Here is a 56,168-nt window from a genome sequence, read left to right on the forward strand (position 1 = left end):
ATGGGTAAAACTCAAAGATTACGAAGGGAGCAGCGCACGGCGCGCCCCTAAAAAAGCGCCGATGCTAAGTAAAAAACAGAGCGCTCCTAGCCAGAAATCCCAGAAAGCGGCTCCAACGCAGCCAACACTGGCTGAAACGCTCATCCCGTGAGTGGCCAACGCGCTATCCAGCCACTGCGCGCATGGAAATCGGGATGAGGTGCAGGATGGTGCAAGGCCCAATAGCTAAGATGGCCGTCGCCGTTTTCGATAACGGCGCTCAAGCCCAATGGGGCCGCGCTACTGCCCAAAGGCAGCGCCGCATCGGACAGCCATGCGCTCAAAACCAGCCTCTGGGCCTCTCGCGCGCAATGGATATGCACAGGCGGCAAGGGGTACGCAGCCGCTTGCCGCACGCGCTCTCGGGAAAAGACATAGGCCGCCCAATGGCCCGAAGGCGAAAAGTTGAATTCGTGATAAGCATCCCCCGCCCCAGCCACAAAGGCTTCAAAACAGGTGTGATGCCATAGCCCGTCCACAGCCGCAGGATGCGCAGCCACTTCAGGCAGCCTCAGTGCGCTCAGCTCGCCTTGCACGCTGTAATCCAGACGCCACAACCCCTGCTCGCGCGCCAGCGCAGCGGTGATCTGCAACGCCAGCCCATGGCTTGAGCCGGGATGACGCACCAGGTGCCACGTTTTGATCGCAGGCGTCAGCATCTTAAGAATTCCACTTCAAAGAAAAATTTAATCTTTTACAGACAAGCCAAAAAGGCATTATTTTTTATCTTATTGATGAATAAATTAACAGATTCAGGCAAAAAAAAGCCCTGCTAGCGCAGGGCTTTGCAGTCCAATCGGCCAGTAGGCTACGCAGCAGGCAAAGCAAACCGCTTCACCCGCACGCGTATTACACCAAAGCTGCCTTCTGCACCAAACGGGTGGCAACCCAAGATTTGGTTTTAGAGATTGGACGGCTTTCGGTGATTTCGATGGTGTCACCCAGCTTGTACTCGCCAGCCTCATCATGGGCATGGTACTTGCTGGAGCGAATCACGATCTTGCCGTAGATCGGGTGTTTCACCCGGCGCTCGACGAGCACCGTCACCGTCTTGGCGCGCTTGTCGCTGACCACCTTGCCAACCAAGGTGCGCTTGAGGGATTTCTTTTCTTCCGTCATGGGTAGCTTCCTCAGTTGGCCTTAGCGGCCTGCTTCTGGTTCAGGATGGTCTTGGCGCGCGCAATGTCGCGGCGGGTCTTGCCCAAGGCAGAAGTGTTGCTCAACTGCTGGGTTGCCGCCTGCATGCGCAGACCAAAATGGGCCTTTTGCAACGATTTGATTTCGTCTTTCAGGCCGGCAACATCCTTCTCGCGCAGCGCTTTCGCCTTGGCTTTAGCCTTCTCAGTCTGGTTCTTGGCCATGAGAGTTTCTCCTGTATCAAGCGCCCAACTGGCGAGCCACGAAAGTGGTGCTCAGCGGCAGTTTGGCAGCAGCCAGACGGAATGCCTCGCGCGCCAGCTCTTCGGAAACGCCGGTGATTTCATAAATCACCTTGCCCGGCTGGATCTCAGCGACGTAGTAGTCAGGGTTGCCCTTACCGTTACCCATACGCACTTCGGCCGGTTTGGTCGAAATGGGCTTATCGGGGAAAACGCGAATCCAAATACGGCCACCACGCTTGACGTGGCGGGTAATGGCACGACGCGCCGCCTCAATCTGGCGGGCAGTCAGGCGACCGCGGTCGGTGGACTTCAGGCCGAATTCACCGAACGCAACCGTGTTGCCACGGGTTGCGATACCGGTGTTGCGACCTTTTTGCTCTTTGCGGAATTTGCGGCGAGCAGGTTGCAGCATGTTTATTCTCCTTTACCGTCCGCAGCTGTGGCGGGCGCGCTATCCACGGCGGGAGCGCGCTTAACGGCGGCAGATGCAGAAGTGGCTTCTGCGGGTTTGTCACTACCGTCGGCAGGCGCAGCATTGCTACCACGACTACGGCGATCACCACGGCCTGCTGGGCGACGACCACGCGGACGACGCTCCTCCTCAGCACGAGGCTCGGCAGCAGGCAAATCGTTACGGCCCAAGGTGTCGCCTTTGTAGACCCAAACCTTGACGCCGATGATCCCGTAGGTGGTGGAAGCCTCAGACGTTGCGTAATCGATATCTGCACGCAGCGTGTGCAGTGGCACACGGCCTTCACGGTACCACTCAGTACGAGCGATTTCGATACCGTTCAAGCGGCCCGAAGACATGATCTTGATGCCCTGAGCGCCCATACGCATCGCGTTCTGCATGGCGCGCTTCATGGCGCGGCGGAACATGATGCGCTTTTCAAGCTGCTGGGTAATGCTGTCGGCAATCAACTGGGCATCAATCTCGGGCTTGCGCACCTCCTCGATGTTGACGGCCACAGGCACACCCAGCATGCGGGTGAGTTCCTTTTTCAGATTCTCAATGTCCTCGCCTTTTTTACCGATCACCACACCCGGGCGAGCCGAGTAAATGGTGATGCGGGCATTTTTGGCGGGGCGCTCAATCAGCACGCGGGAAACCTGCGCATTTTTGAGCTTTTTCTTGAGGTAATCACGGACCTCGATATCTTCAGCCAGCATGCCGGCGAAGTCGCGGTTGTTGGCGTACCAACGGCTGGACCAGTCACGGCTTACCGCCAGGCGGAAGCCGGTTGGGTTGATTTTCTGTCCCATAGTCTTCCTCTGGCTTAGTAGCCCACCGTCACGTAAACGTGGCAGGTGGGTTTGCTGATGCGGTTGCCACGACCCTTGGCGCGCGCGGTGAAGCGCTTAAGGGTCGTCCCCTGCTCGACGTAAATGGTTTTAACGCGCAATTCGTCGATGTCGGCGCCGTCGTTGTGCTCTGCATTGGCAATAGCCGATTCCAGCACTTTCTTGATGATGACAGCAGCCTTCTTGGGCGTGAAGGTCAGGATATTGAGCGCCTGATCGACCCGCTTGCCGCGAATCAGATCGGCCACCAAGCGGCCTTTGTCCACAGACAAACGCACGCCACGGAGTACAGCACGTGTTTCAGACATGGTGTGAACCCCTTACTTCTTGGCTTTTTTATCAGCAGGGTGGCCCTTGAAGGTGCGAGTGAGTGCAAACTCGCCCAACTTATGGCCAACCATCTGATCGGTGATATAGACAGGCACATGCTGCTTGCCGTTATGTACAGCGATCGTCAGACCGATGAACTCAGGCAGCACCATGGAGCGACGCGACCAGGTCTTAACCGGGCGCTTATCCTTGCCAGCAATGGCCTTTTCGACCTTTGCCAACAGGTGATGATCCACGAAAGGACCTTTCTTGAGTGAACGTGTCATGGCACCCTACCCTTATTTCTTACGACGCGACACAATAAACGCCTGTGTGCGCTTATTGTTACGGGTGCGATACCCCTTGGCCAAGTTACCCCATGGGTCAACAGGGTGCTTGCCACCCTTGCTGCGGCCTTCACCACCACCAAGCGGGTGGTCAACAGGGTTCATCACCATACCGCGCACAGTGGGACGAATGCCCATGTGACGCTTAACACCGGCCTTACCGTATTGACGCAGGCTGTGCTCTTCGTTGGCAACTTCGCCGATCGTCGCGCGGCACTCGATATGCACTTTACGCACTTCGCCGGAACGCAAACGCACCTGAGCATACACACCCTCGCGGGCCAGCAGCGTCGCCGAAGTTCCGGCCGAACGGGCGATTTGAGCGCCACCGCCAGGCTGCAGCTCAATGCAATGGATGATGGAGCCAACAGGGATGTTCCGAATAGGCAGGGTATTGCCAGCCTTAATAGGAGCCTCGGCACCCGAGACCACTGTCGCGCCCACTTCTACGCCACGCGGAGCGATGATGTAACGACGCTCACCGTCGGCGTAGCACACCAAAGCCAAATGCGCCGAGCGGTTGGGGTCGTACTCAATGCGCTCGATCTTGGCAGCAATGCCATCCTTGTCATTGCGACGAAAGTCCACAACGCGGTAATGATGGCGATGACCACCACCCTTGTGACGGGTAGTGATGTGGCCATTGTTGTTGCGACCCGCTTTTTGGTGTTGCGGCTCCAACAGCGGTGCATAGCCACTGCCTTTGTGCAAGTGCGCACGGGAAATTTTGATTGCGCCACGCTGACCAGGAGTCTGTGGCTTGAGTTTAATGATGGCCATGGTTTACGCTGCCTCCCCGGAAAGGTTCAGCTCTTGACCCTCCTTCAAACGCACATAAGCCTTGCGCACGTGATTGCGACGGCCCATGGTGCGCCCAAAGCGCTTGGTCTTGCCTTTGACGTTGACGACGGAAACGCCAACCACTTCCACCTTAAACAGCAACTCCACCGCCGCCTTGATTTCGGGCTTGGTGGCATCACGCAAAACCTTGAAGGTCACAGCGTTGGATTGCTCGGCAGCAAAAGTAGCCTTTTCGGAAACAACCGGCGCCACCAACACTTGGTAAAGACGACCTTCCGAAAACTGGCGCTCTTTGGGGCTTGGATTGACGCGGCTCATACGAACATCTCCTTGAGCTTGTCAACGGCACCCTTGGTCACCAGCACTTTCTTGAAGTGCACCAGCGACAGGGGATCAACGTAACGCGGCTCGATGACATACACGTTGGCCAGATTGCGCGAAGCCAGATAGAGGTTCTCATCCACCTCAGAGGCAATCAACAACGCGGAATCCACCTTCATGTTCTTGAGTTTGGAAGCAAAAGCCTTGGTCTTAGGCGTATCGAGCTTGATATCTTCCACCACCGACAGACGGCCATCAGCGACCAGCTTGGAGAGGATGGAAGCCATACCAACACGGTACTGCTTCTTGTTGACCTTGTGCGAATAATTTTCCTCGGGCAAGTTCGGAAAAATGCGACCACCCCCACGCCACAGCGGCGAGGAAGTCATACCAGCGCGAGCATTGCCCGTACCTTTTTGACGGAAAGGCTTTTTGGTCGAATGGCGAACCTGTTGGCGATCCTTCTGGGCACGCGTAGCCTGACGGGCATTGGCCCGATAAGCCACCACGAGTTGATGGATCAAAGCCTCGTTGTAATCGCGACCAAACAGCACTTCAGGCACATCCACAGTCGATGCCTGACCTTGTTCATTGAGGAGCTCGACCTGCATTATTGGGCTCCTTTCTTGGCCTCAGCCTTGACAGAAGGACGCACCGTCACAAAACCACCCTTAGAGCCAGGCACCGCCCCTTTGATGAGCAGCAACTGACGAGCTTCGTCGATGCGAACGATATCCAGGTTTTGCGTCGTCACAGTCTCATCACCCAGATGACCTGTCATGCGCTTGCCAGGAAAAATACGACCAGGATCTTGCGCCATACCGATGGAACCAGGCACACGGTGCGAACGGCTGTTACCGTGCGAAGCGCGCTGCGAGCCAAAGTTGTGGCGCTTGATGGTGCCGGCGTAGCCCTTACCAATGGAAGTGCCTTGCACGTCCACCTTCTGACCTACCGAGAAGATATTGGCCACAGGCACTTGCGCACCAGCAGCATATTGACCGGCCGTTTCCGCAGTCACGCGGAATTCACGAACGACCTCACCCGCTTGCACACCTGCTTTGGACAGATGGCCCGCCTCAGGCTTGGTCACACGCGAGGCCTTGCGCGACCCATAGGTCACCTGCAAGGCGGTGTAACCGTCGTTCTCTTGGGTTTTGACCTGGGTCACACGGTTATCGGATACATCCACCACCGTAACAGGGATGGACTCCCCGTCATCGGTGAACAGGCGCATCATGCCCACCTTGCGGCCCAGCAACCCCAGGGAGTTACTCAGACTCATGTTATTACTCCGAAACCCCCGCCGTGGCCACTGCAATTGGTAGCGCACGTTGCCGCCCGGCGCCCAACGGCTCTTGGCGACTGCGAAGGAAGGTTGAAAAAACTCCGCCGAAATGGCGAAGCCCGCGATTCTAGCCCGCTTCGAGCGGCACGCGCAAGCCAGCCAAGCTGAACTTCGCATATTCCCTACACCAAAACCGCTTCTCTTGATGCCGCCGTGCCATGGGGACTTACCCCATTGTCGCCCCAAGGGCGCATAACTAACATTTGCGCGCTTCCAACAACCATCGCTTGCTGCATGCTTGCGGGCATTCCACCGCTGGCCTGTCGCTTTTGGGCGCTATGCAGGTAACGCAATGACCGACATCATCCTCTCAACAAAAAACCTGACCAAGGAGTTCAAAGGCTTCACTGCGGTGGACAACGTGAACCTCCAGATTCAGCGCGGGCATATCCACGCGCTGATTGGCCCCAACGGGGCCGGGAAAACCACTTGCTTTAATTTGTTGACCAAATTTCTGGTGCCCACGCGCGGCACCATCATGTTCAACGGTATCGACATCACCCAGGAAAAGCCCGCGCAAATTGCGCGACGCGGGGTGATTCGTTCGTTTCAGATTTCGGCGGTTTTTCCGCATTTGACTTTGCTGGAGAACGTGCGCATAGCACTGCAACGCCAGTTGGGCACGCAGTACCACTTTTGGAAAAGCGCCCGCTCGCTGGAGCCGCTGAACGAGCGCGCCTTGCAGTTGCTCGGCGAAGTGGGTTTGCGCGAGTTGGCGTTTGAGATCACCGCCAACTTGCCTTACGGGCGCAAACGTGCGCTGGAGATCGCCACCACTTTGGCGATGGAGCCCGAGCTGATGCTGCTGGACGAGCCCACCCAGGGCATGGGCCATGAGGATGTGGATCGCGTCACCGAACTGATTAAAGAAGTCTCCAAAGGCCGCACCATTTTGATGGTGGAGCACAACATGAAGGTCGTTTCCACCATTGCCGATCGCATCTCCGTTTTGCAGCGCGGCGCCATTTTGGCCGAGGGCGAATACGCACAGGTCTCGCAAGACCCGCGCGTGATGGAAGCCTATATGGGCACCAGCGAAGGCCAACTGCAAGGAGCGCACTGATTATGAGCACCGCAACCCTGGGCGCGGCAGCCGCCCCTGACGCATCCGCGCACAGCGCATCCAACGGCCCGCTGGCGCTGGAAATTGCCAACCTGCACGGCTGGTATGGCGAATCCCACGTTTTGCATGGCGTGAACCTGCAAGTGCGGCGCGGCGAAGTGGTCACCTTGCTGGGCCGCAATGGCGCGGGCCGCACGTCGATTTTGCGCGCCATCACGGGCCTGATCGGCAAGCGCGCAGGCTCCATCAAGGTCAACGGGGTGGAGACCGTAGGCCTGGCCACGCACCGCATCGCCCACTTGGGCATTGGCTATTGCCCCGAGGAAAGAGGCATCTTCTCCAGCCTGACTGCGGAAGAAAACCTGCTGCTGCCGCCGGTGCTGGGCGTTGGCTTTTTGCGCGCGCTGGGCGGCAGCTTCGGCAGCGGGCAGGAGGCAGGCATGAGCGTGGAGGAGATTTACGCCATGTTCCCCAACCTGCGCGAGCGCAGGCACAGCCAGGGCACGCGCCTCTCCGGCGGCGAGCAGCAGATGCTGGCGGTGGGGCGCATTTTGCGCACGGGCGCCAATTTGCTGCTGCTGGACGAAATCTCCGAAGGGCTGGCGCCGGTGATCGTGCAAGCGCTGGCGCAAATGATTACCACGCTGCGCGCCAAGGGCTACACCATCGTGATGGTGGAGCAGAACTTCCGCTTCGCCGCGCCGTTGGCCGACCGCTTTTACGTCATCGAGCATGGCGAGGTGATCGAGCACTTCACCGCCGCCGAGCTGGAGGCAAAAATGCCTTTGCTCAACGAGCTGCTGGGTGTTTGATTGTTATTTTATAGATCAAAAAGAAAAATAACATTATTATTTTGGCTTGATAGGCATACAGTCATATTTACTTTGATTTATAAGCCAAACGCCCGCGCGAAGCACCCCCAATTTCCCTCCGATCCCCTGCCTTACCACGCTTTAAAAGGAGACTTCCCATGAAAACCGTTCCCTACACCGCCATTGCCGCCGCCGTGCTGAGCGCCAGCTTGCTGGGCGCAGCCCACGCGCAAGACAAGGTCACGATTGGTTTTGTGACCGACATGTCCAGCCTCTACTCCGACCTGGACGGCAAAAATGGCGCCGTCGCCATCCAGATGGCGATCGACGATTTCGGCGGCAAAGTGCTGGGCAAGCCCATCGAGCTGCTGACGGCCGACCACCAAAACAAAGCCGACATCGCCGCCGCCAAGGTGCGCGAGTGGATCGATACCCAAAAAGCCTCGCTGATCATGGGGGGCACCAACTCCAGCACGGCCCTGGCCTCCAGCGCCATCGCCAACGAGAAAAAAGTGCTTTACATCAACAACGGCGCTGGCTCGACGGTGCTGACCAACGAGCAGTGCACGCCCTACACCATCCACTACGCTTACGACACCATGGCCTTGGCGCGCGGTACCGGCTCGGCCATCGTCAGCGGCGGGGGCAAAAGCTGGTTTTTCCTGACGGCCGATTACGCCTTCGGCCACGCGTTGGAAAAAGACACCGCCGCCACCGTCAAAGCCGCCAGCGGAGAGGTCAAAGGCAGTGTGCGCCACCCGCTCAACGCCTCGGACTTCTCCTCCTTCCTGCTGCAAGCGCAAGCCTCGGGCGCGCAGATTCTGGGGATGGCCAACGCCGGGGGCGACACCATCAACACCATCAAGGCTGCCAACGAGTTTGGCATCACAGGCTCCATGAAGCTCGCCGGTTTGCTGCTGTTTCTCTCCGACATCCACAGCATGGGGCTGGAGACCACCAAAGGCCTGCAATTCACCACCAGTTGGTACTGGGACATGAACGACGAGACGCGCGCCTGGGCCAAGAAGTTCTATGACAAGACCAAGCGCATGCCCACCTCCATCCATGCGGCCGATTACTCGGCGGCCATGAACTACCTCAAAGCCGTGCAAGAGGCGGGCACGCTGGAGACCGACAAGGTCAACGCCGTGCTGCGCAGCAAGGAGATCAAGGACTTTTACGCCCAGGGCACGATCCGCCCCGACGGGCGCTTTGAGCACAACATGTATTTGGTGGAGGTCAAGCAACCTGCCGAATCCAAGCGCGAATGGGATTACCTGAAAGTCGTCAAGACCCTGCCTGGCAACGAAGTGTTCTTCAAGAAAGAAGAAAGCAAATGCGCGCTGTGGAAGTAATGCCGTAATGCGCTGCCTGTGCGCCAGGGCTGCATGCAACCGGCAGACCTGGCGCAAGCAGCGCCTGCTCCCAGCCAACGCGCCGGGCGCTGCGCCGCGCATCCACCACGCCCGGCCCGCGCGGCTTTGATTGTTCCCTTTGCCTCACTAGCCCCTGTGCATTTGTCATGGATACGATTTTTGGAGTCCCTCTACCGGCCCTGATGAGCCAATTGCTGCTCGGGCTGGTCAATGGCTCGTTTTACGCCATTCTCAGCCTTGGCCTGGCCGTGATCTTCGGCCTGCTCAATGTCATCAACTTTGCACACGGCGCGCTGTTCATGATGGGCGCCATCGTCACCTGGATGGCCATGCATTACCTGGGCATCAACTACTGGGTGATGCTGGTGCTGGCACCGGTTGTCGTGGGGCTGTTCGGCATCGTGCTGGAGCGGCTGTTCCTGCGCTGGATTTACAAGCTGGACCACATTTACGGCCTGCTGCTGACGCTGGGCCTGACCTTGCTCATCGAAGGCGCCTTCCGCTCAGCTTATGGCGTAGCAGGCTTGAGCTATGGCACGCCTGACATCCTGCGCGGCGGCATCAATCTGGGCTTCATGTTCATGCCGAAATACCGCGCGTGGGTGGTGGTGGCCTCCCTGCTGGTGTGCTTTTTCACCTGGTTCATGATCGAGAAGACGCGCCTGGGCTCTTACCTGCGCGCCGGCACGGAAAACCCGCGCCTGGTGGAGGCTTTCGGCATCAACGTCCCCCTCATGGTCACGCTCACCTACGGCTTTGGCGTCGCGCTGGCCGCTTTTGCTGGCGTATTGGCTGCGCCGATTTACCAAGTCTCCCCGCTGATGGGGCAAAACCTCATCATCACCGTCTTTGCAGTGGTGGTGATTGGCGGCATGGGCTCCATCATGGGCTCGATCATCACCGGCCTGCTGCTGGGCGTCGTCGAAGGGCTTACGCGTGTGTACTACCCAGAGGCGTCGTCCACCGTAGTCTTTGTGATCATGGCCATTGTGTTGTTGATCCGCCCCGCCGGGCTGTTTGGCAAGGAGCAATGAGATGGCGGAAGCAAAAAACATGAATCAACCCCTCAAACCTCTCGTTTTGTTTGGCTACGCCGCGCTGCTCTTGCTGCTGATTGCCGCGCCTACCGAATACATCGGGGTTTATCCAGTCTTCATGATGAAGTTGCTGTGTTTTGCCCTGTTTGCGTGCTCATTCAACCTGCTGTTTGGCTACACCGGGATGCTCTCGTTTGGCCATGCCGCCTTTTTGGGCGGCTCGGCCTACATCACAGGCTATACGCTCAAGGCCTGGGGCGTCACGGCGGAAGTCGGCTTGTTGCTGGGCACCGCTTTTGGCGCACTGCTGGGGCTGGTCATGGGCTACCTGGCCATCAAGCGCCAGGGCATCTACTTCACGATGATCACCTTGGCGCTGGCGCAAATGCTGTATTTCTTCTGGCTGCAAGCGCCTTTTACCGGCGGCGAAGATGGCTTGCAGGGCGTGCCGCGCGGCAAACTGCTGGGCGTGCTGGATCTGAGCGATGACATGACCATGTATTACGTGTGCCTGGCCATCGTGGCGATCGCCTTTCTTTTCATCATCCGCATCGTGCATTCCCCCTTCGGCCATATCCTGCACGCCATCAAGGAAAACGAGCCTCGCGCCACATCGTTAGGCTACGACACCAACCGCTTCAAGCTGCTGGTTTTTGTTCTCTCGGCTGCTTTGTCTGGCCTGGCTGGCTCGCTGAAAACCTTGGTGCTGGGCTTTGCCACTCTGACCGATGTGCACTGGGCCATGTCCGGCCACGCCGTTTTGATGACCCTGGTTGGCGGCATGGGCACTATGGCCGGCCCGCTGGTGGGCGCTGCGGTGGTAGTGGCCATTGAAAACAAAGTGGGCGAATGGGGTAATGCCATCGCGGCACTTTCAGGCATTGAGTGGTTCCGGTCGCTGGGCGAATCCGTCACCATCGTGACAGGCTTGATTTTTGTCGTCTGCGTGCTGCTGTTCCGCCGAGGGATCATGGGAGAGGTATTGCACTTGCTGCGCGGCTCGAAAAACTGATCTCGATAACCCTCTGAAACAAAAGCGCAGCCCATTACACAATGGCTGCGCTTTTGTTTATGTCGCTCCATCGCACGCAAATGAACTCTACGCCATGCGTGAACATTTTTGTTGACCCCAAGCAACGGTGCTATGCGGCACACTATGCTTCCGACCCTAAAACCCGTCAGTGTAAATTGCCCAATAGTTAAACACTGTCAAGCGCGACACACCCATTGATACAAATGAATACAATCAAACATGAAGCGATAAAGTCGTGCCAAGCCCTTGTGCTGGCAGGGCTTACCAAACCAGATGAGAAGACAAAGGTGAAAGCATGAGCGACCAAGCAAACACCATCCGGGTGCTTGTAGTGGATGACAGCAACACAATCCGGCGCAGCGCCGAGATTTTTCTCAAACAAGGCGGACACGATGTGCTGCTGGCGGAAGATGGCTTTGACGCCTTGGCCAAAGTCAATGATTACGAGCCCAACCTGATTTTTTGCGACATCCTGATGCCCAAGCTGGATGGCTATCAGACCTGCGCCATCATCAAACGCAACCCGAAATTCACCAGCACCCCCGTGATCATGCTGTCATCCAAAGATGGCTTTTTCGACAAGGCCCGCGGACGTATGGTCGGCAGCGATGACTATCTCACCAAACCCTTCACCAAAGACCAATTGCTTAAAGCGGTGCAGGAATTCAGCGCAATCAAATAAATCATCCATAAGCACAAGAGGTAGAAATGTTGATTGAAAAAGTACTGATAGTGGACGATTCGCGCACCGAGCAGGTTTACCTGTCAGACCTGCTACAAAAACAAGGCATGCAGGTGCGCACAGCCGACAATGCAGAAGAAGCGCTCAAAAGTCTGGCCGAGGAGCGCCCACACCTGATCTTGATGGATGTAGTGATGCCCGGCAAAAATGGCTTTCAGCTCACCCGCACTATCACCAAAGACCCTGCTTACGCCGACATCCCCATCATCATTTGCACGAGCAAGGATCAGAGCACGGACAAGGTATGGGGGATGCGACAAGGAGCTAAGGGCTACTTAGTCAAACCCGTCAACCCAAAAGAGTTGGAATCAGCCATTGACGCGCTGCGCTCGGAGGCTTCATGAGCGCTTTCCGCAACCATGCTGACCGCGCCAGCAGTGAAGACCTCCAAATGCGCTTGGCCAAGCGGCTGAGGCAAATTGACACGGGCGAGCGCTCAGTTTCTTCATGGATGGCGGTGGAAATTGGCCGCCGCTCCCTTTTGTTGCCTTTGAGCCACGCATCCGAATTGCTGCAATGGCAACGCCCCACCCCTGTGCCTTACACCAAACCCTGGTTCATGGGCATTGTCAGTTGGCGCGGAGACATTTTTGGCTTGATTGATGCCGCCCGCTTTCTGGACGCGGATTCGCCATCACGCAGCGAACAAGCACTCTCGCAATGCCACTTGCTGACCTTCAACCCGGCTTTGGAAATCAATGCGGCCTTGCTCATCGACACTGTTACAGGCCTCAAAAGCGTGAACGACTTTGAAGCCGCCCATGCCCCCATGCCCAATAGCGCCCCCGCTTTCATGGGCAATATTTATACCGATCTTCAAGGCAAGCTCTGGCAGGAATTGAATCTTCAAGCCTTTGCCCAGCAGCCAGAATTTCTCTCTATCCGCCTCTGATTCACCGCCCATGAGCACCAACACCCACGCCGGTCTCGACACCCTTTTTGCGGGAGTCGATTCACAGAGCCCAGAAGCCGAAACCGCTATTGGCGTGCCCCAGGTACCCATTGCAGAAGACGCTCCCGCTTCCTTGCCATTGCTGGGAACAGCCTCTCTGAGAAAACACCGCCGCCGTCTGTTCATCCTCATCTGTTTAGGCAGTCTGCTTTTTCTCAGCAGCCTGATTTACGGCTTTTGGAAAGCCCGTGAAAACGAAAAACCTTTCCATGTCGCGCACGAGGCGCAAGTCAACGCGCAGCATCTATACAACTTGGTCATGCACGCTTGGATGGGCGACGGCTTCTGGAGCGAAATCATCTCCACCGCCGAAGTTCTGAACCGGCAAATCGATGCTTTAGCGGCCATTCCAAACGCAGGCCCCGTATTGCAAGCACGAGGTTCGCTGGCAAATGACGCCAAGCGCGTCAGTCAATTGCGCCATGTATTGCAGGCGCGTGAAGCCGTATTCACAAGAATCCAGCGCCAAGCCGATGCACTTCGAACCGCTGCCGCCCCCCTACTCGAAGAAGGCAGCATCAGCAGTACGGATGTTGCTGCCATCAACAGCTTGTTACTCACCTTCAAATCGTTGGCAGGCACCGCTTTATTCAACTATCTGGAACTGGGAGAGCTCAACACCTCCAGCAACGAAAGCGTCACGCGGGCCATTACCAATGCGATGCGTGCCGCGCATCAAGTGCAAAGCAGCCGCGACCCGCGCGTGATGAATCTCAGCCACGGCCTATTTGAAATGCTGCAAGACACGCAGCACGCCTTGGAGGCACAGTTGGCATCGCTGCAAGAAATCAACGCCGCACGCGATTCGGTACGTGCACTGCGCCTACATGCTGAAACCCTGCTTCAACCTTTGGAAGGCCTGACCAGCCATTTGGCCAGCCGCTTAGGGCTGCAATGGCCTTATGTGCTTTCGTCGCTTTTGGGCATGGCCCTTGTGGCTCTGGCCTCCATCTTGATGGCGCGTACCTATACCATCGACAGCCGCCGCCGGTTTGTGCAAGTCGAAAACCAGCAAATCGAGGCCACACAGCGTGAACAAGAAGCCAAGCGTCTCAATGATGCAAACCAGGCTGCCATTCTTCGCCTGATGAACGAACTTTTGCTGATTGCGGAAGGGGACCTGACGCAAGAAACCACCGTGACCGAGGACATCACCGGCGCGATTGCGGACTCTATCAACTACACCATTGAAGAGCTGCGCCAACTCGTCGGCAGCGTGCAAGAGTCGGCCAACAAAGTGACCAGCACCACGCTGGCCGTGGATGCCACATCGACGGAGCTGCTGGCGGCCTCTACCGAGCAACTGCGAGAAATCAAAGACACTGGCAGCTCCATTTTGGAAATGGCACGCCGCATCAACGCCATTTCCGACAGCGCACAGGAGTCGGCACAGGTGGCTCGTCAATCGCGTGAAGCGGCGGAATCAGGCTTGCGCGCCGTGCAAGACTCCATTGGCGGTATGAATGCCATCCGCGCCCAAATTCAAGAGTCCTCCAAACGCATCAAACGATTGGGCGAGTCCTCGCAAGAAATTGGCGAAATTACCGAGTTGATCTCCGACATTACCGAGCAAACCAACGTGCTGGCGCTGAACGCCGCCATTCAGGCCGCTTCGGCTGGTGAGGCTGGCCGAGGCTTTTCCGTGGTGGCTGAAGAAGTGCAGCGCCTGGCCGAACGCTCCGGCGATGCCACCCGCAAGATTGCAGAGCTGGTGCGCACCATCCAAAGCGACACGCACGATGCTGTGGTCGCTATGGAGCGTTCGACCCAAGGTGTGGTTGAAGGGGCTACCCTGGCCGACCGCGCGGGCGTACAGCTGACCGAAATCGACCAGGTGTCGCGCCAGCTCTCCAGCCGCGTGGAGCAAATCTCCGATGTCGCAGCGCGAGAGGCCACCTTGGCTAACCAGGTGGCTGAAAACATGCAGCACATTTTTGCCGTGACAGAGCAAACCAGTGAGGGCACGCGCTCGACCAGTAAACAAGTGCGCGAACTCTCCCACACCGCGCAAGAATTGCTGCAATCCATTTCACGATTCAAACTTCAGTAAATACATAGCCTTGGCTGCATGTGGGCCAAGGCTCTTTCTCGCTTTCTTTCTTGCAAGGGGGTCCAGCTCGCAGCTGGCCATAGACGACTATGAACACAGCAACGCACAGCAACAAAGCCATGAAAGGTCAGGATCTGGGGCCACTGGCATGGGTGCTGGCAGAAATGCGCCAGACCTACAGCCAAGCTATAGAAAGCCTGCAAGGCTTTGCCTCGCGCGTCAGCGACCCCGAGCAGACCAATCTGAGCGATGACACCAGCGAGATTGCCAAAGCCAAAAACCTCATCCACCAAACCTGCGGCGCTTTGGAAATGGTGGGAGCGTTCATCCCGGCTTTTGTATTACGGCAATGCGAACACGTCGTCAGCGCCATGGCGCAACGCCCCCAAACCTGCACCCCGCAAGCCGTTGCCACACTCGCTCAAACCGGCTCGGTCGTGGGTGAATACCTGGAAAGCTTGCTACAAGACCCAACACTCTCCCCAGTACTGCTTTTTCCAACATACAAAAATGCCCACGCGCTCACGGGCATGCAACCGCCAGCCAGTCCAGCGGATCTCTGGCATCTGGAAGGCGATTTAAGAGAGCCAGAATTGCCTCTGCCCAATAAGGCCATCGTACCCAATGCACGCGTGCGCGCTTTGCTGGATCGCTCCATCCTGCACTTAATGCAAGGCAAAGCCGTAGAGCGCAGCGGCAAAGACCTTGTGAAATTGTGCTTAGGCTTGGCAGCAGGCAACCAGGATTTCCGTGAACGCACTTTTTGGAAAGTCGCAGCAGGCTTTTTCGAAGGCCTAGCGCAGCAGCGCATCCCAAACGACCTTTATGTCAAGCGCGCAGCTACCCGCGTTCTCGTGCAATACGCCTCTTTGGATAAAGGCGATATCCATATCACCGCCCGCTGGATGCAAGATTTGCTGTTCTTTTGCAGCCAGGCTCGCGACATTACCCCCGCTTCATCACCCGTGTTAACCGCTGTGCGCACCGCTTTCGGACTGGAGCGCACACCCATCGTCGATTACGAAACCAACGTCTTCAACCGTTTGCGCGAAACCGATCGCAAAGCTCTGCTGGAAGATCTCAAAGCCGCCGCTGAAAGCTGGGGCTCTATCGTCGAAGGCCATGTGGAAAATGCCGCATCCACAGCCGCCCAATTGCACCATACGGGTGCCGTGCTCGTGCGCCACTTCCCCGAAACGGCCCCACTGATCCAAACCCTCAAGCAAATCATCGACACCTTGGCGAAAAAACACGCCAAACCCCCTACGGAGCTGGCGATGGAGGTCGCCACCACCATCTTGTACCTCCAAGCCATGTTGGAGGACATCCGCACTCGCACTGCACAGTTGAGCGAACGGATGAGCGAGTTGAACAAACGCCTACGCACCGTAGCAGAGCATGGTGAAAGCCTCCCATTGCCGGAGTGGATGGAGGAGCTTTACACCCGCGTGCGCGACAACGAAACCATTACCAGCGTTGTCAGCGAATTGCGCGCCAGCTTGACCGAAGTCGAAAGCCATATCGACCGTTTTTTCCGCAACCATGCTGATATTGACGCCCTCCGGGATGCGCCCAGCATTTTGTTGCGCGTGCGCGGTGTTTTGGCTGTGCTGGGCATGGTGCCCGCAACCAAAGCCATCACGCAAATCAACCTCGACATCCAGGAAATCATTCAGCAACACGAACAAGGTGAACTGAACGAAACCGATGGGCGGTTCGAAAAAATTGGCAATAACCTCGGGGCGCTGGGTCTGCAAGTGGACATGCTGGCCTACCAACCCTCGTTGGCGCGAGAACTTTTTGTTTTTGACAACAAGACCTGTCAATTGCAGCCCCTCATGGGCCGCCTGAAGGTGTACGAGATTGGAGGTCGTGACATCTTTGAGCACGTGCAAGAAGCCGCCGTTACCCCGGCCGAACCTGATCCGCGCTATGCCGACAACGGCGAAACCACGCCGATGGTGTTCGACCCTACGGCCCCCATGCCCTTGCCTGAAACGCCATCGGCCCAGCCCGAAGCCCAAGCCTTGACGCAAGATCTGATCTTCAACGAAGACTCTGCTGACGCGCAGGATGAGGCCACCGAGGCAGAGAAACCAGAACAAGAAGCGCCTGCCGCCCTGGATGAAGAAAAAGCAGCATCCATCGTCGCCGACGAAAATGTGCCTGCGCCACAGCCTCAAAGCGCCGCCATGACCGACGAGGGCGAGCTGCTGGACGAAGAGCTGCTGGAAATCTTTTTGGAAGAAGCCCGCGAAGTGATCTGCAATGGTCGCGACGCGTTAACCCATTTGGCTCAATCGCCCAGCGATGTGCCACAACAAACCATTCTGCGCCGCGCTTTCCATACCCTCAAGGGCAGCTCCCGCATGGTTGGGCTCGCCGCCTTTGGCGAAGCTGCCTGGGCTATGGAACAACTGATGAACAGTTGGCTGGCTGAGCAAAAAGCCTTCCATCCGTCTATTCACGACTTGTGCCAGGAGTCCCTGAACGCATTACAGCAATGGGTAGATGCCATTGCAGCCCACGCACCAGTTGCCTGGCAGCCTGAAGCTTTCCAACAATCGGCCGAAGCCATGCGCACGCAAGATCGCTACGTGCCCTTGCAGGTGCCTACCGAAACCGCTCCAGCCATTGAAGCGCCTCAAGCTACGCAGCCGGATGACGTTTCCCCAGGAGTCCCCAGCGATTCGGCTGCGCCCGACTTCCCTGACACCACCCTCTCGCAAAAAGAGCAAGCTTTGGCAGGTGAGACGGACACCCCGTCCCTCGTACTGGATGAGGCCTTCGATGTGTCAGAACTGGAAGCGACTCCCGACCAAACACCAGAAGAAATCCAGGAGCCAGAAGCACTTGTCACAGCAGAAGAAGCGACAGCCAGCAAAGAGGCTGAAACCATCACGTTGGCTGAAGACATCACGGTAGAAGACGAGGATGGAGAGCTAGCAGATATCGAGTTTTCTCAAAGTGATCTCGTTCGCTTCAGTGAACTCGACCAAGCCCATGAAGGCTTGCCGACCGATTTTTCTTCCGTACTCATCGAACCGTTGGAAGCGCATGCGCCTGCCGCAGACCAAAGCCAACCGCTTTCACAAGACTGGAAAGAGTTGGACTTCCTGGCGGCGGATCAGCAGGAAACGCCACCAGCCCCCGAAGAAACCCCTAAAGATCTGATCGCTACCGAGTCTCTTCTGGGCGAAATCGACGACAGCATCCGCTCCAGCATCATGGGCAGCTTGCCCAGTAAAGACGATTCTCCGGCTGTGACCCAAGCGTCCGAGCCTTCGCCAGAGCCCTCTCACGAGGCGGAGGAATCCGATTTTCTCCACAGCAGCCTGTTCGATCGCGACAGTGAGCTGGAAAAAACACGGGTCATGGAAGATCACGAGCTATACGATGACCTGATGGGTGAAACCCGGGTCATGGAAACAGCCGTCTTCCCTCCCGATGATTCGCTACTCATGGGTTTGGACAGCCTGCCCGCGCTGGAACTCCCATCACTTACCTCCACACAACCTGCTGCCCCAGCCCAGGAAGCGGCGCCGCAGGCCGACGTGGTGCAGTCTGCCCAGGAGGAGCCAGAGCCAGAGCCAGAGCAGGAGCAGGAGCAGGAGCAGGAGCAGGAGCAGGAGCAGGAGCAGGAGCAGGAGCAGGAGCAAGAGCAAGAGCAAGAGCAAGAGCAAGAGCAAGAGCAAGAGCAAGAGCAAGAGCAAGAGCAAGAGCAAGAGCAGGAGCAAGAGCAAGAGCAAGAGCAAGAGCAGGAGCAAGAGCAAGTCTCCATCCTGCAAGGCGAAGTCGACCTGCCCGCCCATCTGGGCGACTTCAGCCTGCGCGGCAAAATCGGCAAAAACATCGAACAAATTGCACAGGAGCTGGAATCCGGCCACGACAAGCACACCCAATGGTTGCTCCAAGCCTTGCAATTCACCCAGGATCTGGAAAAAGACCTCGCTGGCTGGTTCACCCAACGCAGCAATCAGCCCTTGCCCGAGCGCATGGTCGAGCGCAGTCAACAACTGGCCTCCACCGGCGAACACATCAAAGCCGATGCCAGCTTCGGCCAATTTTTGGCGCAACTGGCTCAACACATCCAGCAGCTCAGCAACCAGCCTGCCGCGCAGCCCGAGCAGGTGCGCCGCGTTATCACAGACAGCCTGCAAGAAATCCAATCCGCGCTCGATGGCATCGTCGCCAGCACAGGCTATGGCCAAGTCGGTCGTAACGAGTTTGACCGTCTGGCTACATTGCAAGCGGCGCTTCCCAGCGCTTCTCAGCCGCCTGCACCTTCGGCAGAAACGCTGGCCATCATGGGCCAGATCGACCCAGACCTGTTCCCCATCTTTGAAGAAGAGGCAATCGAGCTGTTGCCCCGCCTCATCGGCGGCTTGCGGCGCTGGGCCAGCGAGCCGCAATCGTTTGAAGCCCGCAGCGAAGTGCTGCGCGTGCTGCACACGCTCAAAGGCAGTTCCCGTCTGGCGGGGGCGCGCCAAATCGGCGAAATGGCGCACCGCTTCGAGTCCGATATCGAAGCGTTGGAGGCCAAAGCCGATAACGCCCAACACATCCCGCCGCTGTTCGCCCGCTACGATGAACTCCAATCTGCATTCGATGCCCTGCGCAGCGCCGCTACGGAAGTCGAAAGCTCACTGGCCAGTGCCGAAGGGCCTGCCACCCAATTCGATTTGGCGGAAGCCGCCGCACAAGCAGAGGCCACTGGCTCCGAGCAAGCCACACCGCACACGCCAGCCTCTGCTGCGCCCACCCCAGCCTCAGCCACTCCCGGCCCATCGTCTTCTGGCGCCTCGCTGCCCCACACACCCCAGATCGGCGCCTCTTTTGGCACCGATTTGCCCGGCCCCACGCCGCTGGTCGTGCAACAAAGCAGCCGCCGCATACAAACCGTGCGCGTGCGCAGCACACACATCAACCGCCTCATCAACCAGGCCGGTGAAATCCAGATCTCGCGCAGCCGCGCGGAATCGCGCCTGCGCCAGCTCAACACCGCGCTGGATGGCATGACGGTGGACCTGGATCGTCTGCGCCATCAATTGCGTGAGCTGGAGGTGCAAACCGAATCGCAAATGCAATCGCGCATGACGCTGGGCAAAGACAGCGCCGACTTCGACCCGCTGGAGCTTGACCGCTTCACCCGCGTGCAAGAGCTCACCCGCATGATGGCCGAGACAGTCAACGACGTGGCCACCGTGCAGCGCACCCTGCAAGCGGCCATGATCGGCACGGAAGACGACTTGGTGGCCCAGGAGCGCAAAGGCCGCGAACTGCAACGCGATTTGCTGCACACCCGGATGGTGGAATTCGACAGCGTTGCCGAGCGCCTGCACGCCGTGGTGCGCCAAGCCGCCACCGACACCGGCAAGATGGCCGATCTGGTCATCGAAAACGGCAACATCGAAATGGACCGCGTGCTGCTGGATCGCCTCATGGGCGGCTTTGAGCACCTGCTGCGCAACTGCGTAGGCCACGGCATTGAGCCTCCGGCAGAGCGCGAGCAGGCAGGCAAGCCCGCCACCGGCATCATCACGCTCACCGTGGAGCAAGAAGGCAACGACGTCGCCATCTCCTTCAGCGACGACGGCGCGGGCCTGAACCTGGAGGCCATCCGCAACAAAGGCATTGAGCGCGGCCTGATCACCGCAGACCAGGAAGTCACCACCAAAGACCTCTCCAACCTCATCTTCATGCCCGGCTTCACCACCGCGCAGGAACTCACCGGCGTGTCCGGCCGCGGCATTGGTATGGACGTGGTGCGTGTGGACGTCAGCTCTTTGGGTGGCCGCATCGAAACCACCACGGAAAAAGGCAAGGGCACCACCTTCCGCATGGTCATGCCGCTGACCACCGCCGTCACCCAGGTCATGCTGGTGCGCGCGGGCACCCTCATCGTTGGCCTGCCCGCTAACCTGATTGACGGGATCGAGCGCGTCAGCCACGACGTACTGCTGGGCGCCTACGACAGCGGCGTTGTGGAGATGGAAGGCAAGCGCATCCCCTTTTACTGGGCTGGCGCCATGCTCCAGCACAGCCAGCGCTCGCAAGAGCTGGCCGCCCGCACCTACCCCGTCGTTCTCGTGCGAAGCGCCGCACAAATCGTCGCCGTCCATGTGGACGAAGTGCTGGGCAACCAGGAAGTCGTGGTGAAAAACCTCGGCCCGCAGCTCTCGACCCTGCCGGGCTTGACCGGCATGTCCGTGCTCGCCTCCGGCGCCGTGCTGCTGGTTTACAACTTCATCGCGCTGGCCAGCGTCTATGGCGCATCCGCGCAAGCCCTGCAACGCCAGCGCGATCCGGCAGACATCCCTGCGGACATCAAACTCTCCGGCGTCACCAGAGACTCCGACATCCCGCTGGTCATGGTGGTGGACGACTCCATCACCGTGCGCCGCGTCACCGAGCGCATGCTCAAGCGCGAAGGCTACCGCGTCGTGCTGGCCGCCAACGGCGCAGTGGCGCTGGAAATGCTGCAACAGGCGCAGGAACTGCCCGTCGTCATCCTCTCGGACATCGAAATGCCGCAAATGGACGGCTTCGAGCTGCTCACCCACGTGCGCGCCGATGCCCGCCTGGCCTCACTGCCCGTGGTCATGATCACCTCACGCATGGCGCAAAAACACCGCGACCACGCCATGCAACTGGGTGCCAATCACTACCTGGGCAAACCCTACTCCGATGCCGAGCTGCTGGCCCTGGTGCGGCAATACGCCAACGCCGTCCAGGCCGAAGCCTGACCCAGCCCCACACGCCACCCCCAAGCGACGCCGCCCATGTTTGCCCCTACGCAAGAAGACGTGCGCCGCTTTTTCTGCGGCGTCTATGCCAAAGCCCAGGCAGGCGAGCCGATGCAAGCCATCGAAACCCTCGCCAGCCTGTGGATCGCCGAACACCCCGAATACCACGCCGACCTGGCCGACGTGCAAGCCGCGCTGGAGCGCCAATACGACGCCTCCGACAACGGGCGCGGCAACCCGTTTCTGCACCTGTCCATGCACCTGAGCATCAGCGAGCAATGCAGCATCGACCAACCCGCAGGCATCCGCCAGGCCGTCGAACTGCTCGCCAACCGCCTGGACTCGCTGCACCAAGCCCACCACGAAGTCATGCAATGCCTGCAAGACATGCTCTGGCAAAGCCAAGTGCACCAGCGCCCCCCCGACGGCGCCGCCTACGTGGAAGCCGTGCAACGCCGCGCCACCCGGCGCTGAAGCCTATTTCAACGCATTGCGCATCCAGCTTGCATGCATAGCCCAAAAATCCAATCAAAAGAAAAATGATTTAATGAGGGTACGCCAAAACAAGGCTATTTTTATTCTTTTGATTTGTAAAATTTGCATGCCATTCAATCACCCCTCCACAGCCGCACTGCTGGAACAAGCCATCGCCCTGGCCTTGCACGCCCATGCAGGCCAGTTGGACGACGACGGCAGCCCCTACATCCTCCACCCCCTACGCGTCATGCTCAGCCTGCCCCGGTCGGCCACGCCCGAGCAACGCATGGCCGCCGTGTTGCACGACACGCTGGAGCACACCGCCCTCACCGAAGGCGACTTGCGCGCCGCAGGCATCCCCGCCGCCGTCATTGATGCCGTACGCACCCTCACCCGCCCCGAGCACGAATCGCGCCTGGAGGCCACCCGCCGCGCCGCCGCCCACCCCATTGCGCGCGCCGTCAAACGCTGCGACATCCGCGACAACATGGACCTCTCCCGCATCCCCCGCCCCAGCCCCGCCGACCACGCCCGCATGCAGGAATACCGCCAGGCCCTGGCCTTGCTGGAATCCATGCACGATCGCAGCGCCAGTGGGTAAGCGCTGGCCCCAAAAAACGGCTCAAGATGGCATGCAAAGCGCACAATGCAGCCACGCCAGGGGATTTGCCAAAGCCCTCCCCAGCACAAATCTCCGCAAACCGCTACAAGCCGCCACCGCCCCATGTCCACCCCCACCCCCCAAGCCATTGCCCAAGCCGCCGCCGCCCTCATCGTTGAAGAAGGCATGGAAATCGGCCCCGCCAAACGCCAAGCCCTCAAGCAACTCGGGCTGCGCCCGCAAACGCCCCTGCCCGACAACCGCACCGTGGAAGACGCCGTACGCGAACACATCCAGATTTTTCGCGCCCAAGAGCAACCGCAAGAGCTGCGCGCGCTGCGCGAAATCGCCCTGCAATGGATGGATCGGCTGGCCGAGTTCTCCCCGCTCATCGGCGGCGCGCTGTGGAACGGCACCGCCACACGCCACAGCACCATCCACCTGCAACTCTTTCACGACGACCCCAAAGCCCTGCCCATTACCTTGCTCAACCAGGGCCTGAGCTTTGAAACCGAAGAAGCCCCCGGCCTGGGCGGCCAGGCCACCGAAGTGCTCATCCTGGAGCACCCCACGCGCGAGCCTTGTTTGGACGGCAGCGCCCTCATCGCCCTGTGGAACAACCCCGCCCAAGCCCTGCGCGGCGCACTGCTGCCCGATAAAGACGGCCGCGCCCCACGCGGCACCGCCCAAAGCCTGCGCGACAATATGGCCGCCGAAGAAGCGCCTTAACCACCAATCAAAAGAAAAACTGTTTCATACCCATCAAGCCTAAACAAGGCGAATTTTCTTCCTATTGATTTGAAAATAACAAGAGAAAAAGCGCCCCGGGCAGCCACTTGGCTCTCATCGCAACTCATCGCAGCTCATCGCCACCCCAGCCCAACCACGCACCACCACCACCCCGTATGGACCGCGCCACACTGCAAAGCCGGGTATTTCTCGCCATCCTGGCCACCGTCACCATCGCCTTCTTCGTGCTGCTGCGCCCCTTTTACAGCGCCATCTTCTGGGCCGCCACGCTGGCCGTGCTCTTTTGGCCCGTGCACCAGCGCGTGCTCGCGCGCATGCCCCAGCGGCCCAACAGCGCCTCCCTACTAACCCTGCTGATCTGCCTGCTCGTGGTCATCATCCCACTGCTGCTGGTGCTCACCTCCCTCATTCAGGAGCTGTTGCAGTTCTATGCCAACTTCGGGCGCGACAGCAACAGCCTGCGCCACTACTACCAGCAAATCGTCGCCGCCATCCCCCCGCAAGTCTGGGCCTGGCTCGACCGCCTGGGCCTGAGCACCTTTGCCGACATCCAGCCCAAACTCATCGAAGCGGCCAACCAAGCCATGCGCGCCCTCTCGGCCAAAGCCGTCAGCTTCGGGCAAAACACACTCGAATTCGGCCTGGCCTTCACGCTCATGCTGTATTTGCTGTTCTTCTTCTTCCGCGACGGCGCCGCCCTCATCGACCTCGTGCGCCACGCCATCCCGGTGGACAAGCGCTACTCCCACCAACTCGCAGGCAAATTCAGCGCCGTCGTCAAAGCCACCATCAAAGGCAACATCGTCGTAGCCATGGTGCAAGGCACCCTCGGCGGGCTGATGTTCTGGGGCATGGGCCTTCAGGGCCCCATCCTCTGGGGCGTCGTCATGGCCGTGCTCTCGCTGCTGCCCGCCGTCGGCGCCGGCCTGGTCTGGGCGCCCGTGGCCATCTACCTGCTCGCCACCGGCGCCACGCTCAAGGGCATCATCATGATCGCCATCGGCGTGGGCGTCATCGGCCTGGTGGACAACCTGCTGCGCCCCATCCTCGTGGGCAAAGAAACCAAAATGCCCGACTACCTCGTGCTGCTCTCGACGCTGGGCGGCATCTCCCTCTTTGGCATCACCGGCTTCGTCGCAGGCCCCGTCATCGCCGCCCTGTTCATGGCCATCTGGGCTATCTTCATCACCAAAAAAGAGGCCAACAACCTCGGCTGACCCACTCCACCAATCAATCCAATCAAAGAGAAATAAACTCAATATCCATCAAGCCGAAACAAAGGTATTTTATTTCCTTTGAAATGCAAAACCAAACCCGTTGAAAACCATGCAAACACCCAGCTACACCTTCACCCCCACCCGCAGCGCCAATGAGGCCCTGCTACACGCCCTGGCCGAACGCTTTGGCGCGCAACTCTCCACCGCCCAAGCCGTGCGCGAGCAACACGGGCGCGACGAAGGCTCCATCGCCGCCCCGCCGCCCGACGCCGTCGTCTTCGCCCAAAGCACGCAAGACGTGGCCGATGCCGTGCGCTTGGCCGCCGCGCACAACACCCCCGTCATCGCCTACGGCGCAGGCTCCTCGCTCGAAGGCCACCTGCTAGCCGTCGACGGCGGCATCAGCATCGATCTGAGCCGCATGGACCAAATCCTCAGCATCAACGCCGAAGATCTGACCGTCACCGTCCAGCCCGGCATCACCCGCAAACAACTCAACGAAGCCCTCAAACACCAGGGCCTGTTCTTCCCCATCGACCCCGGCGCCGACGCCAGCATCGGCGGCATGACCGCCACGCGCGCCTCCGGCACCAACGCCGTGCGCTACGGCACCCTGCGCGAAAACGTCCTCGCGCTCGAAGTCGTGCTCGCCAGCGGCGAAACCATCCGCACCGGCACCCGCGCACGCAAATCCAGCGCCGGCTACGACCTCACCCGCCTGTTCGTCGGCAGCGAAGGCACGCTGGGCATCTTCACCGAAATCACCCTCAAGCTCTACCCCCTGCCCGAAGCCGTCAGCGCCGCCACCTGCTCCTTTGCCAGCATCGAAAGCGCCGTACGCACCGTCATCGACACCATCCAAATGGGCGTGCCCATCGCCCGCGTCGAACTGCTCGACGGCCCCACCGTCGCCGCCGTCAACCGCTACAGCAAACTCAACCTGCGCGAAGAGGCCATGCTGCTGATGGAATTTCACGGCTCGCCCGCCTCCGTGCAAGAGCAAGCCCAAACCGTGCAAGACATCGCCAGCGAACACCAAGGCCAAGCCTTCGAATGGGCCGACACCCCCGAAGAACGCACCCGCCTGTGGACCGCGCGGCACAACGCCTACTTCGCCGCCCTGCAACTGCGCCCCGGCTGCCGCGTCATCACCACCGACACCTGCGTGCCCATCAGCCGCTTGGCCGACTGCCTGCTCGCCTCGCTGCAAGAAGTGCAAGCCAGCGGCATCCCCTACTTCCTCGTCGGCCACGTCGGCGACGGCAACTTCCACTTCGGCTACCTCATCGACCCCGACGACAGCGCCGAACGCCAACGCGCCGAAGCCCTCAGCCAAGCCCTCGTCGCCCGCGCCATCGCCATGGACGGCACCTGCACCGGCGAACACGGCATCGGCATCCACAAAATACACTACCTGCCCGAAGAAACCGGCCCCGGCGCCGTCGCCGTCATGCGCAGCATCAAACAAGCGCTCGACCCGCAAAACATCCTCAACCCGGGGAAGATTTTTTGAAGAAGCTCTCGTTGCTTACTCCTTGCATTCCAGCTGATGCCACACACGCAAGACATACACAAGATCGGCATCGCTATCGAACAAGTAGCGTATGACGTAGCCATACGTTCCGAACGCAAGGACAGCCTCGCGCTGCTTTGGCATCGATGGCACAGGTCGATAAATAGCAGGGTGCGCCTTGATTTTTTCCAGCTGGTCGGCAATGGCAAGCAGCGCCCTCTCTGCGGCTTGGGGATTCTTCGTCGCAAGAAAGTCAACGACTCGTTCCAAATCTGCCTGTGCCGCTTCCGTGAGCCTTATTTTTCGCATCGGACTTGAGGCTTGGGAAGCGGGGCATCCGTGGAGAGTGCGCGCAGCCAAGCAATGGTTTCATCGCCATCGTAGTAGACGCCCGTATCCTGGTAGTGCTTCCATGCCTCATCGGCTTCACAGTTGCGCCGTGCCTGTTCTTCTTCAAATTCGATGTACTTCATCACCACTTCGCGCACCAGCGCGTGGGCCGGGCGCTTTTTTTGTGCGGCAATGATGCGAAGCCGTTCGCGAGCGTCGCTTGGCAGTTTGAGCGACATGGGTGAGGTGGTGCTGGTGGTCATGGGCATACTTTCAGAAAAGTAGCGCCCAGTATATTCAGGGACCATCTCAGAGCAGGATTTTTGAATCCTCCCAAGCCCGTTCACAATCTTGGCGCAAGCCGACAAGAAACAGTTTGGGATGGGCTGCAAGGCCAAGCCTTGCGGACACAAACAGGCCGCCCGAATCCGTGCTATTGACCTCCGTGTAGAGGTCCTGAACAAACGCAGCGCCCCCCTACCCCCGCACCACCGGATAAAACGGCCGCGCCTGAAACCGCTCAGGCGCATCCATCATCACCGACAGCATTGCAGGCAGCACCCGCGCCAGAATCACCCGCCCATCGCGCACCTGCGCCCGGTTCACCGAGCTGCCCCAAGTCGCCCCGCCGTGCATCAACTGATTGCGCAAGGTGTAAAGCCGCTGGAACACCACAAACAGCACCTGCGCCGTATCCTGCTGCGCCAGCGCCCGGCCCGCCGCCGCCTTCGCCTGCTCAAACGCCCCGCGCCACTGCCCCTCATCGCCGCCGCTGTTCAGGCAATCCCAAAACGGCTGGAAAACATACGGGTTATCCAGCAACACCCGGATCGGCCCGGAAAACTCCCGCCACACCAACCCATACAGCAAATTCGCGCGATCCAAATCGCACACCTGCTGCATGAAGCCTTTGAACGCCGCCTTCTCCGTATAGCCCGGCAACTCCTGCGCATAGGCCGCGTTGAACGCAATCCAAAGGCATATGAACGCCACATCGTCGTCATCCCCCGCATCTTCTGCGCGCTGCAACCAGCTCAATGCTCGATGCATGCGCAAAGTGAAATCGGTGCGGCCTTGGGTGATAAGGGCTTGATGGCGGATTAATAGATTTTTCAATTCAAAACCGTTTTTCTGTTCAGCCGAAGCATTCACTCACAAGCTCCTTGGAAATTAAAAATATTTTCCTAACAAAACCTGGAAAATTCCGGTCTTTTTTACCGGACGGACCTCCAGTTTCCGATTATCACAACGCGGGCAACGATCAAAGGAATCCACGCCTCTAATCAAGGCATCGCTTGCGGGTTTGACGGTTTTGCTCCAGCCGCAGGCTGGGCAGCGGTAGGTGCACGGAGGCGGCTTGACGGGCATGGTAGCGTTTTTTTATCACGGGGATTTAACAGGCTGCTGAAATACTACCAACGATGGATAAAAATACTCAATAAACACCTTCAAACCCTTTATTGAACATAAATCAATTGCTTATAGCCTGAAGCAGAAAGCGGGGAGCCTTTGAACCTTCAAAATTGATATTTCAAAAACCCCCAGAAAATATTCCTCAATAAAATTCAGCGAAATCAATTTTATTAGCCAAAAACAAAATCATCATCACCCCCTTTCATTTCTTTCCATATTTTATTAATAAGATTTTGTTTTTCCATCTCATACTTCTTCCTTAAAAAGGCCACTTGAAGCACGGCAGGTATCGTCACTCTCGTTGCGGGTCCAGCGACATCCCAAGCCGTCCACAACCCTGTCAGCAACCAACCAACTGGCCCAGTAAAAACAGAGGCGGCACGCATCAAGGTTGCATTGCCCGCAAGCGTTAGGCCCTTGCCAAAGATGGCTCGCATGACGCTGTTTACAACCATCAAAGTCAATTGATAGGACTTGAATCCACCCGCTTTGAAAATGGCCTGAAAAGCTCCCAGCATGACCTCTGGGCTGTAAGAAACCAAATCACCCAAGAAAAACTCCCTTCCGAGTTCACTTAATTGATCTGGCGTCATTTTTTCCAAGGTTCCTCGGATTAATTGCATCAGCAATTTTTCCTCAATAACTTCGACCGAGTCCAATTTATGGTAAGGCACCTTCAAACCATCTGCAACATCGCGCAGCACCTCTTCATAGAGGACTCCCTCGCCTCCACGAAATAAAGTGGCAATTGTGTTTGCGCCAAAACATTGAATTTCTGCGGCAATTTCTTGCCAATATTTTTGATGATCCGGATAGTTGATCTTATAGTTCTCCGAACTGGTCAACTCTTCAGTCCAGCGCGTCTCGCCATCAGTGTCTTTTGTGAGACAGTACACCAGCCCATCCAGGTCCTCGCTTTTCATTTCGGATAAAAAAACAAGATCTTTATCTTTTCTATATGCCATGACAAGCACCTCACTTTTTGTTTTTATCAAAATAATTAAAGACCCAAACAATCCCCTCTTTGACTATAGGGAGAACTATTGCCAGACTTGAGGTAATTTCTTTTGCATTTTCAGAAGCCTTCACAATGACATCTTTAAGATTCTCCACAAAAGAATGCAAAAAGCTATCTTCTATAGATTTTTCGTAGTTTGTGCCTTGATCATTGCTCGAAAAGTTCCCTTTCTTCTGGCTAATATCATTAGCAACAGAAATACGTTTTTTCGCAGGAATTTTATCCAATATAAAATTCAACAACTTTGCAAGATTGTAAGGCTCTTGGCTTCCATCCTCATCTTCATAGCCTGCGCTATAGTAAATGCATTCGATATCAAGTCCACCATCATAAATATCCGATGTGGACTCTTTAATTCTCTCTTTTGTTGTCTTTACCTTTTCATCCAAAAAATTTTTCAGCTTTTCAGTGGGTCGATTATTTTCATCATCCCAAATATTCTTTCTATCCATCGCACTATCTGCCTTATTTATGGCAACAAGCAATCGATTTTCACACTCTTTTTTTCCTCCCTCGATACTTGGAGCCACTACATTTCTTATCAAATTATACGTCGAATCATAATCCTTTGTTCCCCCATCCACTATCAGCAAAACAAGATCGATAAGAAAATTACCATTTTCATCCCTCTCTCTTAGTTTATTTATAATCTTCCTTTTATGCGATCCATCTTTTTGATTTGAATCTCCCAGACCAGGCGTATCCCAAATAACCATATTATCCAGTTCGTAGCGATTGATTTCACTAGTCTCCGGAACGGTACCTTTGCCAACCTTTGCCTTCTCCATGTCAAAGATGGCATTGATTGTTGAGCTCTTTCCCACACCGCTCCCGCCAACAAGCAACAAATTAATTTTCGTATTCTTTATTTTCTCGTAAGCCTCACGCAAAGCGCGCAGACTTAATTCGTTACCCTGCGCTCTTTTTTTCAACTCTTCAAAAATTTTTGAATTGCTATTCATTTTCATCTCCTAAAACAAAAAAACAACTTGACGGCGGATTCAGTTTCAAAACATGCCAATCAGAATTGGCACACGCACAAGACCTTCATTGATTCAAAAAAAAAAAAAAACATCACCCCCTTGAAAAAACAGAAATCATTTTTTCAAAAACACCAGCCCTATTTACGGACAAGTGATGGGAGCCACATTTCGGACAGGATTCCATAGCTGACAACTTGTTGCCGCAAACCCCACCAAAAACAACTTTCGCCATCTTGGTTTCTTTCCACCCGCATGAGCTGCAATGAAATACAAAAACACCCTCCACGACCGTAGATTCATCGCACATGGAAATATCACCCGGCTTCACCGGCTTTTTCCTCATGCCATTTCTCCTTGATCTTGCAAAACGCCGTTCAGAATCTGGCTTTTTAATTTTTCAAACTCCGCTTGCGTAATCACCCCCTTTTCCCGCAGCGCATCCGCTTCGCGCAGTTGGGCGAGTGCGGCGCTCATGGGCGATTCTTGTGGCGCGGATGCGCACGCCTGTGCGTCGGCCGTGTTCCCGGCTTCGGGCGGGTTTTCGATGATGGTGACGTCTGCCGCGTGGGCGAGTTGGCGCGGGGTTGCGGGCCGCTCGGGGCCTTGTTTGTCTGGCTGGGAGGCTCGGCGTTCGCTCCAGCGTTCGGTGGCTTCTTTGGCGTTGCCAAAGAGGGTGCCAACGCCCCAGAGAAAGCAGAACAGCAATAGAAGAAAAACAGCACCGATCACTACATGCATGGCTGGCCTTTCAAAGCTGCTTCAGGGCGGGTTGCGTTGCGGGGCTTTCGCCCCAGCGTTGCAAGGCGTCGTGCAGGCTGCCCACCAGCGCTTCATGCCAATGCAGGGGTTTGAGAATGCGCACATGTGGCAGCCAGTAGCGCACCAGGGGCAGCAGTTGGTTGGGGTGGCTGATGTGTGCGGTGACGAGCAGGCTTTGATCGCTGTCTTGCCGGGTTTGCTGGCCGGGCAGTAGCTCGCGGCGGGCGAAGTAATGGGCAGCCTCGGGGGTTACGCGCAGCAGGACTTCGGTGGTTTCGGTGGTGAACCAGACGTCTTTTTTATTGGCGATGTAGTCCAGGTGTTTTTGCTGGTGCTCGAAATGGGCGTTGGCATCCACGCGCAGGCTTTCGATGCGTGCAACGCTGAAATTTTTTAATCGCTGCCCTTCCACAGCGGCCAGGTACCAGATGCCGTTTTTATTCAGCAGGCGATAGGGCTGGGCCTGGCGGGGTTTGTCTTTGTAGAAGAAGTGGCATTCGCAGCGCTGCGCGCAAGCTTGCTCCAGTTGGTTAAAGCGCTGGTCGTGGCGGGGCAGGTCTTCGCGGGGGATGGACTGCACTTCAAATGGGCGTTGGGCGGCGGGTGTGTCGAGCCGCCGCAGCAAGTCGGCTGTGCTGTCTTCGGGAAAGAGCTTGGTGGTGCCAACCATTTCGGCGTATTTGCCCAATGTGTTGGCAGGGATGGTGCTGCGCGCGTGGGGCAACAGGGTCCAGCCTTCGCCTTTGGGGTTGTGGGCGATGTCGATCAGGCGCTCGCCAAGGTCGCGCTCAATGGTGCGAACGCCAACGTTGAAGCGCTGGGCGAGTGCGTGTTTGTCGATTTTTTCGCCTTGATGGAGGCTGGCAATGATGTAAGCCAGGCGTCTGGCGAGCAGGTCGGTTTTGTTGTGCGTCCCGGTCCGACGGGGGATTTTCAGGGTTGATTTCATATGCGTGTTGTTTCAGCAAAAAAAGAAAACGCGGTGTGAATTCAATGCCCGGCAGTCTAGAAATCCGCTGCGACAGGTTGTGTCGCGCACAAGCTGGCCCTGATCGGTTGGGTTGGATAAATTTGTGAAAGATTGTATCTGCATTTTGCCGTATATATGCAGAATGCTGCGACAGGCCCTGTCGCATCATGGCTGTATGGGTGATGTGGTCGATCAAGCGCTGGGGCAGGCCTTGCGAAAGTTGCGCACGGAGCGCGGCTGGAGTCAGGGCGAACTGGCTTTGCGCGCGCAGATGGATCGCAATTACCTTTCCCTGATTGAGCTGGGGCGCAATAGCCCCAGCGTGCGGATGTTGCTGCGTTTGTGCGCGGCATTGGAGGTGCGCGCCGCCGAGGTGCTGGAGGATGTGGAGCGGCGCGTGCAGATGCAGTTGCAGTGAGGTGTGCGGCCTGCTTGGCACGGGCGTACGGGCGGACGCCCCAAAGCGGCTGGGGGCGCTGATAGGCGGCTTGACGGGGACACATTCATTACAAAATGTTTTTTCGTTCAGGGCGGATTTTCAACAGAGTTTTGACATTGTGAATATCCGGGTTTGCCCCGACTGCTGGGGCGCTGTGGCGCGGTTTTTGCAGCGGGCAAAAAAAGGGGAGCCGTGACAGCTCCCCAAACCCCATTCGCACTGGCATCCAAAGGCAGGATGTCTAAAAATTACAAATCAAAAGAAATAAAACTTCCATGTTTCGGCAAATATGTATTGAAACTCAATTTCCATTTATTGGAAATTCATAGGATTGCGGCCATGCCCCCTTGGGCCAATGGGCATGGGGCTCGGTGCCGTAAAAGAGTTGGTAGAAGGCGGCGACCTGTTGCCCGATGTCAGCGGCAGCGCGCCAGCTGGGTTTGCCACCAGGCATCCAGCGCGGCGGCTTCGGGCGGCAAGGCGGCGGCGCTGCCTGCGGTAAAGGCTTGCCAGGCGGGCAGGTAGGGGGTGGCCACGGCGGTGATGGCGGGGATGCCTGCCTGGGCAATGGCGGCGAATTCATCAAAAAAGCCCGAGCCTTTGGCCTCCAGCGCGCCAAAGCGATTGAGGACGATGAGGTCGGGCCGCTGGGCGCTGCCCAAGGCACGGCGCAGGGCGATGGTGGCTTCGGCCACGCCTGCGGGGTTGAGGCAGCAACTGCCCGAGCCTGCGCCCAGGTGCTGGGAGATGGGGTAGCGCTGGCCGGTTTCCAGGTCGATCAAATCCATGCGCCGGGGCGTGCCACTGGGGTAGTGCTGGGGCGGCACTTGCGCCAGGCCGCGCACGCACCAGCCTTGCGCGCTCAGGCGCTGGGCGAATTCGAGCAGCGGGGCTTCGCTCACGCCGTGCTCTTCGTGGACGATGGCGGCCAAGGCCCAGGGGGCGGGGGAGGTGGAGGAAAGGGCGGCGAGCTGGCTTGTGGGCATGGCGGTTTTTTCAGGCGTATTTTTACATATCATTAGGAAATAAAATTACCTTGTTTCTGCATGATATGCATCAAATTCCATTTCCTTTGATTGAATGATTTGAGGCGTTTGCTGGCGTTGCAGGCAGGCGCAGCGTTACACGCTCGGCGCAGTGGCCAAAGAAGTGGCGGGCCGTGCCGCCTTCGGCCAGAACGTCCAGCAACGCATCGGCATCGAGCACGCGCGTGCCGCCCAGCACGGTGACGCCGCGCTGGGCATAGGGGCCGGGGATGAGGGTGGTGGTGGGGCCGACGACGGCCACCTCCGCGCCGGGGCTGATCAGGCCCAGCAGGCCATCGAGCGTGCTGTTGAGCAAGGTGGTGCCGGTGATGATGCAGACATCGGCCTGCGGCACGATGGCGGGTGCGCGCTCGGCGGGCTGGTAAAAGGGCATGTCCTCGGGGTTGATGGCGGCCGGGTCCAGCTCCAGCACATGAAAGGGCTGGGCGCGTTGGCGCAGCGCACGGATGTAGGGCGTGAAGGCGCCCACCAAAACCACGGCATCGCCAGGGCAGATGCGCAGGGCGTGGAATGCATCTTCACTTTCGCAGCGCTGGACGTTTGCGGGCGCGCCGTCGCGCTGCCACAAGGTTTGCGCCAAGGCGTTGAGGGTGGCAATCGCCAGCGCGCGGCGCAGGTCTTGCGGGCGGTGCAAATCGGCCAGCACATCCACCGCTTTCAGGCCCTTGATCGCGCCCGGCATGGGCCGCGCCGCGCCGCTTGGCCCGCAGCAGGCGCGGTCAAAAAAAGTGGCGCACATGCCGCCCACACCGTTGGAGAGTTTGACGCCGGTGAAAAACAGCCCCAGCACCGCACGCTCGATCCGCAACGCCTGCGCTCCCAGCGCGTGCAAGACGTGGGCGTGCAAAGCCTGCATCACGGACTCTGCCTGGGCCACTGGGGCCGTTGAAGCCATTTGGGCCGTTTGGGCGGCAGGGGGGAGCGTTTCGGCGGTGCTCATCGTGCGGTCCTGAGCGGGGTTGCGAGGGGTTTTTCACTCTCGTCATTTTCTCACGGCTATAGCGATGATTGGCCCAAACCCGGCGTTTGCGGGGGCTGCCCCAATCTGGGCAATCGCCACGCCTGCTTTGGGAGCCCCCAATCCCCAACGCACTTGTTATGATGCCGTACACGAAATTATATTTACATATCAAAGGATAAAAAATTACCTTGTTTTGGCATGATTGGCATGAAGGCAATCATCCTTTGATATGAAAATTCAGAAAGGCCATTGATGCAACACATCCCCTCCAGGCTTTGGCTCGCGCTGTGCAGCGGCGCATTGGCCGCATGCGCGCAGTCGCCTGGGCCAGCCCCATTCGCCCCGCCCGCGCAGCCCGTGCACACAACGGCCGCCGCAGTCAGCAGCCAGCCCACCCGCCACAACCCACCCAGCGCTGCGGCTGCGCGCGCCTTGACGCAGCACCACTGGCAACTGCGCCATATCCACGGGCCACACACCAGCGCCGCCCTGGCGCACGCGCTGGCCACGCTGGATGTGCCCGTGCAATGGCAGTTCGATGGCCAGCACCTGCGCATCGCTGGCCCCTGCAACCGCCTGCACGCGCCTTACCAACTCAGCGGCCAGTGGCTGCACATCCAGGCGCTGGCTTCCACCAAAGTCGCCTGCGCCGATCCGCAACGCATGGCGCTGGAATCGCACCTCGCACACGCGCTGACCCAAGCGCCGCGCTGGCACATCGCTCACAGCGCCCCCGGCCAGCCCCTCACGCTGCACCTGCGCTGGCGCGATGGCAGCGCGTGGACGCTGCAAAGCGCCGAGCCCCTGGAAAGCGACGGCCAGGCCCGCGCCCAGCCGCACACCCTGTTTCTTGAAATCGCCCCGCACACCCAGCCCTGCCCGCCGGGGCACGGGCAAGGCGCCTGCCTGCGCGTGCGCGAAGTGCACTTTGACGCGCAAGGCATCGGCCACGCGCTGGGCGACTGGCACACCTTGGCGCAGCCCATTGAAGGCTTTGTGCATGAGCCGGGCATGCGCAGCGTGCTGCGCGTGCGCCACCAAAGCTGGCCAGGCGGGCAAGCCTATGTGCTCGACGAGGCCATCAGCGCCGAGCGCACGCTGCGCTGAAAGCGAGCCAGGGCTTGGGGGACAGCTAGAGCGTGTGATGCACTTTGCGCTCCCCCGCGCTGGCCCCAAAACCGTGTAATCGCAAGGCGGCGCGCGCCGCCAAGGCTGGCTGCCTTGGCAAGCGGGCCAACGCGGCGAGTGCATGGTTTTGGGGCCAGCCCGAAGGGAGAAGCGCCCCGGCATGCGCATTGCGGCGTTGCCGTCCCCTTGCAGCGCAGCCAGGCTGCGGCGGGGACAGCGCCTTGCGCTGCACACGCCGGGGTGCTCTCGCGGGGGGGCGGAAAGTGCATCACACGCTCTAAAATCCCCGTTTCTCGCGGCCGCCCCGACACAGGCGGCCGCTTTCCCATCCTCCCCTTCACATTCACCCCCTCACAAGGAGCCAACATGTCCACCACCGAACAACGTGCGCGCATTGCCAGCGGCCAGGGTTTCATCGCCGCGCTGGATCAAAGCGGCGGCAGCACGCCCAAGGCGCTCAAGCTCTACGGCATTGAAGAATCGGCCTACGCCAGCGAAGCCGAAATGTTCGACCTGGTGCACCAAATGCGCCAGCGCATCGTCAGCAGCCCCGCGTTCGACCAGCGCGTGCTCGGCGCCATCCTGTTCGAGATGACGCTGGATCGCCCCTTCAACGGCAAGGACGCCGCCCAATACCTCTGGCAAGACAAGGGCGTCGTGCCCTTCCTGAAAATCGACAAGGGCCTGCAAGACGAAGCCGATGGCGTGCAATTGATGAAGCCCATCCCCGGCCTGGACGAGCTGCTCGCGCGCGCCAAAGCCAAGGGCGTGTTCGGCACCAAAGAGCGCTCGGTCATCAAAGCCAACAACCCCGCTGGCATCGCCGCCGTGCTGGATCAGCAATTCGAGCTGGCCCGCCAGGTGCTGGCCGCGGGTCTGGTGCCCATCATCGAGCCGGAAGTGGACATCAAAGCCGCCGACAAACAAGCCATTGAAGTCGAACTGAAAAAGGGTCTGATCGAGCGCCTGAACACCATCGACGCCAGCACCCCCGTCATGCTCAAGCTCACCCTGCCGACGGTGGACGGCTTCTTCGACGAACTCGTGGCCCACCCCAGCGTGCTCAAAGTCGTGGCCCTCTCGGGCGGCTACACGCGCGCCGACGCCAACACCAAGCTGGCGCACAACAAGGGCGTGATCGCCAGCTTCAGCCGCGCCCTCACCGAAGGCCTGAGCGCGCAACAAAGCGACGAGCAATTCAACCAGGCGCTGGATGCCTCCATCGAATCCATCTACCGCGCCTCTATCGCCTAAACAGCGCCTCAACAGCGCCCAGACAGCGCCTCAACGCCGCCCGCCAACGCGCGCGGCCCCACAACGCAACGCCCCGCAAGCCTGGCCGCCAGGCTTGCGGGGCGTTTTTTACAAAATCCAATCAAAGGAAAACTGAAATCAACACCATCATGCCGAAATAGGGTGATTTTTTATCCTATTGATTTGTAATATTCAACCTATTCCAACACAATCGCCAATGCCGCCTGCCCGACCGACAGCCACAGCGCATCACCCACAAAGTGGATATCACGCACATTGGGCAGGCGGTATGTCGCGGGCGCTTGCAGATAATCGTCGGCCACGGCGGGGATCGCCTCGCCGCCCAGCACCCGCACCGCGCTGGCCACTGAATTGGCCGCTGAACTGGCCGCGCCATCAATGCGGTAAACGGACGACCATTTGCCCTCCAGCGCATCGTCGCGCACCGCCAGCATCAGCGCCGCATCCTGACCATCGGCCTTGACGGCCATGCTCACGTGCGGATTGCCATAACCCTCGATCCGGAAATCCCGCCGTTGCCCGCTGTGCAACTGGTGCCAGGCATAAGCGCCCGGCGGGCCTTGTGTGACCAGGTGCACACGCCCTTGGGCGTCCACATCCAGATCCAGCGCCACATCGCCCGCGGCCATGCTGGCAACGTGCAGGGTGCGCACGTCCAATTGACCATCGATCGTGCGCACCCGCCCCTTGTCGACAAAATAATGCAGGCCATCGCCACCCGTTACCACACTGTGCGGCGCATAAAAACGGGCCTGGCTGATAGGGCCATCCACCGCATCGAAAACAATGGGCTGATCCGGCCCGACGCCTTCAGGCATGTTTCTCCAACGCGCCGCCCACCACTGATTGGGCTCCCATGGAGAACGACTCCAAGGATAAAAATAAAGACTGGGGCCGTAATAGGAATACCTGCGGTAGCTCGCGGCATAACCGGGCTCAAACCTGTAACCCCTATCCGCATTGGTATCCATCACGGTCAAGACATAAAGCCCCGCAGGACTCCAGAACAAACCCGAGCCCCGGCTTTTCGCAGCGTGAATCTCCGGATCCACCAACTGCAAGCCTCGCTCGATAAACTGATATACAAGACCGACGCGATCCATTCGGTCCACACCCCAGGTAACGTAAGACCCAAGCCTAAAACAATATTCCGCCCCAGGGTCCTCCAGAAAGTAAACAGAACCACCAAACGTGTAAAAACGTTCCAGCGCGTGAAAGCGCATAGCATCCCAGTCGATCGTCTGATGGCGTGAAGGGCGATTTTTCCATCCCGTTGGAATGCAAGGCTGCCCGGTCAATTCAGCCGACCCGGCCATCACCGTCAGCGCATGCTTGACCGGCTCGGGCAACGGCCGGGCAGGCTTGGGAAGAGGCGCAATGATGGGAGGATTTGGCGGCGGCTCAGGCTCAGGCGCATCGTCACCACCGCCGCCACATCCAGCAATCAACAAGGCCAGGCTCAGGGGAATCAGTTTGGCTCGCATCATCTGCATTGCTCCACAATCAAAGGGTTTGCATCATCGGCCGCCGCGCCTTGCGCCGTCAAGGCGGGGCTTCTACCACCACACGCTGACCCCACCATGCCCTTGCACCTTCAAGCCCTGCCCGCCCTGAACGACAACTACATCTGGCTGCTGCACGACGGGCGCCGCGCGCTGGTGGTCGATCCCGGCGAAGCCGCGCCGGTGCAGGCGGCGCTGGCACAGGCGGGCTTGCAGCTTGACGCCATCTTCATCACCCACCACCACGGCGACCACACGGGGGGCGTGGCCGCGCTCAAGCAGGCCAGCGGCGCGCGCGTGATCGGCCCCGCGCATGAGCGCCAGCCGGTGGCGCATGTGGATGCGCCGCTGCACGCAGGCCAGCGCGTGCAGGCGCTGGGGCTGGATTGGCAGGCGCTGGATGTGCCCGGCCATACGGCGGGGCATCTCGCGTTTTTCACCGAAGCCGCCGCGCTGGCAGCAACGGGGGGACTGGCGGATCCAACAGATTGGCCGCTGCCCGGCGATGCCCTGCCGTCGCCCTCATCCTCGCCCTCCCCCATCCTGTTTTGCGGCGACACGCTGTTTTGCGCGGGCTGCGGGCGTTTGTTCGAAGGCACGGCCGCGCAAATGCTGGCCTCGCTCGACGCGCTGGCCGCCTTGCCCGATGCCACGCTGGTGTGCTGCGCGCATGAGTACACGCTGGGCAATATGGCCTTCGCCGCTGCGGTTGAGGCCGATAATGTGCAGTTGCAGCATGCTTGGCAGCAGGCCAAGCGGTTGCGCCAGCACATGCTGCCCACCTTGCCCTCGCGCCTGGCGCTGGAGCGGCAAATCAACCCTTTTTTGCGCAGCCGCACCCCCGCCGTGCGTGCGGCTTTGCACCATGCGCACAAGGCCCCCGAGCCTGCCCTGGCCGACGATGCGGCCTGGTTTGCTGCCTTGCGCGAATGGAAAAACCAGTTCTGAAACCATGCTCCGTACGACTTTGACCGATCCCCTGCGCTGGCTGATGGCCGTGGCCATTGGCGCTGTGATGGCAGGGTGCTCGACCCTGCCCTCCTCCTCGCCCGAATCTTCCGCCAACGCCTATGCCCCTGATGGCCGCGCGCTGGCGCCCATTGAGCCAGCCAGCATCTACAGCCTTGAAGTGCGCACCACCGCCCCCGCGCAAGACATCTGGGCGCGCATGCGCTCGGGCTTTGCCATGCCCGATTTGCACAGCCCGCTGGTGGGCGAGCGCGAGCGCTGGTACGCCAGCCGCCCCGATCTGATGCTGCGCATGACAGAGCGCTCGCGCAAATACCTGTTTCACATCGTTGAGGAGCTCGAGCGCCGCAACATGCCCACCGAGCTGGCGCTGCTGCCGTTTGTGGAAAGCGCCTACAACCCCAACGCCGTCTCCAGCGCCAAGGCGGCGGGCATGTGGCAATTCATGCCCGCCACCGGCATCGACTACTCGCTGGAGCAAAGCGCCTTCATCGACGACCGCCGCGACGTGCTCGAATCGACCCGCGCTGCGCTGGACTATCTGCAAAAACTGCACAACATGTTTGGCGACTGGCACCTGGCCCTGGCCGCCTACAACTGGGGCGAAGGCAGCGTGGGGCGCGCCCGCGCACGCAACCAAAACGCCGGGCTGCCCACCGGCTATCTGGACTTGCGCATGCCCGACGAAACACGCGGCTACGTGCCCAAGCTCCAGGCCATCAAAAACATCGTCAGCAACCCGCGCGCCTTCGGCGTGGAGCTGGCCGACATCGGCAACCACGCTTACTTCGACACCGCCACCATCGCGCGCGACATCGACGTCGCCCGCGCCGCGCAAATGGCCGGCATCAGCGAGGCGGACTTTCGCCTGCTCAACCCCGCGCACAAAGGCCCCGTCGTCTTTGCCGCCGTCACCCCCGAAATCCTGCTGCCCTGGGAGAGCGCCCAAACCTTTCGCAGCAACCTCGCCAACCACCGCGATGGCCGCCTGGCCAGTTGGACGGTGTGGACCGCCCCCCAACGCATGGCCCTGGCCGACGTGGCCCAGCGCATCGGCGCCGACGAGCAAGAGCTGCGCACGCTCAACGCCATCCCGCGCAACATGCTGATCGAGGGCGGCTCCGCCCTGCTCGTGCCGCGCACCTCCGCCGCCCTGGCCGACGCCGCCGCCGAAACCATCGCCAACGGCCGCCTCAAACTCACGCCCGAGCGCCGCGCCAGCGCCGACAGCCCCCGCCGCCTCACCGTCGCCGCCCGCAAAGGCGAAACCGTCGCCACGCTGGCCGCGCGCTACAAAGTCGCCAAAGCCGACCTGGCGCGCTGGAACAAAGTCGCCCCCAACGCCCGATTCAAACCCGGGCAAAAAGTCGTCGTGCTGCAAAGCGCGCGCAGCGCCAAAACCACCCCCGCCGCCGCCCAGGCCAGCAAAACCGCCACCCGCACCGCCAAAGCCGCTGCGCCAACGGCCAAGCAGGCCAAGCAGGGCCAACCAACCAAACAGGCCAAAGCCAGCGCCCAAACTGGCAAAACTGCCCGAACCGCCCAAGCTGGCAAAACCGTCAAAACGGCAGCCAAAACCCCCGGCAAAGCCACAAACAAGACCGCAGCAAAAACCCCAACCAAAGCCACCGCAGCCCACAAGCCCGCCACGTCGCAAAAAACCCGCGTCGCCACCGCCAACAGCCGCACGGCCAAGCAATAGCCTTTTGGATTTCCTTTATTTTACACATCAAAAAGCAAATAAAACATGCCATTTCGGCATGATTAGCATCAAATCGAATTTACTTTGATTTGAATGATAAGGCGATGGCCACCCCAGCCCGCTCGCCACCACGCCCCACGCCAAAGCCTTGCAGGCACGGCGCGGTTGTTTTCACTCTCCCCTTTACGCCCTTCCCAGCCATGAAAATCGCCATCCTTCCCGGTGACGGCATCGGAGCCGAAATCGTCGCAGAAGCCGTCAAAGTGCTCCAGGCCCTGGACTTGAAGCTCGAACTGGAAACCGCCCCCGTCGGCGGCGCCGCGTACGAAGCCAGCGGCCATCCCCTGCCCGAAGCCACACTCAAGCTCGCCAAAGAAGCCGACGCCATCCTCTTTGGCGCCGTGGGCGACTGGAAATACGACAAACTCGAACGCCACCTGCGCCCCGAGCAAGCCATCCTGGGCCTGCGCAAAGAGCTGGGCCTGTTTGCCAACTTCCGCCCCGCCATCTGCTACGAGCAGCTCACCCACGCCTCCAGCCTCAAGCCCGAGCTGGTCGCCGGGCTGGACATCCTCATCATCCGCGAACTCACCGGCGACATCTACTTCGGCCAGCCGCGCGGACGCCGCACCGCCGTCGATGGCCACTTCCCCGGAGCCGAAGAAGCCTTTGACACCATGCGCTACTCGCGCCCCGAGATCGAGCGCATCGCCCACGTCGCCTTCCAGGCCGCGCAAAAACGCAAAGCCGCAGGCAAACCCGGCCTGGTCACCAGCGTGGACAAAGCCAACGTGCTGGAAACCTCCCAACTGTGGAAGGACGTGCTGATCGAAGTCCACCAGCAATACCCCGACATCGCGCTGGAGCACATGTACATCGACAACGCCGCCATGCAACTGGTCAAAGCGCCCAAAAAGCTCGATGTCGTCGTCACCGGCAACCTCTTTGGCGACATCCTCAGCGACGAAGCCGCCATGCTCACCGGCTCCATCGGCATGCTGCCCAGCGCCAGCCTGAACGAGAAAAAACAAGGCCTGTACGAACCCAGCCACGGCAGCGCGCCCGACATCGCCGGCCAAGGCATCGCCAACCCGCTGGCCACCATCCTCAGCGCCGCCATGATGCTGCGCTACTCCTTGGGCCAGGCCGAAGCGGCCGAGCGCATCGAAGCGGCCGTGCAAAAAGTCCTCGCCCAGGGCCTGCGCACCGCCGACATCTACAGCGAAGGCACGCAAAAAGTCGGCACCGCCGCCATGGGCGACGCCGTGCGCGCGGCGCTGTAAGCCCGGACAGGTGGCGGCACAACGCGACCTACGGCGCCGACTTTCGCGCCACAGCCTATGGCACCCCTGCTGCTCAAGGCCAGGCAGCGGGCCATGACGCGGATTTGGGCACTCTGCTTGCGTTGCAAAGCCTTACCCTTCCGCGTTTTGCTCCTTGCAGCCCAGTTGCATGCGTTCTACTCGCTCAATACGCCGCCCTTGCATCAAGGTGGCCACTGAATCTGCAAAGCGCCGCCAACGCCCTGCCCAACCACTCCCTCCCAACCGCCCGCCCCCATGCACCTGCTCAGCACCCGCCCCGGCGGTTTCGTGGAAGACGACAGCATCGTCACCTGCCTGGATCAAACCCCTGCCGATGTGGTGGTGCTCAGCAGCGCCGACACCACGCTGGCGCTGCTGGCCGCCGCGCAAGGCGCGCTGTTGCAGGCCGATGCGGCCTTTCCCTCGCTGCGCCTGGCCAATGTGCTGCATTTGCGGCAAAACGCCTCGTTCGACCGCTATGCCGATGAGGTGCTGCGCCATGCGCGGGTGGTGATCGTCGATCACCTGGGCTCGGAATCGGCCTGGCCTTACGGCATTGGGCAATTGGGCGCGCTGGCGCGGCTGCACGGGCAGGCGCTGGCGCTGTTTTCGGGCGATTTGACGGAAGACCCCGATCTGCTGGCGCGCGGCACGCTGCCGGTAGCTACGGCGCGGCGGCTGTGGCAGTACCTGCGCGCGGGCGGCGCGGGCAATGCGCGGGCGTTCTTGCAGGCCGTGGCCTTTCATGGCCTGGGCCACGGGCGCGAGCCGCCGCCGCCGCGCCCCATGCCGCAGGTGGCGTTGCATGCGCCGCCTGCATGGCTGGCTGCGGCGCAAGCCGCACAAGCCGCGCAAGAGGTAGCCGAGGCCGACGGGGCGGCAACGCCCGCCGCCGCAACGGTTATCGCGACGACCGCGCCCGATGATCGCGCCGCGCTGCTAGCGCACTGGCACGCGGGCGCGCCGGTGGTGGCGCTGGTGTTCTACCGCTCGCACCTGCTGGCGGGCAACACGGCGGCGTTTGACGATCTGGCGCTGGCGCTGCACGCGCAGGGGCTGAACCCGCTGCCGCTGGCGCTGGATTCGCTCAAAGACTCGCTGTGCCTGGCGGCGCTGCGCCAGTTGTGCGCCGAGCACGCGGTGCAACTGGTGCTCAACACCACGGCGTTTGCCGCGCTGGGTCACGGCGAGGCGGGCGCGGCCTTCGAGCCGCTGGCGGGCGATGCGCCGGTGCTGCAAGTCATCGTCAGCGGCGGCAACCGCGACGACTGGCTGCAAGACAGCCAGGGCCTGCGCCCGCGCGACATCGCCATGCAGGTGGTGCTGCCGGAGGTGGACGGGCGCGTCATCACCCGCGCCATCAGCTTCAAGGCCGGCACGCGGCGCTGCCCGCACACGCAGGTGGATTTGGTGCATTACCAGAGCGAGCCGGACCGCATCGCCTTTGTGGCCGAGCTGGCCGCGCGCTGGTGCCGCCTGCGTCGCCTGCCCGCGCCCGCCAAGCGCCTGGCCCTGGTGCTGGCCAACTACCCCGGCAGCGAAGCGCGCATTGGCAGCGGCGTGGGGCTGGACACGCCCGCCTCCATCATCGCCCTGCTGCGCCTGCTGCGCGATGAGGGCCATGACCTGGGTGACGCGGCCCGGCTGCCCGCCGACGGCGACGCGCTGATGCGCGCCCTCATCGCAGGCATCGCCAACGACCCGGCCCAGTGGCCGCTGCGCCCGGCTTTCCAAAGCTACGCGCTGGCCGATTACCACGCCCGCCTGGCCCAATTGCCGCCCGGCATGCTAGAGGCCATCACCGCCCGCTGGGGCGCGCCCGAGGCCGACCCGCTGCTGCGCCAGGGCCGCTTCATGATTGCGGGCCTGCGGCTGGGCAAGGTGTTCATCGGCATCCAGCCCGCGCGCACGCTGGACGCGGCCCTGGGCGGCGCGGCCGACTACGCCAGCTACCACGACGCCGACCTCGTGCCCCCGCACAGCTACCTGGCCTTTTACTTCTGGCTGCGCGACGTGTTTGGCGTGGACGCCATCGCCCACGTGGGCAAGCACGGCAACCTGGAATGGCTGCCCGGCAAAAGCCTGGCGCTGTCTGCCGCCTGCTGGCCGGACGCCATCCTGGGCCCGCTGCCGCACCTGTACCCCTTCATCGTCAACGACCCCGGCGAAGGCGCGCAGGCCAAGCGGCGCGCGCAGGCCGTCATCATCGACCACCTCATGCCCCCGCTCACCCGGGCCGAAAACCACGGCCCCATGCAGGAGCTGGAGCGCCTGGTGGACGAGTATTACGAAGCCCTGCTGGTCGATCTGCGCCGCGCCGCCTTGCTGCGCCAGCACATCCTGGCCCTGGCGCGCCAGCAGCGCCTGGCCGAGGAACTCGGCCTGCCTGAAGCGGCCGCCACCAGCCCCGCCAACGCGCCCGACGCCAGCGCCGCCGAAGAAGCCCTGCTCACCCGCATCGACGCCTACCTGTGCGAGCTGAAGGAAACCCAGATCCGCGACGGCCTGCACGTCTTCGGCCAATCGCCCCAAGGCCGCCAGCGCCGCGACACCCTGCTGGCCCTGGCCCGCTACGCCAGCGGTGATAGTGACGGTGGCGACATTGACGGCGCGCGTGCACACGGCAGCGCCCAGCAGTCCGAGGGCCTGCTCGCCGCCCTGGCCGCCGATTTGCTGGGCGAGGGCTTCGACCCCTTCCACGACGACCCTGCCCAGCCCTGGCACGGCCCGCGCCCCGCCGCGCTGCAAGCCGTCAGCAGCGAAGCCTGGCGCCACCACGGCCACACGCGCGAGCGGCTGGAGCTGCTGGCCGCCGGGCTGCTGGAGGCGGTCATGCCGGATGGCGGGGAGAGCGCCCGCCTTCCCTCCCCCCCTGCCGAGCAACCAGACGCCACCACCCCGCCCCCCGGCCCCCGCACCCGCGCCGCCCTGGAGCGCATCGCCCGCGTGCTCGCCCCCCGGCTGGACGCCTGCGGCCCGCAGGAGCTGGCGGCCTTCAGCGCCGCGCTGCAAGGGCGCTTCGTGCAGCCCGGCCCCAGCGGCTCACCCTCGCGCGGGCGGCCTGATGTGCTGCCCACGGGGCGCAACTTCTACACCGTCGACACCCGCGCCATCCCCACCCGCACCGCCTGGGCGTTGGGCGAAAAAGCCGCACAGCGCCTGATCGAGCGCCACCTGCAAGAACACGGCGACTACCCTCGCGCCGTGGGCCTGAGCGTCTGGGGTACCGCCACCATGCGCACCGGCGGCGACGACATCGCCCAGGCCCTGGCCCTGATCGGCGTGCGCCCCAAATGGGCGCCCGGCAGCCAGCGCGTGGTGGACTTCGAAGTCATCCCCCGCGTCGGCCTGCACCGCCCGCGCGTGGACGTCACCCTGCGCATCTCCGGCCTGTTCCGCGACGCCTTTCCCGCCACCGTGCAACTGTTTGACGCCGCCGTGCAAGCCGTGGCCGAGCAAGACGGCGAGGACGAAGCCGACAACCCCATCCGCGCCCGCATCCTGCAAGACAGCGCCGCCCTGCAAGCCAGCGGCCTGGGCGCACAGCAAGCGCGCCAGCAAGCCGGCTGGCGCATCTTCGGCGCCGCGCCCGGCCACTACGGCAGCGGGCTGGACACCCTGCTGCAACACAACCAATGGGACAGCGATGCCGACCTGGCCCACGCCTGGCTGGCCCGCGGCCAGCACGCCTATGGCCAACACGACCACGGCAGCGACGCCAGCCAGATGCTGCCGCGCCGCCTGGCACAGCTCGACGTGGTGCTGCAAAACCAGGACAGCCGCGAGCACGACCTGCTCGACAGCGGCGACTACTGGCAATTCCAGGGCGGCATGGCCGCTGCCGTGCGACACCTCTCGGGCCGCCAGCCCGCCCTCTACCACGGCGACCACGGCAACCCCGCGCAGCCGCGTGTGCGCGCGCTGCGCGAGGAAATCGCCCGCATCGTGCGCGCCCGCGTCACCAACCCCAAGTGGATCGAAGGCGCCATGCGCCACGGCTACAAAGGCGCGTTTGAAATGGCCGCCACCGTGGACTATTTGTTCGGCTTCGACGCCACCTGCCGCGTCGTCGGCGACCACCAATACGCCCTGGTGGCCGACGCCTACGCCTTTAACGACGCCACCCGCGCCTTCCTGCAAGCGCACAACCCCCAGGCCCTGGCCGACATCCTCGCCCGCCTGCGCGAAGCCATCGCCCGCGGCCTGTGGCAGCAGCCCGGCGACTACGCCGCTCGGCTCCATGCGCTGGCCCTGGCGCATGACGAGCGCATGGAGGGCGGCGGGCGCTGAGCGCCTGCGCAAAAACTTGACATCAGCCAACCTCGCCCCCAACCGCTATGCACGCTATCCCCAGCTTGCAGACGAACTTTGACAGCTTCTAAACTGCCCCCGCATCCAACATCTAACAGGAGGCCCCTATGCCTATTCGCTCTCTCGCTGCATCCCTTCGTCACCCGCTGGGTCTGCTGCCCCTCAGCGCTTTACTGTGCTGCGCCCTGACCGCTTGCGGCGGCGGCGATGGCAAACCAGCCCCCAATGCCACCCAGGCCCTCACCGCCGATACCACCTACGGCACGCAAGGCCAGGTCACACTGCTGCTGAGCGCGCCCGGGGAGCCCAAAGCCGGCATTTCCGCCGCCCAACTGCAACCCGATGGCAAGCTGCTGCTGGCCGGCTGGCGCGAGCTGCCACCGCCCATGGATCAGGGCGCAGGCAGCCCATTCAACCGCCTACCCATGCAAGCCGTCGTCTGGCGCCTGCATGCCGATGGCTCGCTCGACACCAGCTTTGGCAACGGCGGCCACATCGCCCTGCATCTGCGAAGCCACACCACCATGACGCACCTGCGCTGGACGGCCGACGGCATCCTGCTCGCCCTCACCCTCGCCGAACCATGCACCCCCGTCGCCCTGGGCTTTTGCATAGATGCCACGGGCACCCCGACCTACCCCCAAGCCGCCTTGGTGCGTTTGAAGGCCGATGGCACGCTCGATACCGGCTTTGGCAGCGCAGGCATCGCCTCCGTGCCCTACGGCTGGCCCAGCGCCCTGGCCGTGCAGCCCGATGGGCGCATCCTGTGGCTGAACTCCGCCTCCCACCCGCGCGGCGGCATCTGGCGCTGGAACCTGCAACGCTACACCCCCAGCGGAGCAGTGGACGCCAGTTTCAACCAAGGCCAGCCCCGAGCCTCCCAATGCGAGAGCAACGCGGCCGCCCTGGCGCTGCTGCCCGATGGGCGCATCCTCGCGGGCGGCGACCTCAGAGCCCACTTTGCCCTCCCCACCCGCGCCGCTGGCGTCTGCCTGGAAGCCCTACTCCCCGACGGGCAGCGCGACCCCAGCTTTGCCAACGGCCAGCCGCTGTGGCTGCACGCCGGCGCCAACACCGACTTGCAGACCCTGGACGTCAACCGCGATGGCCACATCACCCTCACCACCCGGCTGCTGGACGGCGCGCAAACCTGCTCCTTCGGCATCAGCCGCCTAACGGCCAACGGCGCACTGGACAAATCCTTTGGCGATGGCGGCGCCACCCGCCTGCCCATGACGAGCAAAGCCACGGGCAAAGACCACTTCTGCGCGCTGGATGCGACCCTGCACACCGCCGATGGCCACACCGTCCTGGCAGGCCGGCGCTGGGCGCAAGGCCACACGCCTGACGCCAGCGTCTGGGCGCGCCTGACACCCGAAGGCCAGCCCGACGGCACCTTCGCCCCCGCAGGCATGCACACCTCGCCCGGCTTCGCCCCGCGATACCTGCTGCAAGAAACCAGCGGGCGCTGGCTGGCCATCCGCACCCACCTCGGCGCCGATGGCAGCGTGCAAGCGCACATCACCCGCTTGCAGGGAGAGGCGGGCTAAATCCCCCCACGCGCTGCATTGGCCTTGCACCGGTGCAGCGCGGGCGGGAAAAACGTTTCCTGAACAAACTCCAAGCGCCAACCAACATGCCCACAATGCAAAAGCCCGCCCCAGGCGCTTTCCAGCCAACCCCCCAATTTTACAAATCAAGATAAATTACAAACAACACCTATCACGCCTAAACAAGCTTTTTTTATTTCCTTTTGATTTATAAAAAATAAAAGATAGGGGACAGTAATCGGCTTGGAGTGAAGAAACACACAGATACAATAAAAGTCATTCGCGTTTATCTTCCCTCTGAAAGCCCACCTCACGCCTTGCCCGCGCGGATCGCCCCCATCCGCTTTCTTGCCCGCTCGGCAAAGACTGTGCACAGGCTTTGATCTCCCCGCATGCCCTCTGCCCGCCGCAGCCCCTCCTCCACGCCCCTGAGCATCGACTGGCCCGCCCCGGCGGGCTTTCGCGCCATCACCGCCCGCCTGCAAAAACAGGTGCAGCGGCGCACCGGCTGCGCCGAAGACGCGCGCGATCTGGTGCAAGACGCCTGGCTGCGCCTGCTGGAGCAAGGCGATGCCGCGCGACGCCTGCGCGAGCCCGCCGCCTGGCTCAGCGCCGTGGCGCACCACCTCACGCTCGACCACCTGCGCCAGCGGCAGGCCGCCGCCCGCTGCGGCCTGCCCCGCCACGGCAGCCACAGCAGCCACGGCAGCGGCGATGGCGATGGCCACCACGACGGCGACGACGATGCCGCCATCGCCCCCTGGCAGGCCCAGCCCGACGCTGCCGAATCCCTGATGTACCGCCAGGCGCTCGACGCCGTGCAGGCCGCCTTGCACGCCCTGCCCGAGCGCGCGCGCGAGGCCTTTCTCGCCCACCGCCTGCACGGCACGCCCCAGGCCGAGCTGGCCGCGCGCCACGGCGTCAGCCTCGCCACCATCGAGCGCGACCTGCAGCACGCCAGCGCCCGCCTGCACGCCGCCTTGCTGCACTGGCGCGGCGAACACCCCGGCGGCCACGCCGCCAGCCAGGCCCGCCACACCCAGGCGACCCAGGCGGCCCAATCCGTCAAGACCGCCCCTGCTACTCGCCGCCGCTCGCTCACCGCCCTGCTCGGCCTGGCCGCCCTCGGCGGCAGCGGGCTGCTGGGCTGGCGGGTGTGGCAATACGCCGCCGCCCGCCCCCTGCTGGAGCTGGCGCTGCACACCCCGCGCGGCCAGCTCGCCCGCCAGGCCCTGCCCGACGGCAGCGCCCTCACCCTCGATGCCGCCAGCCGCGCCCACATCACCTACCGCCGCGCCCTGCGCCACGTGCAACTGCTGCACGGCGCGCTGTTTGCCGAAGTGGCCCACGATCCCCAGCGCCCCTTCGTCGTCGAAGCCGCCCTGCCCCAGCCCGCCGCCGCCACTTTCGCAGCCAACGCCGCAGACACCACCGCAGACACTGCCGCAACCGGCATCGCCCAGGCCGCCCCCGATGCCCCCGATGCTCGCCCGCGCGTGCGCATCACCGTGCTGGGCACCCGCTTCAGCGTGGACATGGCCCCCGCCGGCATCGACGTGCGCGTGGCCCAGGGCCGCGTGCGCGTTGAGTGGCTGAGCGCCGATGGCCAGCCGCGCAGCCAGCGCGAGCTGCACCCCGGCCAGGGCCTGCGCCTGAGCGCCGCCAGCCCCGCCCCCATCGAACTGCCCGCCAGCAGCGCCGCCAGCCCTGGTGACGACGCCGACCAGCACGCCGCCCCCTGGCGCCACGGCCACCTGCGCTTTCACGCCGAGCCCCTGGCCCACGCCATCGCACGCCTGGCGCGCTACCAGCGCGAAGACGCCGCCCCCATCGGGCTTGATGCGCGCGTGGCCGCGCTGGCCATCAGCGGCCAGGTGCCCGTGCGCCACGCCCACGACTGGCTGCAATCCCTGCCCGCCGTGCTGCCCGTCACCGTGCGCCGCCAGGGCCAGGGCTGGCACATTGGCCCGCGCGCCAACCCGCGCACGCGGCGGTGAGCGGCCAGGCGCGCACAGCGCCCCATCGCCTGGCCACTGACGCAGGCCTGAAGAACCTGTTCAAAATCCCTGCGCGGCAGGCAAGCGGCGCGGGTTTGGGCAGTCTGCGGCGTTGCAAAGCCTCGCCATAGCCCGGGCTATGGCTGCGTTTTGCGCCTTGCATCCCATCCCAAACCGCTTGTTGCCCACTCGCGCTGAGATCTTGAACAGGTTCTGAAGCGCCAGGGCATCGCGCCAACCGCAATGGCCCCGCCCAGCGCCTCCAGCCTCACCCCGATCCTGGCGCCAGCGGCACGCTGGCCAAGGGCAGGAACAAGGTGCGTGGCGAATCCGGCAGGGCCATCAAGCCGTGGTGCCGGTAGAAGGCCGCAGCCGTGGCGTCCTTGGCATCCACGATCAGCGCGTAGGCGGCAATTTCCGAACGGGCGGCACGGCGCAATGCATCGGCCAGCAGGGCCGCGCCCAGCCCCTGCCCCTGAAAAGCCCGATCCACCGCCAGGCGGCCCAGGCGCACGGCCGGCACGGTGGGGTAGCGCGGCAGCTTTCGGCCAATGGCGGCGGGCAAATCTCCCAGCAACACACTGGCCGAGGCCAGCGTGTAATAGCCCGCGATGCGCTGCCCAGCCCCCAGCGCCACAAAGCAGGCGGCCACGCGGCGGCGCATGTCCTGGCCGGCCTGCTCACGCAGATAGCGGTTCAGCGGCGGCGAGGCGCTGTCGAACGCCGTGCGATCGTGCGCGGCATCCAGCAGCGCCAGCTGGAACGGCGCACCGCTCATCGGGCGTCTGCGGCCGCCGCGCCCGTGGAGCCAGCGGGCGGTTCAGCGCGCAACAACTGGCCGTGGCGGGCCAAGGCGCGCTCCAGCGCCGCAGCCGGTGGCGGCGGCGACAACATGGCCTGCGCAAAGCATTGCTGATCGGCCAGCGACAGGCGCACCAGCTCCGCCTGCTCAATGGCGCGCTGGGCTGCCTCCTGAACGGCGGCTACCACGAAATCCGTCATCGTGCGCCCCTGCAACTCAGCGGCGCGCTTGAGCAGGGCGTGCAAATCGACACTGATCCTCGCCTCAAGGCGGCGGGCGTTGGCGCTGGTGGTCACAGACATAGGAGACTAGAAATGATTGAACACAGATGGGGCGGATGTTCCGGCAATCTGCCGTACAAATCAAGCCCAGATCGCCAACCCCATCGCCCTGTTACAAAAAACCTGAGGGAAACGCGCGCGTCATCCGTCAACACCCATGACGGCCCGTTTTGGGCTGGTCAACCGGGCGGGTTGCGGCGTTTGCGCCGTCTTGGCGCGCGCGGGCAGGCACAGCGGTTCGGGCCAGGCGATGCCACGCGGCAGACCGGCCCCATCCGCGCGCTGGCCCGCCGCGCCAGGGCCGTGAGCAGCCCCAACCCGCCGCCCCTTGCCGCGCGCACGCGCGCCCATTGCCCATTTGACGAAGGACGACACCACCATGCTTGCTGCCCCGTTCCGCCCCCGCGCCGCCGCCACCGCCGCCGCGCTGGCCTGCACCCTGGCCGCCGCCTGGCCCGCGGCCCAGGCCCAAACAGCCAACCCGGCCACCCCGGCCACGGCCCCCGCCACAGCCCCAAGCGCCCCGCAACCGGGCGCGCCCGCCCAAGCGGCCGCCGCCATCCACCTGCCCGCCCAGCCGCTGGCGCACAGCCTGGCCGCGCTGGCGCAGCGCAGCGGCGCATCGCTGGCCTATGCGCCCGATCTGGTGGCCGGCAAACAGGCCGCCGCCGTGCAAGGCGCGCCCGGCGTGGCCGCGGCGCTGGCGCAAATGCTGCGCGGCACCGGCCTGCAAGCGCGCCAGCAGGGCCAGACCTGGACGATCCAGCCCGCCCCCGCGCGCGCCGCCGCCGCAGGCAACGCAGGCGATGCCCAGACCCTGCCCGCCGTCACCGTGCAGGCCGCGCCCGAAACCGCCACCGGCCCCGTGCCGGGCTACGCCGCGCGCCGCAGCGCCACGGCCACCAAGACGGATACGCCGCTCTTGGAAACGCCACAGTCCGTCAGCGTGGTGGGCGCCGAGGAAATCGAGGACCGGGGCGCCACCAACCTGACGGAAATCGGGCGCTATACGGCCGGCGTGCAGGTGGAGTCGTACGGCAATGGCGTGCATTTCAACCAGCTAAATCTGCGCGGCTTCAATGCCAATGGCTCCACCTACGTCAACGGCCTGCGCGCGCCTTCGTCGGGCTATGTCTCGCGGCTGACGGACTCGTTCGAGGTGGAGCGATTCGAGGCGCTGCGCGGCCCCAGCTCGGCGCTGTATGGCCTGGGCGATGCGGGCGGCGTCATCAACGTCATCACCAAGCTGGCCGGGCCGGATGCCGAGCGGCAGGTGCAGGCCGAGCTGGGCGGCCACCGCAAGGCGCTGGGCGTGGACGTGGGCGGCGCGCTGGATGCGCAGCGCAGCCTGCACTGGCGCGTGGTGGGCGCGGCCAACCACAACCGGCATTTCTTCGCCATTCCCGGCCACGGGCGCCAGACCTACCGGGGCCATGTGCTGGCCCCTTCATTGAGCTGGACGCCCAGCGCCGACACCAGGCTGACCCTGCATGGCCGCTGGTTCCGCAAGCAGGGCGCAGACCAGGAAACCGAGTTTCTGGGCGCCGACCGCCAGTCGCCCAGCGGCTGGTCCAACAGCAACCCGAGCTTCAACTTCGGCAACACCCGGCAGGGCGAATGGGGCTACCAGTTCAGCCACCGCCTGCATGCCGGCTGGACGATCCAGCAGCGCTTCGTGAGCGGCAGCCACCGCTTTCATGGCGGCTGGCTGTATGGCGAAGGCCCGGCCGACCCGCAAACGGGCGAGCTGGCGCAGAGCGCCTATGAAAACAACAACCACATGCGCCACACCGCGCTGGACACGCAACTGCAAGGCCAGTGGCACAGCGGCCGCGTGCGCCACACGCTGGCCCTGGGGCTGGATGCGCATGCATCGCGCTTTGCCAGCGCCAACCGCGAGGATCCCGCAGACAGTTTGAACATCTTCCTGCCACAGTCGCCGCAATACCGCCGCCCTGTGTCGCCGCCCACCACGCTCAGTACCGACGAGCAAACCCGCCAGCGCCAGATCGGCCTGTACCTGCAAGACCAGATGCAGCACGGCCCCTGGCGGCTGACGCTGGGCGGGCGCTACGACCGCGTGCGCACGCGCCTGGACAACCGGCTCGATGACACGCAAACGCGCGAAAAAGACGGCGCCTTCTCCGGCCGCGTGGCGCTGGGCCATGTATCGCCCAGCGGCTGGGCGCCGTACCTGAGCTACGCCACCTCCTTCCTGCCCGAAAGCGGCGCCGATGCCCACGGCGCGCTGTTCAAGCCCACGCGCGGCCAGCAGTGGGAGCTGGGCCTGAAATGGCAACCCAGCGGGCGCGAGCTGCTGCTCACCGCCGCCGTGTTCGACCTGCGCAAGACCAACGTGCCCACCAATGATCCCGAGCACTACGGCCACCGGCGCCAGACCGGCGAAGTGCGCTCGCGCGGGCTGGAGCTGGAAGCCAAGGGCGCGCTCACCCGCCAGCTCAAGCTCACCGCCCAGCTCACCGTGCAGGACGTGAAGATCGCCCGCAGCGAGGACGGCGACCAGGGCAACCGGGTGGACAACGTGCCGCGCGTGCTGGCCTCCGCCTGGCTGGACTACCGCCTTGCCGCCGCGCCCGGCCTGAGCGCCGGCCTGGGGGTGCGCCACACCGGCAGCCGCTACGCCTACAGCGACAACCAGATCGCCATGCCCGCCCACACCCTGCTGGACGCCGCGCTGCGCTACGAGCGCGGCCCCTGGCAGGCGGCGCTGAACATCAGCAACCTGAGCAACAGGCACTATGCATCGAGCTACGGCTGGGGCTACTACCCCGGCCTGCCGCGCACGGTGACGGCCACGGCCACCTACCGCTGGTAAGCCGCGCGCTGGCGGCAGGCGGCTTGCCCGCTTGCATGCCGGGCAGGCTGCCTGCAAGGCGCCTTGCGAGGTGCCTTCAAGGTGCAGGCCGCGCCGCCGCCGTGGCGCGCGGCGCTGGCTCACCGCGCATCGCCCGGCGCGGGCGGGGCATCGGGCACGCGCTCCAGCACGGCCAGAAAATCCTCGCGCCGCCCCTGCGCCGCCTCGGCGCGCAGGTGCTCCAGCGTCAGCCAACTGGCCAGCTTCTCCGCCGTGGCGCTGGCAATGAACTGGTTGACGGAAATGCCATCGCGGGCGGCCAGCTCTTTCACTTTGCGGTGGATGGAATCGGGCAGGCGAATCGTCAGGGCGGTCATGGGGCGCTCTCCAGAAGGTTCAAGAATTCAGCAGGCGTGAGGGCTTGGATACCAAAGGCCGATGTGCCCCGGAAATCCCGCGTGTTGTGCGTGATGATGTAACGGCTGGCCGAGGCCACGGCGCATTCCAGCACCATGTCGTCGTCGGCATCGCGCAGGAAAGGGCGCCACAGGTAATACACATCCTGCAAATGCGCCAGCGAGGCCAGGTAGCGCAGAAAACCCTGCATTTGCGCCACGTCAACGCCTGCGGGCACATGCTCTGGCCGCGTGAGGACGGCCTGCCACTCCATGTACAGCGCCACCGACAGGGCCGGGCGGAACCTGGGCGATGGCAATTGCCGCAGCAAATGGTGGCTCGCGCCGCTTTTGGAGCGCATCGCAGCCACCAGCACGGAGGTATCCAGAACGACTAGCATAGTTATGCCAGTGTAACCACTCAAGCCCCAAAAGCACAGCCCGGCCCCACTGCTTCCCCACTTTTTGCCCCATTTCTTTGAACAGGCTCTTGTTCCGCTTCTTTTCTTATGCCCCCGCCGCCCACCCAAGCCCGCCCCAAGCCATCCCGCCTGCTGCGCCCGGCCTTGCTCAAACTGCACCGCTGGGCGGGCCTGGCCTTGGCCGCCTTTCTGGTGCTCACCGGCCTGACCGGGGCCGTGATGGCCTGGACGGACGAGCTGGACGCGCTGCTGAACCCGCACATGCTGCGCACGCCCGGCACGCCGGCGCTGGATGCGGCGCAGTTGCTGGCGCTGGCCGCGCAGGTGGAGGCCGCGCAGCCGTCGCTACGAGTGACCAGCCTGCCGCTGGCGCTGGAGCCGGGGCAGGCGGCCATGCTGCGCGTGGCGGCCAAACCGAATGCGGATGCCAGCACGGGCACGGACGCGGGCACGGACGCGGGCGCGGACGCGGGCACGGGCGCAGGCAAGAACGCACCACTGGGCTTTGACCAGTTGTTCGTGCATCCGGCCAGCGGCCAGATTCTGGGCCAGCGGCAGTGGGGCCAGTGGCGCGGCGGCTCGCTGGCGCAGGCGCGGCAAGACCTGCTGCCCTTCATCTACAGGCTGCACTACAGCCTGCACCTGCCCGGCGAGTGGGGCGTGTGGCTGATGGGCGGCGTGGCCTTGCTGTGGGCGCTGGATTGCCTGTGGGCGCTGGCGCTGGCCTTCCCCAGCCGCAAGGCCTGGCGCAAGTCCTTCGCGTTTCGCTGGGGCGCGGGCGGGCACAAGCTGACGTTCGATCTGCACCGCTCGGGCAGCGTGTGGCTGTGGCCGCTGCTGCTGGTGCTGGCCATTACCGGCGTGGGGCTGAACCTGCGCACGGAGGTCATGCAGCCGCTGGTGGCGTGGTTTTCGCCCGTGCCGCCCGAGCCCTGGGCGGGCCGCCAGCCCCTGCCCCCAGGGCAAGCGGCCATCGGGCGCGAGCGCGCGCTGCAACTGGCGCTGGAGCAGGCGCGGCAGCGGGGCTGGCTGAGCGATGCGCCGAGCGCCGCCGCCTCATCGCCAGCCGCGCCAGCCTCACCCGCCACGTCCGCCACGCCCGCCCCCGCCGCCGCCAAGGCGCTGGGCTTGCAGCCCTGGCGGCTGCACGACTGGCAGGATGAAGACGGGCTGTACGCCGTGGCCTTTGCCGCGCCGGGGCGCGAGCCTTACGGCCCGGCGCTGGGGCCGCACTGGGTGTATCTGGATGCCGCAAGCGGCACCGTGGCAGGCGTGCGCACGGGCCTGGGTGGCAGCGCGGGCGAGGTGTTCATGGCCGCGCAGTACCCGCTGCACTCGGGCCGCATTCTGGGCGTGGCAGGCCGCGCGCTGGTCAGCCTGCTGGGGCTGGCGGTGGCCGTCATCAGCGTGACGGGGGTGATGATTTGGCTGCGCAAGCGCCGCGCCGGGCTGCCCCAGCGCACGGCGCCAAAGGGCTGATGGCAACCAGCGCGGGCGGCGGCTGACGCGCTCTCCCAGGCGATACCGCCACAATCGCGCCTGGCGCAACAAAACAGGACAACCCAGGTGGAGCAAGTG

Annotated in this window: 53 protein-coding genes and 1 pseudogene (2 of these 54 cut by a window edge); 27 read left to right on the forward strand and 27 right to left on the reverse strand. The window is 62.1% G+C overall.

Annotated features, from left to right (window positions below):
- From EBQ26_RS04955 to rplC, 12 genes are all read right to left on the reverse strand, one after another.
- Positions 1–2: a 2-nt sliver of an exo-beta-N-acetylmuramidase NamZ family protein gene (locus EBQ26_RS04955; RefSeq protein WP_122237923.1), read on the reverse strand. The gene continues 1,216 nt to the left of window position 1, outside the view; a 2-nt sliver of its 1,218-nt coding sequence is all that appears in the window; its start codon straddles the left edge of the window (only 2 of its three bases are visible, at positions 1–2); its stop codon lies off the left edge, out of view.
- A 138-nt stretch (positions 3–140) separates the two neighbouring features.
- The gene (locus EBQ26_RS04960) at positions 141–698 is read right to left on the reverse strand and encodes a DOMON-like domain-containing protein (protein ID WP_122237924.1); all 558 of its coding nucleotides are present in this window, start codon (positions 696–698) and stop codon (positions 141–143) included.
- A gap of 190 nt (positions 699–888) precedes the next feature.
- The gene (gene rpsQ, locus EBQ26_RS04965) at positions 889–1,158 is read right to left on the reverse strand and encodes a 30S ribosomal protein S17 (protein WP_122237925.1); all 270 of its coding nucleotides are present in this window, start codon (positions 1,156–1,158) and stop codon (positions 889–891) included.
- 11 nt (positions 1,159–1,169) lie between these two features.
- Positions 1,170–1,400, reverse strand: a complete 231-nt coding sequence (rpmC, locus tag EBQ26_RS04970) for a 50S ribosomal protein L29 (RefSeq protein WP_122237926.1) — start codon at positions 1,398–1,400, stop codon at positions 1,170–1,172.
- A gap of 16 nt (positions 1,401–1,416) precedes the next feature.
- Positions 1,417–1,833, reverse strand: a complete 417-nt coding sequence (gene rplP / locus EBQ26_RS04975) for a 50S ribosomal protein L16 (protein ID WP_122237927.1) — start codon at positions 1,831–1,833, stop codon at positions 1,417–1,419.
- Positions 1,834–1,835: 2 nt separating this feature from the next.
- Positions 1,836–2,684 (reverse strand): 30S ribosomal protein S3, encoded by an 849-nt coding sequence (gene rpsC / locus EBQ26_RS04980; RefSeq protein WP_122237928.1) that lies wholly within the window; start codon positions 2,682–2,684, stop codon positions 1,836–1,838.
- 14 nt (positions 2,685–2,698) lie between these two features.
- Positions 2,699–3,031 (reverse strand): 50S ribosomal protein L22, encoded by a 333-nt coding sequence (rplV, locus tag EBQ26_RS04985; protein ID WP_122237929.1) that lies wholly within the window; start codon positions 3,029–3,031, stop codon positions 2,699–2,701.
- Between the two features lie 12 nt (positions 3,032–3,043).
- The gene (gene rpsS, locus EBQ26_RS04990; protein ID WP_122237930.1) at positions 3,044–3,319 is read right to left on the reverse strand and encodes a 30S ribosomal protein S19; all 276 of its coding nucleotides are present in this window, start codon (positions 3,317–3,319) and stop codon (positions 3,044–3,046) included.
- Positions 3,320–3,331: 12 nt separating this feature from the next.
- The gene (rplB, locus tag EBQ26_RS04995; RefSeq protein ID WP_122237931.1) at positions 3,332–4,159 is read right to left on the reverse strand and encodes a 50S ribosomal protein L2; all 828 of its coding nucleotides are present in this window, start codon (positions 4,157–4,159) and stop codon (positions 3,332–3,334) included.
- Positions 4,160–4,162: 3 nt separating this feature from the next.
- Positions 4,163–4,498: a 50S ribosomal protein L23 gene (gene rplW / locus EBQ26_RS05000; RefSeq protein WP_122237932.1), complete on the reverse strand. Its 336-nt coding sequence runs from the start codon at positions 4,496–4,498 to the stop codon at positions 4,163–4,165.
- Positions 4,495–5,112: a 50S ribosomal protein L4 gene (rplD, locus tag EBQ26_RS05005; RefSeq protein ID WP_122237933.1), complete on the reverse strand. Its 618-nt coding sequence runs from the start codon at positions 5,110–5,112 to the stop codon at positions 4,495–4,497. Before rplD ends, rplW begins: the two co-directional genes overlap by 4 nt.
- The gene (gene rplC, locus EBQ26_RS05010; protein WP_122237934.1) at positions 5,112–5,786 is read right to left on the reverse strand and encodes a 50S ribosomal protein L3; all 675 of its coding nucleotides are present in this window, start codon (positions 5,784–5,786) and stop codon (positions 5,112–5,114) included. Before rplC ends, rplD begins: the two co-directional genes overlap by 1 nt.
- A 355-nt stretch (positions 5,787–6,141) precedes the next feature.
- Between rplC and EBQ26_RS05015 the strand changes: the two genes are divergently transcribed.
- The 15 genes and pseudogenes from EBQ26_RS05015 to EBQ26_RS05095 all read left to right on the forward strand — a co-directional run bounded on the left by EBQ26_RS05015 (position 6,142) and on the right by EBQ26_RS05095 (position 26,218).
- The gene (locus EBQ26_RS05015; RefSeq protein WP_122237935.1) at positions 6,142–6,912 is read left to right on the forward strand and encodes an ABC transporter ATP-binding protein; all 771 of its coding nucleotides are present in this window, start codon (positions 6,142–6,144) and stop codon (positions 6,910–6,912) included.
- Positions 6,913–6,914: 2 nt separating this feature from the next.
- Positions 6,915–7,724, forward strand: a complete 810-nt coding sequence (locus tag EBQ26_RS05020) for an ABC transporter ATP-binding protein (protein ID WP_122237936.1) — start codon at positions 6,915–6,917, stop codon at positions 7,722–7,724.
- 158 nt (positions 7,725–7,882) lie between these two features.
- Positions 7,883–9,079, forward strand: coding sequence for an ABC transporter substrate-binding protein (locus EBQ26_RS05025; protein WP_122237937.1), 1,197 nt, complete (start codon positions 7,883–7,885; stop codon positions 9,077–9,079).
- Between the two features lie 167 nt (positions 9,080–9,246).
- Positions 9,247–10,134, forward strand: a complete 888-nt coding sequence (locus tag EBQ26_RS05030; protein WP_122237938.1) for a branched-chain amino acid ABC transporter permease — start codon at positions 9,247–9,249, stop codon at positions 10,132–10,134.
- Between the two features lie 19 nt (positions 10,135–10,153).
- Positions 10,154–11,149, forward strand: a complete 996-nt coding sequence (locus EBQ26_RS05035; RefSeq protein WP_122238036.1) for a branched-chain amino acid ABC transporter permease — start codon at positions 10,154–10,156, stop codon at positions 11,147–11,149.
- Between the two features lie 316 nt (positions 11,150–11,465).
- Positions 11,466–11,852 (forward strand): response regulator, encoded by a 387-nt coding sequence (locus tag EBQ26_RS05040; protein WP_122237939.1) that lies wholly within the window; start codon positions 11,466–11,468, stop codon positions 11,850–11,852.
- A gap of 26 nt (positions 11,853–11,878) precedes the next feature.
- A complete protein-coding gene (locus EBQ26_RS05045; protein WP_122237940.1) occupies positions 11,879–12,256 on the forward strand; it encodes a response regulator in 378 nt (125 codons plus the stop codon).
- The gene (locus tag EBQ26_RS05050; RefSeq protein WP_122237941.1) at positions 12,253–12,804 is read left to right on the forward strand and encodes a chemotaxis protein CheW; all 552 of its coding nucleotides are present in this window, start codon (positions 12,253–12,255) and stop codon (positions 12,802–12,804) included. Before EBQ26_RS05045 ends, EBQ26_RS05050 begins: the two co-directional genes overlap by 4 nt.
- Before the next feature lie 1,030 nt (positions 12,805–13,834).
- Positions 13,835–14,914 (forward strand): annotated as a pseudogene (locus EBQ26_RS13185) (methyl-accepting chemotaxis protein); the annotation flags it as partial.
- Positions 14,915–15,003: 89 nt separating this feature from the next.
- Positions 15,004–21,660 (forward strand): hybrid sensor histidine kinase/response regulator, encoded by a 6,657-nt coding sequence (locus EBQ26_RS12855; protein WP_238944149.1) that lies wholly within the window; start codon positions 15,004–15,006, stop codon positions 21,658–21,660.
- A 36-nt stretch (positions 21,661–21,696) separates the two neighbouring features.
- Positions 21,697–22,134, forward strand: a complete 438-nt coding sequence (locus tag EBQ26_RS05075) for a DUF1841 family protein (protein WP_122237943.1) — start codon at positions 21,697–21,699, stop codon at positions 22,132–22,134.
- 127 nt (positions 22,135–22,261) lie between these two features.
- Positions 22,262–22,738 (forward strand): HD domain-containing protein, encoded by a 477-nt coding sequence (locus EBQ26_RS05080; protein ID WP_122237944.1) that lies wholly within the window; start codon positions 22,262–22,264, stop codon positions 22,736–22,738.
- A 123-nt stretch (positions 22,739–22,861) separates the two neighbouring features.
- Positions 22,862–23,467, forward strand: a complete 606-nt coding sequence (locus tag EBQ26_RS05085; protein ID WP_122237945.1) for a hypothetical protein — start codon at positions 22,862–22,864, stop codon at positions 23,465–23,467.
- Between the two features lie 176 nt (positions 23,468–23,643).
- The gene (locus tag EBQ26_RS05090) at positions 23,644–24,705 is read left to right on the forward strand and encodes an AI-2E family transporter (protein ID WP_122237946.1); all 1,062 of its coding nucleotides are present in this window, start codon (positions 23,644–23,646) and stop codon (positions 24,703–24,705) included.
- A gap of 109 nt (positions 24,706–24,814) precedes the next feature.
- Positions 24,815–26,218, forward strand: a complete 1,404-nt coding sequence (locus EBQ26_RS05095; protein ID WP_122238038.1) for an FAD-binding oxidoreductase — start codon at positions 24,815–24,817, stop codon at positions 26,216–26,218.
- A gap of 15 nt (positions 26,219–26,233) precedes the next feature.
- On the opposite strand, the gene EBQ26_RS05100 is transcribed toward EBQ26_RS05095, so the two are convergent.
- The 8 genes from EBQ26_RS05100 to EBQ26_RS05135 all read right to left on the reverse strand — a co-directional run bounded on the left by EBQ26_RS05100 (position 26,234) and on the right by EBQ26_RS05135 (position 31,670).
- Positions 26,234–26,488: a type II toxin-antitoxin system RelE/ParE family toxin gene (locus tag EBQ26_RS05100; RefSeq protein ID WP_238944150.1), complete on the reverse strand. Its 255-nt coding sequence runs from the start codon at positions 26,486–26,488 to the stop codon at positions 26,234–26,236.
- Positions 26,489–26,514: 26 nt separating this feature from the next.
- A complete protein-coding gene (locus EBQ26_RS05105) occupies positions 26,515–26,811 on the reverse strand; it encodes a CopG family ribbon-helix-helix protein (protein WP_122237948.1) in 297 nt (98 codons plus the stop codon).
- Positions 26,812–27,025: 214 nt separating this feature from the next.
- Positions 27,026–27,598, reverse strand: coding sequence for a HEPN domain-containing protein (locus EBQ26_RS05110; RefSeq protein WP_238944151.1), 573 nt, complete (start codon positions 27,596–27,598; stop codon positions 27,026–27,028).
- 533 nt (positions 27,599–28,131) lie between these two features.
- A complete protein-coding gene (locus EBQ26_RS05120; RefSeq protein WP_122238039.1) occupies positions 28,132–28,926 on the reverse strand; it encodes a DUF3944 domain-containing protein in 795 nt (264 codons plus the stop codon).
- A 10-nt stretch (positions 28,927–28,936) separates the two neighbouring features.
- A complete protein-coding gene (locus EBQ26_RS05125; protein ID WP_122237951.1) occupies positions 28,937–29,947 on the reverse strand; it encodes a GTPase family protein in 1,011 nt (336 codons plus the stop codon).
- A gap of 106 nt (positions 29,948–30,053) precedes the next feature.
- Positions 30,054–30,305, reverse strand: a complete 252-nt coding sequence (locus tag EBQ26_RS12585) for a hypothetical protein (RefSeq protein ID WP_147473999.1) — start codon at positions 30,303–30,305, stop codon at positions 30,054–30,056.
- A complete protein-coding gene (locus EBQ26_RS12860) occupies positions 30,302–30,436 on the reverse strand; it encodes an SHOCT domain-containing protein (RefSeq protein WP_238944152.1) in 135 nt (44 codons plus the stop codon). The genes EBQ26_RS12585 and EBQ26_RS12860 overlap by 4 nt, the downstream gene beginning before the upstream one ends.
- 274 nt (positions 30,437–30,710) lie before the next feature.
- Positions 30,711–31,670 carry a helix-turn-helix transcriptional regulator gene (locus EBQ26_RS05135; RefSeq protein ID WP_122237953.1) on the reverse strand — a complete coding sequence of 320 codons (960 nt, stop codon included), beginning with the start codon at positions 31,668–31,670 and terminating at the stop codon, positions 30,711–30,713.
- A gap of 196 nt (positions 31,671–31,866) precedes the next feature.
- Between EBQ26_RS05135 and EBQ26_RS05140 the strand changes: the two genes are divergently transcribed.
- Positions 31,867–32,109 (forward strand): helix-turn-helix domain-containing protein, encoded by a 243-nt coding sequence (locus EBQ26_RS05140; RefSeq protein ID WP_122238040.1) that lies wholly within the window; start codon positions 31,867–31,869, stop codon positions 32,107–32,109.
- 437 nt (positions 32,110–32,546) lie between these two features.
- Here the strand turns inward: EBQ26_RS05140 and EBQ26_RS05145 are convergent, their stop codons facing one another.
- Both EBQ26_RS05145 and EBQ26_RS05150 read right to left on the reverse strand, forming a co-directional pair.
- Positions 32,547–33,116, reverse strand: coding sequence for a DUF2478 domain-containing protein (locus EBQ26_RS05145; RefSeq protein ID WP_122238041.1), 570 nt, complete (start codon positions 33,114–33,116; stop codon positions 32,547–32,549).
- Between the two features lie 70 nt (positions 33,117–33,186).
- The gene (locus EBQ26_RS05150; protein ID WP_238944153.1) at positions 33,187–34,116 is read right to left on the reverse strand and encodes a DUF364 domain-containing protein; all 930 of its coding nucleotides are present in this window, start codon (positions 34,114–34,116) and stop codon (positions 33,187–33,189) included.
- A gap of 273 nt (positions 34,117–34,389) precedes the next feature.
- Between EBQ26_RS05150 and EBQ26_RS05155 the strand changes: the two genes are divergently transcribed.
- Together EBQ26_RS05155 and EBQ26_RS05160 are read left to right on the forward strand one after the other, a co-directional pair.
- Positions 34,390–35,244, forward strand: coding sequence for an META and DUF4377 domain-containing protein (locus tag EBQ26_RS05155; RefSeq protein WP_122237954.1), 855 nt, complete (start codon positions 34,390–34,392; stop codon positions 35,242–35,244).
- A 387-nt stretch (positions 35,245–35,631) separates the two neighbouring features.
- Positions 35,632–36,519 carry a fructose bisphosphate aldolase gene (locus tag EBQ26_RS05160; RefSeq protein ID WP_122237955.1) on the forward strand — a complete coding sequence of 296 codons (888 nt, stop codon included), beginning with the start codon at positions 35,632–35,634 and terminating at the stop codon, positions 36,517–36,519.
- 197 nt (positions 36,520–36,716) lie between these two features.
- On the opposite strand, the gene EBQ26_RS12590 is transcribed toward EBQ26_RS05160, so the two are convergent.
- The gene (locus tag EBQ26_RS12590; protein ID WP_147474000.1) at positions 36,717–38,027 is read right to left on the reverse strand and encodes a hypothetical protein; all 1,311 of its coding nucleotides are present in this window, start codon (positions 38,025–38,027) and stop codon (positions 36,717–36,719) included.
- 99 nt (positions 38,028–38,126) lie between these two features.
- On the opposite strand from EBQ26_RS12590, the gene gloB reads away from it, so the two are divergent.
- From gloB to EBQ26_RS13140, 6 genes are all read left to right on the forward strand, one after another.
- Positions 38,127–38,990: a hydroxyacylglutathione hydrolase gene (gene gloB, locus EBQ26_RS05170; RefSeq protein WP_122238043.1), complete on the forward strand. Its 864-nt coding sequence runs from the start codon at positions 38,127–38,129 to the stop codon at positions 38,988–38,990.
- Between the two features lie 4 nt (positions 38,991–38,994).
- The gene (locus EBQ26_RS05175) at positions 38,995–40,713 is read left to right on the forward strand and encodes a transglycosylase SLT domain-containing protein (RefSeq protein WP_122237957.1); all 1,719 of its coding nucleotides are present in this window, start codon (positions 38,995–38,997) and stop codon (positions 40,711–40,713) included.
- 200 nt (positions 40,714–40,913) lie between these two features.
- On the forward strand, positions 40,914–41,996 hold the full coding sequence (gene leuB / locus EBQ26_RS05180; RefSeq protein ID WP_122237958.1) for a 3-isopropylmalate dehydrogenase: 1,083 nt from the start codon (positions 40,914–40,916) through the stop codon (positions 41,994–41,996).
- Positions 41,997–42,272: 276 nt separating this feature from the next.
- Positions 42,273–46,307 carry a cobaltochelatase subunit CobN gene (gene cobN / locus EBQ26_RS05185; RefSeq protein WP_122237959.1) on the forward strand — a complete coding sequence of 1,345 codons (4,035 nt, stop codon included), beginning with the start codon at positions 42,273–42,275 and terminating at the stop codon, positions 46,305–46,307.
- 128 nt (positions 46,308–46,435) lie between these two features.
- Positions 46,436–47,878: a hypothetical protein gene (locus tag EBQ26_RS05190; protein WP_122237960.1), complete on the forward strand. Its 1,443-nt coding sequence runs from the start codon at positions 46,436–46,438 to the stop codon at positions 47,876–47,878.
- Positions 47,879–48,270: 392 nt separating this feature from the next.
- Positions 48,271–49,875, forward strand: a complete 1,605-nt coding sequence (locus EBQ26_RS13140; protein WP_122237961.1) for a sigma-70 family RNA polymerase sigma factor — start codon at positions 48,271–48,273, stop codon at positions 49,873–49,875.
- Between the two features lie 268 nt (positions 49,876–50,143).
- On the opposite strand, the gene EBQ26_RS05200 is transcribed toward EBQ26_RS13140, so the two are convergent.
- Positions 50,144–50,653, reverse strand: coding sequence for a GNAT family N-acetyltransferase (locus EBQ26_RS05200; RefSeq protein ID WP_122237962.1), 510 nt, complete (start codon positions 50,651–50,653; stop codon positions 50,144–50,146).
- On the reverse strand, positions 50,650–50,979 hold the full coding sequence (locus tag EBQ26_RS05205; RefSeq protein ID WP_122237963.1) for a type II toxin-antitoxin system TacA family antitoxin: 330 nt from the start codon (positions 50,977–50,979) through the stop codon (positions 50,650–50,652). Before EBQ26_RS05205 ends, EBQ26_RS05200 begins: the two co-directional genes overlap by 4 nt.
- Before the next feature lie 358 nt (positions 50,980–51,337).
- Between EBQ26_RS05205 and EBQ26_RS05210 the strand changes: the two genes are divergently transcribed.
- Positions 51,338–53,794 (forward strand): TonB-dependent siderophore receptor, encoded by a 2,457-nt coding sequence (locus EBQ26_RS05210; protein ID WP_147474001.1) that lies wholly within the window; start codon positions 51,338–51,340, stop codon positions 53,792–53,794.
- Positions 53,795–53,913: 119 nt separating this feature from the next.
- Here EBQ26_RS05210 and EBQ26_RS05215 read toward each other — a convergent pair whose 3' ends face one another.
- Both EBQ26_RS05215 and EBQ26_RS05220 read right to left on the reverse strand, forming a co-directional pair.
- On the reverse strand, positions 53,914–54,150 hold the full coding sequence (locus EBQ26_RS05215) for a toxin-antitoxin system HicB family antitoxin (RefSeq protein ID WP_095540546.1): 237 nt from the start codon (positions 54,148–54,150) through the stop codon (positions 53,914–53,916).
- On the reverse strand, positions 54,147–54,569 hold the full coding sequence (locus tag EBQ26_RS05220) for a putative toxin-antitoxin system toxin component, PIN family (protein WP_122237965.1): 423 nt from the start codon (positions 54,567–54,569) through the stop codon (positions 54,147–54,149). The genes EBQ26_RS05215 and EBQ26_RS05220 overlap by 4 nt, the downstream gene beginning before the upstream one ends.
- A gap of 108 nt (positions 54,570–54,677) precedes the next feature.
- Here EBQ26_RS05220 and EBQ26_RS05225 point away from each other — a divergent pair, with 108 nt between their 5' ends.
- Both EBQ26_RS05225 and EBQ26_RS05230 read left to right on the forward strand, forming a co-directional pair.
- Positions 54,678–56,069 carry a PepSY-associated TM helix domain-containing protein gene (locus EBQ26_RS05225; protein ID WP_122237966.1) on the forward strand — a complete coding sequence of 464 codons (1,392 nt, stop codon included), beginning with the start codon at positions 54,678–54,680 and terminating at the stop codon, positions 56,067–56,069.
- Positions 56,070–56,165: 96 nt separating this feature from the next.
- On the forward strand, positions 56,166–56,168 hold the beginning of the coding sequence (locus EBQ26_RS05230) for a precorrin-3B synthase (protein ID WP_238944154.1). Its footprint extends 1,443 nt past the window's final position; 3 of the gene's 1,446 nt are visible here — the first part of the coding sequence; it begins with the start codon at positions 56,166–56,168; its stop codon lies off the right edge, out of view.

Source organism: Allofranklinella schreckenbergeri (genome assembly GCF_003703475.1).
Lineage (GTDB): Bacteria > Pseudomonadota > Gammaproteobacteria > Burkholderiales > Burkholderiaceae_C > Lampropedia > Lampropedia schreckenbergeri.

What these genes read in the sequence shown, in the direction of transcription:
- EBQ26_RS05220 (WP_122237965.1), bottom strand. Translation starts at nt 54,569, where the DNA reads ATGCTAGTCGTTCTGGATACCTCCGTGCTGGTGGCTGCGATGCGCTCC.
- EBQ26_RS05155 (WP_122237954.1), top strand. Translation starts at nt 34,390, where the DNA reads ATGCAACACATCCCCTCCAGGCTTTGGCTCGCGCTGTGCAGCGGCGCA.
- EBQ26_RS12590 (WP_147474000.1), bottom strand. Translation starts at nt 38,027, where the DNA reads ATGATGCGAGCCAAACTGATTCCCCTGAGCCTGGCCTTGTTGATTGCT.
- rplB (WP_122237931.1), bottom strand. Translation starts at nt 4,159, where the DNA reads ATGGCCATCATTAAACTCAAGCCACAGACTCCTGGTCAGCGTGGCGCA.
- EBQ26_RS05020 (WP_122237936.1), top strand. Translation starts at nt 6,915, where the DNA reads ATGAGCACCGCAACCCTGGGCGCGGCAGCCGCCCCTGACGCATCCGCG.
- EBQ26_RS05210 (WP_147474001.1), top strand. Translation starts at nt 51,338, where the DNA reads ATGCTTGCTGCCCCGTTCCGCCCCCGCGCCGCCGCCACCGCCGCCGCG.
- EBQ26_RS05075 (WP_122237943.1), top strand. Translation starts at nt 21,697, where the DNA reads ATGTTTGCCCCTACGCAAGAAGACGTGCGCCGCTTTTTCTGCGGCGTC.
- EBQ26_RS13140 (WP_122237961.1), top strand. Translation starts at nt 48,271, where the DNA reads ATGCCCTCTGCCCGCCGCAGCCCCTCCTCCACGCCCCTGAGCATCGAC.
- EBQ26_RS05175 (WP_122237957.1), top strand. Translation starts at nt 38,995, where the DNA reads ATGCTCCGTACGACTTTGACCGATCCCCTGCGCTGGCTGATGGCCGTG.
- EBQ26_RS05025 (WP_122237937.1), top strand. Translation starts at nt 7,883, where the DNA reads ATGAAAACCGTTCCCTACACCGCCATTGCCGCCGCCGTGCTGAGCGCC.
- EBQ26_RS05045 (WP_122237940.1), top strand. Translation starts at nt 11,879, where the DNA reads ATGTTGATTGAAAAAGTACTGATAGTGGACGATTCGCGCACCGAGCAG.
- EBQ26_RS05135 (WP_122237953.1), bottom strand. Translation starts at nt 31,670, where the DNA reads ATGAAATCAACCCTGAAAATCCCCCGTCGGACCGGGACGCACAACAAA.
- EBQ26_RS05080 (WP_122237944.1), top strand. Translation starts at nt 22,262, where the DNA reads ATGCCATTCAATCACCCCTCCACAGCCGCACTGCTGGAACAAGCCATC.
- EBQ26_RS05035 (WP_122238036.1), top strand. Translation starts at nt 10,154, where the DNA reads ATGAATCAACCCCTCAAACCTCTCGTTTTGTTTGGCTACGCCGCGCTG.
- EBQ26_RS05085 (WP_122237945.1), top strand. Translation starts at nt 22,862, where the DNA reads ATGTCCACCCCCACCCCCCAAGCCATTGCCCAAGCCGCCGCCGCCCTC.
- leuB (WP_122237958.1), top strand. Translation starts at nt 40,914, where the DNA reads ATGAAAATCGCCATCCTTCCCGGTGACGGCATCGGAGCCGAAATCGTC.
- EBQ26_RS05190 (WP_122237960.1), top strand. Translation starts at nt 46,436, where the DNA reads ATGCCTATTCGCTCTCTCGCTGCATCCCTTCGTCACCCGCTGGGTCTG.
- EBQ26_RS12585 (WP_147473999.1), bottom strand. Translation starts at nt 30,305, where the DNA reads ATGAGGAAAAAGCCGGTGAAGCCGGGTGATATTTCCATGTGCGATGAA.
- rplP (WP_122237927.1), bottom strand. Translation starts at nt 1,833, where the DNA reads ATGCTGCAACCTGCTCGCCGCAAATTCCGCAAAGAGCAAAAAGGTCGC.
- rpsS (WP_122237930.1), bottom strand. Translation starts at nt 3,319, where the DNA reads ATGACACGTTCACTCAAGAAAGGTCCTTTCGTGGATCATCACCTGTTG.
- EBQ26_RS05140 (WP_122238040.1), top strand. Translation starts at nt 31,867, where the DNA reads ATGGGTGATGTGGTCGATCAAGCGCTGGGGCAGGCCTTGCGAAAGTTG.
- rplC (WP_122237934.1), bottom strand. Translation starts at nt 5,786, where the DNA reads ATGAGTCTGAGTAACTCCCTGGGGTTGCTGGGCCGCAAGGTGGGCATG.
- EBQ26_RS05215 (WP_095540546.1), bottom strand. Translation starts at nt 54,150, where the DNA reads ATGACCGCCCTGACGATTCGCCTGCCCGATTCCATCCACCGCAAAGTG.
- EBQ26_RS05200 (WP_122237962.1), bottom strand. Translation starts at nt 50,653, where the DNA reads ATGAGCGGTGCGCCGTTCCAGCTGGCGCTGCTGGATGCCGCGCACGAT.
- EBQ26_RS05095 (WP_122238038.1), top strand. Translation starts at nt 24,815, where the DNA reads ATGCAAACACCCAGCTACACCTTCACCCCCACCCGCAGCGCCAATGAG.
- EBQ26_RS05125 (WP_122237951.1), bottom strand. Translation starts at nt 29,947, where the DNA reads ATGAAAATGAATAGCAATTCAAAAATTTTTGAAGAGTTGAAAAAAAGA.
- rpmC (WP_122237926.1), bottom strand. Translation starts at nt 1,400, where the DNA reads ATGGCCAAGAACCAGACTGAGAAGGCTAAAGCCAAGGCGAAAGCGCTG.
- EBQ26_RS05120 (WP_122238039.1), bottom strand. Translation starts at nt 28,926, where the DNA reads ATGGCATATAGAAAAGATAAAGATCTTGTTTTTTTATCCGAAATGAAA.
- rplV (WP_122237929.1), bottom strand. Translation starts at nt 3,031, where the DNA reads ATGTCTGAAACACGTGCTGTACTCCGTGGCGTGCGTTTGTCTGTGGAC.
- EBQ26_RS12855 (WP_238944149.1), top strand. Translation starts at nt 15,004, where the DNA reads ATGAACACAGCAACGCACAGCAACAAAGCCATGAAAGGTCAGGATCTG.
- rplW (WP_122237932.1), bottom strand. Translation starts at nt 4,498, where the DNA reads ATGAGCCGCGTCAATCCAAGCCCCAAAGAGCGCCAGTTTTCGGAAGGT.
- EBQ26_RS05110 (WP_238944151.1), bottom strand. Translation starts at nt 27,598, where the DNA reads ATGCATCGAGCATTGAGCTGGTTGCAGCGCGCAGAAGATGCGGGGGAT.
- EBQ26_RS05150 (WP_238944153.1), bottom strand. Translation starts at nt 34,116, where the DNA reads ATGAGCACCGCCGAAACGCTCCCCCCTGCCGCCCAAACGGCCCAAATG.
- EBQ26_RS05040 (WP_122237939.1), top strand. Translation starts at nt 11,466, where the DNA reads ATGAGCGACCAAGCAAACACCATCCGGGTGCTTGTAGTGGATGACAGC.
- EBQ26_RS04960 (WP_122237924.1), bottom strand. Translation starts at nt 698, where the DNA reads ATGCTGACGCCTGCGATCAAAACGTGGCACCTGGTGCGTCATCCCGGC.
- rpsQ (WP_122237925.1), bottom strand. Translation starts at nt 1,158, where the DNA reads ATGACGGAAGAAAAGAAATCCCTCAAGCGCACCTTGGTTGGCAAGGTG.
- cobN (WP_122237959.1), top strand. Translation starts at nt 42,273, where the DNA reads ATGCACCTGCTCAGCACCCGCCCCGGCGGTTTCGTGGAAGACGACAGC.
- EBQ26_RS05145 (WP_122238041.1), bottom strand. Translation starts at nt 33,116, where the DNA reads ATGCCCACAAGCCAGCTCGCCGCCCTTTCCTCCACCTCCCCCGCCCCC.
- EBQ26_RS05015 (WP_122237935.1), top strand. Translation starts at nt 6,142, where the DNA reads ATGACCGACATCATCCTCTCAACAAAAAACCTGACCAAGGAGTTCAAA.
- EBQ26_RS05030 (WP_122237938.1), top strand. Translation starts at nt 9,247, where the DNA reads ATGGATACGATTTTTGGAGTCCCTCTACCGGCCCTGATGAGCCAATTG.
- EBQ26_RS05090 (WP_122237946.1), top strand. Translation starts at nt 23,644, where the DNA reads ATGGACCGCGCCACACTGCAAAGCCGGGTATTTCTCGCCATCCTGGCC.
- rplD (WP_122237933.1), bottom strand. Translation starts at nt 5,112, where the DNA reads ATGCAGGTCGAGCTCCTCAATGAACAAGGTCAGGCATCGACTGTGGAT.
- EBQ26_RS05205 (WP_122237963.1), bottom strand. Translation starts at nt 50,979, where the DNA reads ATGTCTGTGACCACCAGCGCCAACGCCCGCCGCCTTGAGGCGAGGATC.
- EBQ26_RS05160 (WP_122237955.1), top strand. Translation starts at nt 35,632, where the DNA reads ATGTCCACCACCGAACAACGTGCGCGCATTGCCAGCGGCCAGGGTTTC.
- rpsC (WP_122237928.1), bottom strand. Translation starts at nt 2,684, where the DNA reads ATGGGACAGAAAATCAACCCAACCGGCTTCCGCCTGGCGGTAAGCCGT.
- EBQ26_RS05225 (WP_122237966.1), top strand. Translation starts at nt 54,678, where the DNA reads ATGCCCCCGCCGCCCACCCAAGCCCGCCCCAAGCCATCCCGCCTGCTG.
- EBQ26_RS05050 (WP_122237941.1), top strand. Translation starts at nt 12,253, where the DNA reads ATGAGCGCTTTCCGCAACCATGCTGACCGCGCCAGCAGTGAAGACCTC.
- EBQ26_RS12860 (WP_238944152.1), bottom strand. Translation starts at nt 30,436, where the DNA reads ATGAGCGCCGCACTCGCCCAACTGCGCGAAGCGGATGCGCTGCGGGAA.
- EBQ26_RS05105 (WP_122237948.1), bottom strand. Translation starts at nt 26,811, where the DNA reads ATGACCACCAGCACCACCTCACCCATGTCGCTCAAACTGCCAAGCGAC.